Below are 57,671 nucleotides of genomic sequence, written 5' to 3'. Positions count from 1 at the left end.
TAAGCAAGCTTGCCGATGGTTGTTGTTTTGCCAACACCGTTTACACCGATAACCAGTATAACTGACGGTATTGTTGACATATCGAGCTTCTGATCCTCACCGAGCATTTCTGTGATTATCTCTTTAAGCATATCCTTGATTTTTTCAGGCTCTTTAACGCCCTCCTGCTTGACTTTCTGTCTGAGCTTATCGCATATCTTTTCAGAAGTTGTAACACCGATATCGCAGAGGATAAGCGTTTCTTCAAGCTCCTCAAAAAGATCTTCATCTATTTTGCTGAATGAATGAAGCAGACTTTCTATTCTGCCCATCATTGAGTCTTTAGTCTTTTTAAGACCATTTTTCAGCTTTTCAAAAAATCCCATTTCTTCACTCCTATTCAAGTTTCATTTGACGTGTTTCCGAAACGTCCATTTTAAGAAGCTTGGAAACACCCTTTTCTTGCATCGTTACGCCATACAGAACGTCAGCTTCTTCCATTGTTCCACGTCTGTGAGTAATGGTGATAAACTGTGTTTTATCTGTAAGATGGTGCAGATATTGTGCATATTTACTTACGTTCACATCATCAAGCGCCGCTTCTATCTCATCGAGAAGACAGAAAGGTGATGGCGAAATTTTCAGGATTGCAAAATAAATTGCAATAGCCACCAGAGCCTGCTCTCCGCCTGAAAGGGACATAAGGTTTGTTATGACCTTGCCTGGCGGCTGAACGTTTATCTCAATACCACATTCAAGGACATTGTTTGGGTCTGTAAGAATAAGCTCGCACTGACCACCACCGAAAAGCTCGGTGAAAATTTTCTTGAAATTCGCATTTATGCGCTCAAAGCTGTCGGTGAACATATTCTTCATATTTTCTGTCAGATCCTCGATAAGTTTTTCAAGTTCTGTTTTTGACGTATTTACGTCATTAAGCTGACCTGTGAAAAATTCGTGTCGCTGTGACACTTCTGCATATTCCTCTATAGCTCCAAGGTTTACGCTTCCAAGATTTCTTATCTTTCCACGAAGTTCGTTGAGTCGCCTGTTAGCTACCGTTATATCCACAATATCCTCGGCTATCTCTGCAGCGTCGCTTCTTGTAAGCTCATAATCGTCCCAAAGCTGTGCCACAAGCTTATCAAAGCCTGCAGTAACAGATTTTTTCTGTTCCTCCGCTCTTGTAAGCTGACCTGAAAGTGTTTCCTTCTCGTCCATTTTGTGCTTCTGCTTGGTGCGAAGTTTGTTTGCTGCATTGTCAAGCTCAATATGCTCACGCTGAGCCTGCTCCGCCATTTTCTGTGCGGCGGCTATCTTTTCGTCAGCGCCGCTGAGTTCCTCTCTTGTCTGAGAGATAAGCTCTTTCTTCTCAGCTATCTTTTTTTCGCACTCGGAGATATTATCGTTCAACTTGCCGCTGTCAGTATCACTGTCGCCGATAGTTTCTTCAAGCTGTGATATTGAAAGCTTGCAGGCGTCAAGGTCTTTGGATAACTCTGCCGCCATTATCTTCATTTGTGAAAGCTCTTCGCTGAGCTGTTCACGCTTATTTTTAAGTTCTGCCTGCTCGTTTTGAGAGTCGGCAAGCTTGGCTTCATTATCTGATATCTCAGCTTCGATCTCTGAAAGTTCTGTCTGAGCCTTGTCGATATCTCCGCTTACTATCTTGTATTTATTTTTCAGCGTTTCGATAAATGTTTCTATCTCATCAAGCTTGTTTTCATAGTCAGAATAATACTCTGAAACACGCTTTATTTCCATTTCAAAACGGAGTATATCGCTGTTTACCTGTGAAAGCTTTTCCCTTAGTCCCTCGGTATCAGCGGTGTATTTTGAAACCTCTTGATTTAGCTTCTCAACCTGCTGTTTAAGCTCTGTAAAGGAGTTTTCAAGTGCTGTTTTCTTTTTAGCAAGTGCTTCCGCTTCATTTTTTCTTGTAAGCAGACCTGTCTGTTTGGAAACGCTTCCTCCTGTGAATGAGCCGCCCGCGTTTATTACCTGTCCGTCCAGGGTAACGATGCGGAATTTATAGCTGTATTTCTTTGCGATAAGGGTTGCACTGTCGATATCCTCTGCTATACATATCCTGCCTAAAAGGCTGTTGATTACGCCCTCAAACTGGCTGTCATACTTAACAAGCTCACAGCCTAGAGCCACAAAGCCGTCCTCATTTTCAAGTTGCGGCATATTTAGTCTGTTTCCTCGAACTGATGTAACAGGCAGAAATGTTGCACGACCTGCTCTGTTCTCTTTCAGAAGCCTGATACCTCTCTTAGCAGAGTCCTCATTGTTTACGACAATGTTCTGAAGTGCCCCACCCAACGCAGTTTCAATGGCTACAGAGTATTTTGTTTCAACAGATATAAGCTGAGAAACAGTACCGCAAATGCCGCTTATCCTACCCAGCTGTGAGGCTTTCATTATGTGCTTTACGCTGAACTGAAAGCCCTCCATGGAGTTTTCAAGGTCGGCTATAGTCTTTATCCTGTTCTCAACGTCACGGAGCTGTATTTCCGTATCTGTGAGATTTTTGCGACATTCTGAAAGCTTTGTGTTTCTAGTTTCAAGAAGCTTTGCAAGTCCGCTCATGCGGTTTGTAAGCTCCTGCTTGTTTTCGTCAGCTTTGCTTTTTGATTCACGCAGTTCCTTTAATTCCTTTGAAGAAAGTTTTGAATGTTCTTCAAGCTGTTTTTTTCTTTCAAGAGAATTTTCGATCTGCTCATCAATATCCGAAAGGTTGTTTTTAGCATTTTCAAGTCTGAATGAAACTTCCGACTTTTTCATGTAAAGCTCATTTATAAAGCTTCCAGCTTCACTTACCGACTTGTCAGATAATGCAGTTTTATCAATAAGCTCAGAAAGCTCTTTTTCCTTACACTCTACAGCTTCCTGCTGCTTTGCTTTTTTCTCGTCGAGTTCTTCAAGCTCCTGTCTGCGTGTTTTCAGCTCAGCCTCAAGATAGTATTTTGATGAGTTGGACTCACTTATCTGCTCTTTAAGCTTCAAAATATTATCTTCAAGGTGAGAAATATCATTCTCATATACTGCGATCTTTGACAGTGCCTGAGAGTTTTCAAGCTCCACCTGATGTATCTGATTTTTGTAGCTGTCAGCAAGCTCAGATTTTTCAGCGCTCTTTGCAAAGCTGTCATTTATATCGTCTTCAATGCTTTCAAGCTCCTGCGTGATGACCTCGTACTCTTTTTTTAAAGCAGAAAGCTTCTCCTCATAACCTGCTATTTGGCTCATATACTCATTGAGCTTATGCACCCATACGGAGACTTCCAGCTTTCTCTTTTCTTCATCAAGGACTCTGAACTTCTCCGCCTTTTCAGCCTGCGCTTTAAGCGGACCTATTCGTCCTTCTATCTCTCCCATGATGTCATTGATACGAGAGAGATTATCCTCAGCCGCCGCAAGCTTTTTTTCGGCTTCTTTTTTCTTTGAACGGAATTTTGAAATGCCTGCCGCTTCTTCAAATATCTCACGGCGGTCATTGGATTTTCCGTTTACGATATCTGCTATCCTGCCCTGACCGATTATCGAATAACCGTCCCTGCCAAGACCGGTGTCCATAAACAGTTCCACGATATCCTTTAAATTTACTTCTTTACCGTTTATCATGTAAAAGCTGTCGCCATTGCGGTAAAGCTTTCGTGATACTGACACGGTGTCGCTGTCATATTCAAGTGCACCGTCCTCGTTGTCTATGGTGATTGTTACCTGAGCAAAAGGCGCTTTTGGTCTAGTTTGAGTGCCGTGAAAAATAACGCCTGCCATTTTTTCACCTCTCAGGGCTTTGGAAGATTGCTCGCCCATTACCCAGCGCATAGCGTCACCGATATTACTCTTGCCTGAGCCGTTAGGACCGACAACTGCGGTGATACCCTTATTGAATTTCAGATCTATTTTATCTGGAAAAGACTTAAAGCCCTGCAATTCAAGTGATTTAAGATACATTATTTTTCACCACCCCTCATTATGATTTCGTTTATCTTTATTTTATTGCTGCCCTCGTGACCTACAATTTTTATATTGACACCAAGATCTTTGAAATATTCTATATTAGATTTTTTCTGACCTATTGCCTTGCTTATCTGCCTTTTCGGTACAGATATCACAACAGAAGCTATATCGCTTATATTGCCATGCTTTCCAAGCTCTTCTGCTATAAGACTGCGGTAATTTCTGCCTTCGCAAAGTTCACGGAATGCAGGGTGATAAAATCCGCCCAACATTTGCTCCTCCACGACCTCGCTTGCGTGCAGACCAAGCTTTATAACATCTATACCAAGTTTATCGGCTTCTGTGAGAAGATAAGAACAGATTTTCACTACCTCGTCAAAGTCCATAGGCTTATATTCGCCACTTTTGTAAAGCTCTCCGAGCCTTGTACCATTAAGGATAACAACGGGATAAATACGTACTGTTTTAGGAGACAGCGCCGCTATCTTCGACCAAGTTTCCAGCTCAGTTTCACGGTTGCTTTTATAAAGTCCTATCATCATTTGCAGACCAAGGTCAAAGCAACCATAGCTTTTTATAAGCTTTGCAGCGTTTTCGACGTCCTGAACAGTATGTCCACGCTCGTTGGCTTCAAGAACAACATCTGACATAGACTGTGCGCCAAGCTCAATAGCCGTAACGTGATTATCTCTGAGAATGTCAAGTATCTCAGTGCTGATATAGTCAGGTCTGGTGGATATCCTGATACCCTTGAAGTTGTCGTTGCCTATAAACTCCTGCGCTGCACCAAGAAGTTCGAGCATATATTCTCTCGGCACTGCTGTAAAGCTACCACCGAAAAAGGCTATCTCCGTCTGTGAAACGTCCTTGACTTCGTTCATTGCCTGTGTGCAGATACGCTTAACATCATCAGCGTGCGGTATCTTCTCTGTACCAGTTATGGTGCGCTGATTGCAGAACGCACACATATGCGGACAGCCTATATGCGGCACGAAGACAGATATATTACTGTGCCCCATAGCCCATTAGTTCCAATGCTTCTTTAGCCGCCAACTGTTCAGCGGTCTTTTTCGATCTGCCCGTACCCTCGCCGATAACATTCGTATTCAAAAGTACCTGAACAGTAAATTTCTTATTATGGTCAGGACCTGATTCGCCTTTAAGGTGATATTCTATTCTCTCCTCAGGATTTTTCTGGATTATCTCCTGAAGAATAGTCTTGTAATCATGGAAAACAACTCCATCAGGCGTGATATTTTCAGGTATGAATGAAAGTATATATTTTGAAACAGGCTCGATACCACCGTCAAGATAAATTGCAGCGATAACTGCTTCAAAAGCGTCTGAAATAATTGACGGTCTTTCTCTGCCCCCTGTTATCTCCTCGCCTTTTCCGAGAAAGATATACTTGCCAAGTTCTATTTTCTTTGAGAACTCAAACAGTGCTTTTTCGCACACAAGTGAAGCCCTCATTTTTGTCAGCTCGCCCTCAGGCATATGCTTGTAATGCTCGAAAATGTGATCTGACACAACTATAGAAAGCACTGAATCTCCAAGAAATTCAAGCCTTTCATTGCTGTTTCTTGCCTTCTTGTTTTCATTTGCAAATGATGAATGGGAAAGAGCTTCGTAAAGGAGCTTTTCGTCTTTGAATTGATAACCTATTCTTTTCTGAAACTCTTTAAGAGCCTTTTGCTCGTCCATTATAACATCTCCTGTTTGCTTTTCAACTGCTCGATAGCAGTTGTGATCTCGTCTATCACATTAGTTTCAGTAAATTGTTTTGCTTGTCTGATAGCGTTATAGAATGCTCTTGCATTTGATGAGCCATGTGCCTTGATAACAGGCTTTGCAGTACCAAGTAGAGGCGCTCCGCCATACTCAGAGTAGTCTACCTTTTTCTTGAATTCTTTAACGTTCTTCATTACCATAAGAGCAGCGATCTTTGACTTTGTATCCTTAGTCAGAAGCGTTTTAAGCTCCCCTGAGAAGAATTTTGCCATGCCCTCGTAAAGCTTGAGCATAAGGTTTCCGCAGAAGCCGTCAGCCACGCATACGTCACAATCGCCCATAGGAAGCTGTCTTGCTTCGATATTTCCAACAAAGTTTACAGGTGCGTTTTTCAACTGCTTGTAAGTTTCAAGCTCCAGCTCTCTGCCCTTTGACTCCTCTGCACCAATATTTGCAAGACCTACTCTTGGTGACTCAACACCAAGTATCTTGTTCATATAAGCCGAACCCATTATTCCAAACTGAGTAAGCATTTCAGGGCGGCAGTCTGCGTTTGCACCGCTGTCAAGAAGCATCGTAGGCGTAGTTGCCGTAGGAAGTATTGTTGCAAGAGCTGGTCTTTTGATGCCCTTTATTCTCTTTACGATAAACGTTGCTCCAACTACAAGTGCGCCTGTTGAGCCAGCTGAAACAAAAGCGTCGCCCTCACCGTCTGCAAGCATTTTCATGCCAACAGCCATTGAACAATCCTTCTTGCCCTTGATCACTTCTGTAGGCTCTTCACATATCTCGATAACAGTATCAGCGTGCTTGATATGTAAAGCTGTGATATCAAGTCCGTTTTCCTGTGCACATTTTTTTATTTTTTCTTCATCACCAACAAGAGTAACGTCAACACCGAAATCTTTCTGTGCGTCAATTGAACCTTTTATGACTTCGAGAGGTGCGTTATCTCCGCCGAAAGCGTCAATTACTATGTTCATAACATTCTCCTTAAAATTCCTCAATAGCCTTGTCAAGGTCTGCAAGACCCCTTTCAGCTATCATCTTATATTTCAGTTTCTTATCTCTTATACGTTCAGGCAGCTCAGGCAGGATACCCATATTACATCCCATAGGCTGGAACTTCTCCACGGTAGGATCGCTTATATACTTTGAAAGCGCACCCAGCATTGTGGTATCAGGCAAGGTAACCGCAGGCTTGCCCTGCAAACGTCTTGCCATGCTCAACCCTGCAAAAATTCCGCTTGCCGCCGATTCGATATATCCCTCAACGCCTGTCATTTGACCTGCAAAATAAAGGTTTTCTCTATCTCGCATATTAAACTGCGGATTTAAGAGCTTAGGCGAATTGATGAAAGTGTTTCTATGCATAACTCCATAGCGTATAAATTCTGCATTTTCAAGTCCTGTGATAAGAGAAAATACTCTTTTCTGCTCACCAAATTTAAGGTTTGTCTGAAAGCCCACAAGGTTATACAGACTTCCCTCTGCGTTCTCTGCACGAAGCTGAACGACGGCATAAGGTCTGTTGCCTGTTCGTGGATCCGTCAAACCTACAGGTTTCAGCGGGCCGAAACGCATTGTGTCCTCTCCTCTTTTGGCAAGGACCTCAACCGGCATACAGCCTTCATACACCTTGAACCCGTCCTTTGAAAAGTGCTCCTTATCAAAATCATGGAGCGGAGCGGATTCCGCATTGATAAGTTCATTATAGAACCTGAGATATTCTTCCTTATTCATAGGGCAGTTTATATAATCAGCCTCGCCCTTGCCATATCTCGATGCAAAGAAAACCTTATCCTTATCAAGACTTTCATATGTGACGATAGGTGCGGCGGCATCATGAAAATACAGATAATCACCGCATATTTTGCCGATACTCTCTGCAAGCCCATCGCTTGTAAGAGGACCTGTTGCGATTATAACATCGCCATCAGGTATATCTGTGACTTCTTCCTCGATAACAGTGATGTGAGGATTTTCCATTATCTTTGCCGTGACCATATCGGAAAACTTTTTCCTATCAACAGCAAGTGCTCCGCCTGCTGATACCTTAGTTTCAGCTGCACATTCCATTGTGACAGAGCCAAGCCTGCGCATTTCCTCTTTTAGCATACCTGCGGCTGAATCTATTCTGTCCGCTTTCAATGAATTTGAGCAGACAAGCTCTGCAAAGCCCTTATATTTATGGGCAGGCGTAAACTCTTTCGGCTTCATTTCATAAAGCTCAACGTCTATCCCTGCTTGGGCTAACTGCCACGCAGCTTCACAACCTGCAAGTCCTGCACCTATTACCTTAACCGCCATTAGATAAATTCCTTTCATATCCGCAATCAGGCTTATGGCAAATGAGTATTCCGTTCTTTCCGCCTTTCTGGAAAAGCGTACTGCCACACTTAGGGCATTTCTCTTCGGTAGGAACGTCCCATGTCATGAACTTGCACTCAGGATTGTCCTCACAGCCGTAATATTTCTTGCCCTTTTTAGACTTTTTGAGAAGCACTTTCTTTCCGCAGTAAGGGCAAATTCCGCCTGTTTCCTGAACTATTTTTTTGGTATTCTTGCACTCAGGAAAACCTGAGCAAGCCATAAATTTGCCATATCTGCCTATCTTTATTACCATAGGTTTGCCGCAAAGCTCACACACCTGATCTGTTTCTACGTCAGGCACTTTGATACGCTTCCCGTCCATGGCTTCCTCGGCTTCAGTCAATTCCTCGTCAAAGTCACCGTAAAAGTCCTGCAAAGTTTTTACCCAACTTTTCTTGCCACTTTCAACCTCATCAAGAGATTTCTCCATGTTTGCAGTAAACTTAACATCAACTATTTTATCAAAATGCTCGCTCATAAGCTGGTTTGTTACTTCGCCAAGCGAAGTCGGCTTAAGCTGTTTTCCGTCACGCTCAACATAATTTCTGTTTATTATGGTTGTAATAGTTGGAACATAAGTTGAAGGTCTGCCGATGCCCGTTTCCTCAAACGCCTTTACAAGGGTTGCTTCTGTGTATCTTGCAGGAGGCTGAGTGAAATGCTGATTTCCCTCAAGGGTACGCACCTTTATTGAGTCACCGGATTTTATTGGAGGAAGCACGTTTTTCTTTTCACCCTCATCGTCTTTAGCCTCTTCATAAAGAACAGTAAATCCGTCGAACTTTACAGAATAGCCTGTTGCCTTGAAGTTACAACCGTTTGCAGAGATATCAACAGAAACAGTGTCCATAAGGCAGTTTGACATCTGAGAAGCTATAAATCTCTCCCAAATGAGTTTATAAAGCTTGTACTGGTCACTCGTCACTCCGCTTGCCTTTACCATATCAGGTGTTACTTCTGGGTGTGTTGGTCGGATGGCTTCGTGAGCGTCCTGAGCGTTGCCCTTAGTTTTATATTTTTTCGGTGTGTCAGGAATATACTTATCGCCATATTTTTTTCTGATAAAATCATATGCCGCTGCTCTTGCTTCATCAGAAATTCTAAGGCTGTCGGTACGCATATAGGTGATAAGACCTGTCTGACCCATATCGTTTATCTCAACACCCTCATAAAGCTCCTGAGCGGTTTTCATCGTTCTTCTCGCCTGAAAGCTGAGACGTCTTGACGCTTCCTGCTGTAAAGTCGAGGTGGTGAATGGTGCGGCAGGAGATTTTCTGTGAACGCTCTTTTTTACCTTGTCGATAACAAACTCGGCACCCTCAAGTCTTTTCAGTATCTCGTCAGCCTGCTCTTTATTTTTCAACTCCGGCTTTTCTCCGTCAACTGTATTAAGCTTTGCGGCAAATGTCTTTCTTTCACCGTTTGCGGAAAATTTTCCGTCAATGGACCAATATTCCTGAGATACAAATGCCCTTATCTCGTTTTCTCTGTCGCATATCATTTTAACTGCGACAGACTGAACTCTGCCCGCTGAAAGTCCTTTTCTTATCTTTCTCCAAAGAAAAGGTGAAAGCTTATAGCCCACAAGTCTGTCAAGGATACGTCTTGCCTGCTGTGCATTAACAAGGTTTATATCAATAGAACGTGGGTGGCTCATTCCAGCTTTGATACCAGTTTCAGTAAGTTCGTTGAAAGTTACTCGGTTTTTATCATTCAGGTCAAGACCCAAAAGCAATGCAAGATGCCATGAAATGGCTTCTCCCTCTCGGTCAGGGTCTCCTGCAAGATAAACATGGTCGCTTTTCTTTGCAAGCTTTTTTATATCTTTTATAACGCCCTCTTTGTCTTTTATGTTGACATATTTAGGCTCAAAATTATTATCTATATCGACGCCCAGCTTTGATTTTGGCAGGTCACGGACATGACCCTTTGAAGCCACGACTTCATAATCATCGCTAAGATAACGCTTAATTGTTTTTATCTTCGTTGGTGACTCAACTATGATCAAATTAGACAAATCTATTCTCCATTCTTAATATATATTAAAGTCCAAACATTTTGCCCGGATATGACTTAACAGTGCCATAAAGTTCAAGCTCCGTTAGCTGTGCAAGCACATCAGAGATATCCATACCAAGCTTTGCAGCTATCTCGTCCACAAGCATATTTCCGCTTTTTAACAGTTTGCAAATGCTCTTTTGTGTGTCATCAAGCTCTGACAGATCAGGCTCAGGTGTTGGCTTTACCATTTCTGTTTCAGAAACAGTCTTGCTGTCAGGCACTTTTCTTTTGCTTTTTCTGTGCTTCACTGTCTTAGGCTCGCCATTGTTAAGTATAGCAGAATCCTCAGCAGGAAGCGTGAACTCTCCCAGGCTTTCCACAAGTCTAAGAGATTGATACCTTTCATTGCCAAGCGAATACACTATATCCTCTGCGCCGAATACAGGTTGACACTCATTTCTTATGAGATCACGTTGTCCGAAATATCGACTGTCATAGATATCATGTGGCGGTACTACAAATACCTGTTTTCCTTGAGATATGGCGTGATTGACATTATCAAGACCATGACTTTCCTTGCTACACTCAGTAAAAAGCACTGCATTTGAAAGTCCTGTAAGAATCCTATTGCGATTCACAAAAGCATTTCCAAATGGTTTATAACCCGGAAAATACTCTGATATTACTACTCCATTCTCAGCGATCTGTTTTTTTAGCTCGTTACTTCCCTTAGGATAATCACAATCAAGAGCTGTGCCACACACAGCTATAGGTCTACTATTATTTTCAATAGCTACCTTGTTAGCGATCTGATCTATACCTCCTGCAAACCCCGAAGCAAGCAGACAGTTTCTTCTTATAAGATCTGCGCAAATATGCTTCGTTATCTTTACAGAATATTCAGACGGCTCACGGGAGCCTACTACTGAAATAACGCATTTATCGTTTAAAAAGTCAAGGTTACCATAAGTATACAGAACAGCAGGTGGATTTGCGATCCGTTTAAGTCTGTCAGGATAGCCCTCACTTTCGTAACAATAAATATTTATGCCAAGCTCTTCACAGCGTTTTTTTATGATTTCTGCGTCTTTAAGACTATATTTTCCTATCCTCTGCAGCTCTTTATCATTAAGTCCGCTGACCATATGATCATCGAGTGCTGTCATGAACTCAACTATATCATCATAATTTGCAGAAACTTCCCATATACGTTTGCTCGATGGAGTGAAAATCAGAACCGCTCTTATCCACAATAAAAGTCTTTCTTTATCCATGACTGCCACCTCGAAACATTTCCCACAAAATGATTGTGCCTGCGCAAGCAGCATTAAGTGATTCTATGTTGCCGTGCATAGAAATAGTCACACGATTTTTACAAATGTCTGAATGTTCTTTAGGCAAACCTTTGCCCTCGTTTCCTATTACAACAGCACACGGTCTGTCAAAATCAAATTCTGTGATATTTTCACCGTCTCTGACAACTGCAGCATTTGTAACGATACCAAGCTCATCAAAAAGCGTTGCGACGTTCAGAAAATTATCAACTACAAAAAGATCAAGTCTTGTAGTGCTTCCCATAGCGGAACGAACCACCTTTGGGTTATACAGATCAACGCAATTATCTGTCATAACTACTCCACTAACGCCTACGGCATCGGCAGTTCTTAGAAGCGTACCCAAATTACCTGGGTCCTGTAAATTATCAAGCACGAGATACTTCCCGTTTTTGTCAATATACTCAGCCACAAAAGGCAAATCGACCTTAAAAACGATCATATAAATGCCCTGAGAGTTTCCCTCATCTGTCATCTTTTTCGCAAGCTCATCAGATATTTCAAAAACATCTTCAGGTCTTGTGCACGAGAAAAGACTATCGGTTTTAAGTGTATTTTTATATTTAGTCAAGGCCGTTTGAGTATAGAAAACAGAATGGACTTTTATTCTTCCGCACACAGCTTCATAAGCGGTGTCAACGCAGTTTCTTGCACCTTCAACAGCAAACAATCCATGTTCTTCCCTAGCTTTTTTTGATGACAGAAGCTTTCTGAAAAGCTTCACTCTAGGGTTATCTTTACTATTAATATGCAAACTGCGTCACCTCTTATTCTGAAAATTTAATCATTTAGTTGCCAAATGCGTCATATATGGTGTTGCCTTAATATACAACAAAACACGCAGGTTACAATAACGTGCGTGTTTTTGACTATTAAAGAGCAGCCTTCGCCTTTTCTGCGATCGCTGTGAAACCAGCAGGATCGCTGATAGCTATTTCGGAGAGCATCTTTCTGTTAAGATTGATACCAGCCTTGTTTACGCCGTTCATGAATGTTGAATAATTCATACCGTTCATTTTAGCAGCTGCTGAAATTCTTGTGATCCAAAGCTTTCTGAAATCTCTCTTCTTCTGCTTTCTTCCAATGTATGCATACTGACCTGACTTCATTACAGCCTGTTTAGCCATTTTGAAGTGCTTGCTCTTGGCACCAAAGTATCCCTTAGCAAGCTTCAGAGTCTTATTTCTTCTCTTACGAGTCATCATTGCTCCCTTTACACGAGCCATAGTTATTACCTCCTGAAATTTTTAAAATTTGTTTTCCCTACAACTCGTTTATTTGTAAGGGATAAGAGCCTTTACGTTCTTGATGTTGGTATCATCTGCATAAGCTGCACCACGCAGGATTCTCTTACGCTTGTGATCCTTCTGAGTAAGTCTGTGTCTTTTGTTTGTGTGCTGGAACTTAACCTTACCGCTACCGGTAACACTGAAACGCTTCTTAGCACCAGAATGTGTTTTGATCTTTGGCATTGTATTTATCCTCCTTATTATTTTACTTGTTTACTTTCGGAGAAACGAACATCACAAGACTGCGTCCCTCCATTTTTGATGGCTTGTCAACAACGCCGGCTTCAGAGATAGCGTCTTTAAATTTTGCAAGAAGTTCTTCACCGAACTGTGGATGAGCCAAAGTTCTTTTCTTGAACCTTACAGAAACTTTTATCTTATCTCCTCCGTTAAGGAATTTAACAGCCTGATTGACCTTTACATTAAAATCATGAGTGTCGATCGTAGATGACATTCTAACTTCCTTGATCTCGATAACTTTCTGATTTTTCTTTGCTTCCTTCGCACGCTTTGTCTGTTCAAAACAGAACTTGCCATAATCCATGATACGGCATACAGGCGGAGTTGCCTGAGGAGCGATCTTTACAAGATCAAGATCTTTCTCAAATGCAATTTTAAGAGCCTCGTCAGCACTTAAAATACCAAGCTGATTTCCGTCAACGTCTATGACCCTGAGTTCTTTATCACGGATCTCTTCGTTGATCTGATGTTCCCTGTTGCTAATGACGCAGCACCTCCAAAAATAAAATAAAACGGGCACAGAACTGATCCGTACCCGCATAAAATCACACTGATATGCAAATTCATGTTGACCTTTTTACTACAGAGATCTGCGCTTAAGGTGAGAACGGACATTGTTCTGCTTTGTTTACCATGATATTATACTACACTTTTACCCACTTGTCAATACCTTTTCTCAAATTATTTCAAAAAAATATTATCAAGCTCTCCATATGTCATTATATCACATTCAGAGCTTGATTTCAACCCCTTTTCGCAGCCAAAATGAATAAATATAACAGCTTTTTATTTTCTCTCCGAGTATCATCTCAAACGATGCTTTATACAGTGCAAGCTGTGTTTTATAGCCCATGAGCTGTGACAAATCATTAAATCTGTCAGTTTTATAATCAACAATAACATATCCGTCAGGCTCATGGAAGATACAATCGGCGATACCTTGAAGCATACCGCTGTTACCATTATATTCAGGAAGATTTTCACTTAAGTCAAGATCTCTCATTGAAACAAGAAACTTCTTTTCACGCATCACATTATCAGAATTTTTCACACGCTCATAAAAATCAGATCTAAAGAATGCTTCAAGTGCTTCAACATAAACTCCGCCAGCTTCTTTCTGGCTGAAGTACCCCTGATTCACAAGACGTTCAAGCTCTGTTTTTACGCTTTCATGTGCCTTATCATAATCCGATAACTCCATAAATTTGTGGGTAAAAGTTCCCTTTTCCGCTGCTGATAGTTTATCAAACTCATCATCAAGCCGTGGAAGACTAGGATAAAACTCAGGTTCGGTTTTCTCTGTCTGCTTCTCTTTTTCAGCCGCAGTTATCTCCGTAACAGTAAGCTTTGCTGGTGTTGATACTCCTGACCAGTCATACTCAAATGCAAATTTGTCAAGAAGATTTCTAAGCATTGTTTTGTCCGCTTCTATTTCGCTAATAGTTGTATCTTCTTCCTGTGTCTGCTCTGTATTTTCAATTCCGTATTCATTATATATTATCTCAGGCTCAGGGTATTCGTCTCCGCTGACAGCTATATTATCAGTACCAAGCCAAGATGTGAGTTGATCACCCGTGGAGTGAAGTGCAAGCGTGATTGTTATCCAATCAAGCATCGTTTCAGCGTCCGCCACAACATTTTCAAGAGAATCTCCCTGCTTTGAGTATATGTTTCTAAGCCTGTCAACTATTCCCGCCTTACGTTCAATAACCTTCTCATATGTGGTATTGCTGTAAATAATCGGTGCATAGCTTACAAAAAGTCTTTCTTTTGCTCTTGTACATCCAACATAAAGCAGGCGGAGTTTTTCACTTTTTTCCTCTGCTTTTGATTCCTTTGAAAGCTTATCATAGTAAAGTGAAGTTTTTCTCATAAGTTTGCTGTTATCCATAAAACTGAAAGCAAAGCCCAGCTTGTTATGTGAACAGTAACCTTTGTCTTTCTTTATAAGCGGTATGTCAAGCTGACATAAAAATACAAATGGATATTCAAGACCTTTTGAAGCATGGTAGGTCTTTATGTAAACGGAATCTGAGCCCTCTGTTACTGTCATTGCCTGCTTAAAGGCTTTTTCATTTGAGGACACAGAGTCGATATATCTCAGAAAACCAGTTACGCCCTCCTGACTATTTTGCTCATAGGACGAAGCATATTCAAGAAGCAGACGAAGGTTTGCTCGCTTTTTATCAGAATCAAGATACAGCGAAACGATCCCCATAAGGTCGGTCATGTCATATATTTTTCTTATGAGCCGTTCAAGACCCATGCTCATTGAAAGATAACGCAGGGAATTAATAAGCTTATTAAGCTCTATGCACTTATCCTGCAATGTTTTATTATTAAAGCTTATATGAGTAGCTTCCTTTTCGTGGCTATCCTCAGCAGAAGCTGACGCCGCTACCACCTGATAGATATGGTCTTTCAGTTTGCTGTTAGGCTTCTTTGACTTTTCTGTTACTGCCGCCATTTCATCAGGCGTAAATCCCATTATAGGCGACATCATGATAGCTGTCATTGCAATATCGTTCATAGGATTGTCAATGACCCTGAGCATATTCAGCACAAGTGTTATCTCTCTTGACTTCATGTATCCGTTTGTATCCTCAGAATATGCTTTCAGACCTACTTCTTCAATGGCTTTTGCCATAAGGGTAATTTCATCATTCTTTTGAACAAGTATACAAAAATCTCCTGCACGGCACGGTCTTAGAGAGCCATGATCTTTGACTTCCTCACCGTTTTCAAGCATGTGCTTTATCTTTTGTGCTATTACTTTGTTCTCCACAGAATAGCCATTTGTCTTTTTGTAGTTCTTATCAAAAGGTATGAGCATTATTTCTGTAGGCTTGTTATTTTCATCATAAAGTTCACCGTATCGAAGTTCTTCATTTCTATCATAATCCACCTGACCTGTGTGCTGTGTCATAAGATAGTGGAACAGAAAATTTACAAAATCGACCACAGATTCACGACTTCTGAAATTCTTGCTTAGCAAGATAGCCTCGAGCTGTTCGCTGTTTTCAGGTGCGGAAGCGTCATTTCTCGTTTTGCTGAAAAGTTCAGGATTTGAGAGTCTGAAACGATATATAGCCTGCTTTATATCGCCAACCACAAAAACATTTTTGCCCATGATATCCAAGTTATCAGAATCAGAAAGCGAGCGGAAAACAAGTTCCTGAAGATTATTCACGTCCTGAAACTCGTCTATGAAAATAAGCTCATATAGCCTGTTTCTGCGAATTTCCTCGCAAAGCTCCGTGCGAACAGGTCCATTCTCGGTATCTTTTACAAGCAATTCTCTCGCCATTATCTCAACGTCAGAAAAAGTAACGCCATTTCTTTCAAGCCTCATTTCTTGTGAGATCTTGTCTATATCTTCGCATACCCTGCACAGAACAGTAAATATTCTGTCAGATTCAAGCATATTTTCCTTCATGATCAGTTTGGTGTTATTGAACATATCGGTAATTTTAGCTACGATATCTTTATATTTGTTTCTGTATGATGCACAGAAGGCATAATTGTCCTTGAACCTAATGCGAATATCATCGTCAAGTGATGCATTGAAAGCCTTGTTCGTGGGAAATCTTTTTATGGTGCTGAATTTCCAATCTGACTTAGCAATAGTATCTATATCGCCGCTTTCAAGAAGCTTTCTTAACCTATGAAGAAGTTCTCTGTCACTGTCGGCAGTTTCATTCATTTTGATATGTTTTATAAAAGGTATGCCCTCTATCTCTTTACGGCAGGCATATTCTTCAAAAACCTCATACATTGAAAATGCTTCTTTCAGCTTTGTTTGAGCTACACATATATTATCTTTTATAAAGCTGTCAAAAATCTTATCATCAGTAAAGTTTTTATGTACCTCTGCTATCCAACGCTTTGGAAACGGCAGCGAACGCATGAATTTATAAAGATTGTCGGTGATTTCATTGAGAGTTTTATCCGCAAAAGCGTTTTTCAGCAGTTTGTAGCTTTCATAATCTTCTTCACAAAGCTTTTCATAAGCCTGCGTGATAGCTTCCTGCAAAATAAGATTTTGTACACTGTCATCAAGTATATCAAGTCCTCCCTGAAAATCAAATTCATGTAGATTACTTTTCACAAGGTCAAGACAGAAAGAATTTATTGTAGATATCCTCGCAAGCTGGATAAGATTTTGCTGACTAAGCAACCACTTGTTTTCAGGGTCACGGCGAAGCTGTTCGTCAAAAGCACGGCTGAGTTTTTCTTTCATGCTTGAAGCGGCTTCTTTTGTGAATGTTACTGCAAGAAGTCTGTCGGCAGGTATTTTATTTTTTTCATCAGAAAGAAGTTGTATCATTCGTTCTATAAGCACTGTGGTTTTTCCGCTTCCTGCCGCCGCTGAAACTATAATTCCCTTGCCACGATCACTAATGGCTCTTTCCTGCTCTTTGGTCCATTTTGTATCAGCCAATTATTTTTTCTCCTTTCTGTCAGTTAGTTCTTCCATAAGTTTTTCTTCATAAACGCTGTCTTTCACGTCTGTAACGTCCTCTTGGTTTATCCTGCCGCAGATATCGTGAAAATCACAGTGCTTGCAGGCTTCCGCCACAGGTCTTGCCTGAATGTTTCCCTGACAAAGCTGTTCACCAAATTGCGCCACTTTGCCTATAGCAAATTCTCTGAGCTTTGTAAAAAAGCCGTCTGGAACAGTGCCTGAAATGCCGTTGGTTTTAGAATATTTAAAAGGCGCATAGGCATAATTTTCTTCTGAGCTGAAAGCTTCAGTGACAGCCTTTATATCAACGACTTTTCCTATAGGCTTGAAAGCGTTCAGCCGTGATCTGCTCTCGGCTTCTTCTACGTCAGCGTAGGCTGTCTGCTCGTATGTTTTAGGCTTGTTTCCTAGCGTGTAGTATACGATACCAGCCTGCTTCAATCCACCGTCTATATTCACTGGATTTTTGGTTTCAAGTAAAGCGGTAAGATACACGAACATCTGCAAATTAAGGCCATTGTAGAGCATTGAATATTTAAGGTCAATAGAGCCTGTTTTATAGTCGATTATCCTCACATATTTTTCACCGTTCTCGTCCTCGAAAACGTCAACTCTGTCGATAATTCCCGTAAGGATTATCTTATCTCTGCCGTTTACGTCTATGATAAGTCTGTCTTCTTCTTCGGACTTGTCTATTTTGTATTCCAAAAGCGCAGGTCTGAATTTTGAGTGAAGAAGCTCATTCTGCATAAAACGAATGATATGCAGAATATTGCTTTCCATACGCTCCTGTAAAAATACAAATGACGGAGATTTTCCGAACATTCCACCAAGGCTTTCCTTTATATATTCGGTAACGTTTTTGTGGATATACTCTTTTATCTCATCATCTGAGAGAGTAAGGAAAGCCTTGTCAAAGCCTGTGCCGTCATCGTCTTTACGCATTATCTTTTCAAGAAGCTGATGAATGATAAGTCCCCTGTTAAGCCCGTCGATATCTGCCTTTCTGACAGTTTTAAGACCAAGACCATACTTGCAGAAATAATTGAACGGGCACTTATAATATGTATCAAGCTGAGTAGGCGAAACCTTTGCAGGCTGTTCTGACATGAAAAGCTTTTCTGCTATCTTTTCTTCAAGCTTATAGTCACCGTTTTCATGAAGATTCTTTGTTCGCATAAGTTTCTCGGCATATTCCTGCGATAACCCCAACACAGACCTAATCGCAGAAATTGTAGCGTTTTTATCACGGGAATGTTCCATATATTTATAGTAAGCTGTCCTGAAAGAAGTGCAGTAAAAATCAAGCCCCATATCCTGAGCTTTGGTATTGATTTTGCCGAACATTCCATTAAGCTCGGAAACAAGTGCAGAGGGGTGGTGAGCTTCTCCTACAAGGTCAGATTCTGAATAAAGCACATAGAGCTTTTCGTCTGCAAGGGTAAAAGCGTTGTAGCACACAAGCTTCTCTGTCTGAAAAGATTTTCTTGCGCTATGTGAGATATGAATATCGCTTCCCTCTAATATCATTTTTTCATTTTCTGTGATAAGTCCACCAGAGCTTAAAGACGCAGGAAATATGCCGTCGTTCACCTCAACAAGAAAGACAGCCTTTACGCCCTCAAGCCTTGAATGGCTCGGGTCGCATATCCTTACGCAGTCAAGTTTCTGCGGAGGACGTGAAACACTCATTTGCGAAAGCATGAGCTTGAAAAGCTCATAAAACTGTCTGAGGGAGATAACTTCGTCATTCATGCAGTCATAGACGGATTTGATAGCCGAAAGAACAGAGTTCCAAAGTTGTTTCAATCCTCTTGCCATTTCAAGCTGAGTTTCGTTATCCGAAGTTCCTGCTTTTTTTACTACAGAAAAGGTCTGCTGAGAAAGCTCAATGCTGCCAAGAAGATCATAAAGCCCACGGCACAGTTCCCCTGCTGTAACGTCTTTAACAAGTTTGCTTTTAAATGCTTCAAAAGGCTCGATTATCTTTCGTCTTGAGCAGTTTATTTTTTCAAGCTGTTTTTCGCTGAGATCACCTGCAACAGTAAAATCACTGAGCCACATATCACCCTCAACGCTCCAGCGTATGCAATAGTCTTCCAGATTTGATATCTCGATATTCAGCATTGGAAAAAGCGGCGATTTTATGTATTTCAAAATATTGTCCGTGGAATACTTTCTTGAAAGCAAGCACTTGAAAAGCGAGTTCATATACCTCACCAGAGATGATGAAGAAACACTGTCACTGCAGTCTGAAAAATATGGTATCTCATATCTGTCAAACGTACCCTCAAAAACGGAAGCACAATCTTTAAGGTTTCTTGCAAGCAAAGCTATGTCACTGAATTTATAGCCTTTTTCTCTGACGAGCTCCCATATCTTTCCACTGACAAATTCACTTTCTTCGTAAATATCCGTTGCTGATATAACAGAAACATTTTCGCACTTTCCAACGTATGGCTTTTTACAGGTATTGTAAATCTCTTTGCTCACATATTCAAGTTCAGGGACTCTAAATGAGCTGTTACGACACTCTACCGTGTTGACCTTGTAATTATGATCAGCGGAAATATCTGTTATCTGCTGCAACGTTTTAAGAGTATCAGCAAAAGGGTGATTTGCATATCTTCTAATGCTTTCATTGTCGATACATAGAGAGAACGTTATACTCTTGCACTGTGCGATACAAGCGTCAAGCATTTTAAGTTCATCAAAAGAGAAATCGTTGAAAGCGTCAACAAAAACTGTCATTCCACGGAAATATCCGTTTTCCTTCACCTGATCCACACTTCTTGCCATTGCAGACAGTGTATCTTGCATTCCTGCTTTTTCAAGCTCATCCATGTAAAAATCATAAAGCCTTGAGATATCAAAAAGTTTCATGGCAAGAGAGCCGCTCTGCTTCTCAGCAGCAAGAGCTAGATCCTGTGGTGTTATTCCGCTTTCACGAAACTGGCTCACAAGTTCGTTAAGTTCGGCTAAGAAACTGCCCTTTTCAAGACTCTTTTTATAAAAGCGGATATCCTTGGTCTGTTTAAGACGTCTGACTGCCTTATACATAAGGATAGTGCGGACGTTATCATCAGCATTTTCTTTTACCCTACCGCCATAAAGCTTCTCTGTGAACTCAGCGATACGGTTAAAGCCTGCAGTCTGTATGAAGTTGAAATCTGCTGCACCAAGGTGTTCATACAGTTTTTTATCATATTCAAAAGAAAACTGATCTGGTATTATGACCATGACCTGCTCGCCGTTTTTTACAGCAGACTTGATCTTATCTATGAAAACTTTGTCACGTCCACTGTGAGAGCCACCGCTTATAACTGTTACCATTGAATGAGCCTCCGTTATGATTGATATTTATATAATAACACGGCAAGGCTCAAAAGTCAATCGTACTTTTGATATAAGTACAAATAAATGTACACTTAGCTAAAAAGGCTTTTAATTATCTCGGCTATTTTAAAAGAAAACTTTATATCTTCCCTATTGCCGTCTATGACAGTTATACCACTGCCATTTTTATCGTTTTTTTCATCTGACATAACATTGCTCAAAACGAATGCTGCCCCAAGGTTTGATGAGGAAAAAGCAGCGGCTTTGATGCCTGCAGAGCTTACCGTAACGACAAATGAAATGATGATAGCTGTAACAAACTTTTTCATTAAAAAATGGCCTCCCATAAATATCTGTTGTTCAGATTATGGGAGGTCATAGTTATTTTATTCAGTTTCCGAAAAATTTTCTTGCAATATCTACCGACTCTTTTGCGTCTTTTGCATAATAGTCAGCGCCTATCTGCTCTGCATAGTCAGCCGTTACCACCGCACCGCCTACTATTATCTTGCAGTCAACATTGTTTTCACGAAGAAGCTTAACTGTATTTTCCATGCTCACAAGAGTTGTTGTCATAAGCGCAGAAAGACCGATAAGATGTACGTCATTTTCTATTGCACAATCAACTACTGTCTGATAGTCAACGTCCTTGCCAAGGTCAATAACGTCATAACCATAGTTTTCAAGAAGTACCTTTACAATGTTCTTGCCGATATCGTGGATATCGCCCTTTACTGTTGCAAGGATTATCTTGCCCTTAGAAACGCTTTTTTCACCCGTTGACAGAATGTAATTTTTTATTACCTCAAAGCAAGCCTGTGCAGTGCCTGCTGTCTGGATAAGCTGTGGCAGGAAAAGCCTGCCCTTTTCAAATTCTGCACCAGCCTTATCAAGTGCTGGGATAAGCATATCGTTGACAATGCTCATGGCTTCTGTTTCCTGCAAAAGCTTTGCAGTAAGGTCAGCTGCTTCCTTCTTCAGACCGTTTTCGATAGCATACGGCAAGTCTATCTCAGCTTTTGCGCCTGTTGCGGCAGGCGCAGTTTTTTTCTCGCCACCGTAGTGAGAAATAAAGTCAACAGAGTTTTTATCAATGTTTGTCAAAAGCTTGTAAGCACGAACAGTTGCCGTCATAGAATCAATATTAGGATTCATTATCGGCAGGTCAAGACCCTTTGTGAGCGCCATCATAAGAAAGTTGTGATTAACTATCTCTCTGCTAGGCAGACCAAAGCTGATATTCGATACACCGAGAACTGTTTTAAGTCCAAGCTCGTTCTTTACTCGTTCCACTGCATTTACTGTCTGCATAACATTTTCCTGCTCCGCAGAAGCGGTAAGAGTAAGACAATCTATATACACATCTTCTTTTCTAATGCCGTATTCAAGCGCCTTGTCAAGTATCTTTTTAGCAAGCTCAAATCTCTTGTCAGCACTCTTTGGTATGCCGTTTTCATCGAGAGTAAGACCTACCACAGCCGCACCATATTTCTTTACAAGAGGAAGAACATTTTCAATGGAGCTGTCCTCAGCGTTTACAGAATTTACGATAGGCTTGCCATTATAAGCCCTCAGAGCCGCTTCAAGCACCTCAGGTATAGTTGAATCCACCTGCAAAGGCACATCGACAACGCCCTGCAAAGACTTTACAGCCTTGACCATCATACTCTTTTCGTCGATTCCCGGCAGGCCAACATTTACATCAAGAATATCCGCACCTGCGTGTATCTGCTCGATAGCCTGACCAAGGATGTAGTCGATATCGTTTGCAAGCAGTGCTTCTTTAAAACGCTTCTTGCCAGTAGGATTGATACGCTCACCGATTATTCTTGGCTGGTCTATAACTACAGTATGTGTCGGTGAACAGCAAGCGGCAGGGATATCATTATGCACGCTGACGTGCTTCTTGCCTTTGAGCATTTCAGCCAGCTTTTTGATATACTCAGGGTTAGTTCCGCAGCAACCTCCAAGCACCTTAACTCCCAATGGGATAAGCTTTTCTGCAAACTCTGCAAAATCTTCAGGGGAACAGTTATATTCATTTGTAACAGGGTCAGGAAGTCCTGCATTAGGCTTTACTACAACAGGGAGATTTGTCCACTTGCAAAGCTCCTCCACAACAGGATAAAGCTCCTTTGGTCCTAATGAGCAGTTCACACCGATTGCGTCAACGCCCAGACCCTCCAAAGTCAAAACCATGGAGCTTATAGCAACGCCCGTAAATGTACGCATATTTTCCTCAAATGTCATTGTGCAGACTATAGGAAGATCGCTGTTTTCCTTTGCCGCAAGAACAGCCGCTTTAAGTTCATAGAGATCTGTCATTGTTTCAAAAACGATAAGGTCTGCGTCAGCTCCTGCAAGTATCTGCTCCTTATAAATATCGTAAGCTTCTTCAAAAGTGAGCGTTCCTGTTGGCTCTAGAAGCTGTCCGATAGGTCCGATATCAAGAGCAACAAGGGTATCAGTACCCTCACAGGCTTTTCTAGCATTTTTTATAGCCGCAGGGATAGCCTGCTGGACAGTATATCCGCACTTTTCAAGCTTGTGTCTGTTTGCACCGAAAGTGTTGGCGTAAACAATGTCTGAGCCTGCGTTTATATACTGGCGGTGTATGTCCACCAGCCAATCAGGCTTGTCTATGTTAAGGGCTTCAGGAGTGCCACCCATTTCAAGTCCCTTTGCCTGAAGCATCGTACCCATTGCTCCGTCAAGTACGACAAATTCTTTTGTTTTAAGTAATGTTCTAAAATCCACAATGATCTCCTCTTTTTCTGAATTGACAGACTTCCCTCATATTACAGCAGGAACAACCACGTCTGCCCCTTGATATTTCATTTTTTGACAATCCGATTATCGCCGTAACAGACTTTCTCGGCGTCAGAATATTATTTTCAGTTGCATTAAGCCCGATAAATTTCTGCGCATTGAGTACGTCAAGAAAAACTCTCTGCACGCTGATAGGCAGATCGCCATAACCAGGAGAAAACCTCCATGTCTGATTATATCCGCTGAGCTTTTCTTTCACAGTGTTGTCAACTATATCGCATACCTGCTCCACAGCAGCACTTGCAAGGCAATCCGCTATCATAGCTTTAGCCATATCCTCTGCTTCATAAGCACGAAGCTTTCTATCAACGCCCGAAGAAATAGTCGCTGCAAAAAGCACGCATTTACTGCACCCCTCAAGGTGTCTGCATATATCATTGCCGCCAAGAAACAACGGAGTACCGATGACCTCAACACCGTTCTCTTTATGAGCGACATCAAACACTCTGTACACAAATTTAGGCTCAATGACTTTCAAAAGCTCTTTTTCACATTCATCTATCAACAAAGCCGTGCGTTCGTCTGGCTTGTTATTGCCCATTCCCATATATCTCACGGCTTCTTTGACGTTTATATGTTCAAGTTTCAAATAATCACCTACCAATTGTTATTATACCACATTACTATGAATTTTACAACAATAAATAATAAATGTACGTTCACAAAAAAAGTCCCCGCAATCATCAGGGACTTTGTGTTACATATTGTCAGCGTCTTTGAGATACTGTTCAGCATTTTCAAGCATAAGCTCTGTGATATTTTCACCGCCCATTATCCTTGCTATCTCATACTTTCTCTGCTCATGGTCGAGAGTTCTAACAGTTGTAACTGTCCTGTCACCCTGTATATTTTTCTCAATAAGCAAATGATTATCCGCCATAACAGCCATTTGGGCAAGGTGGGTCACGCAAAGAACTTGTCTAAGGCGAGATATCTGTTTCAGCTTTATACCTATCTTCTGAGCCGCTCTGCCACTTACTCCTGTGTCTATCTCGTCAAATATCAGCGTGCCGATACTGTCCTTTTCTGCAATTACGTTTTTCAGTGCAAGCATTATTCTTGAAAGTTCACCGCCTGAAGCGATCTTCGCAATAGGCTTTGGCTCTTCGCCCAGGTTTGCAGAAATAAGAAACTCTATGCTATCCATGCCATTTATGGTGAGCTTGCCTGTTTTCTGCTTAACCACCAGCTTGACCTTTGGCATATTGAGAAATTCAAGCTCCTCTGTTACCTGAGAAACAAACCGCTCTCCTGCTTTTTTTCTATGGTCTGAAAGTGCTTTGGCTTTCTTTGATACCTCCGCAAGAAGTCTTTCCTTTTCTTTATTAAGCTCGTCTAAGCTCTGCTCTGCTCCGCTTAGTTCATCAAGCTCATTCTGTGAATTTTCAAGAGTAGTCAGTACATCATCAAGTTCAGGTCCATATTTCTTCATGATACGCCTGAGTTCATCAGAACGCTGATTAAGGTAATCATAACGTTTTGGGTCGATATCGAGGCTGTCAAGAAGTGAGCCTATCTCCTCGGAAATATCCTCCATTTCAATAGCCGCAGAACTAAGTCTGTCATATATAGGCGATATCTCAGTCATTATATCAGTATATCCCTCAACCGATTTTGAAGCTCTCTGCGTCATCTCCACTGCACCATCTGTGTCATCATCGCCCGAAAGAAGTTGTTTTGCCATATAAAGAGCCTCAGAGATTGCAACAGCATTTTTAGAGATGTTAAGCTCTGCTTCTATCTCTTTATCCTCGCCTTCATGAATGTTGAGCGCATTTATCTCCTCGACAATATCAGCAAGCTCAGCCATGCGAAACTCTTTTTTGCTTTGCTCAGTTTTTATCTTGTTTATCTTCTTTGCAATGCTTTGAAGCTCTCTGAAAGAACTGTGATAGTCTTCTATAAGAGCTTCCGATTCGGCATAGCTGTCAAGTATCTCTATATGACGTTCAGGAGCCATGAGTATCTGATTGTCGTGCTGTCCATGGATAGTTACAAGCGTTTCTCCGATAGCTTTAAGTACAGAAACGTTCACCGCTCTCGAGTTGACTCTTGCAACGCTTCCACCATCTGAACGTATCTCACGGGAAAGGAAAAGCTGTCCGTCTTCTGCGCTTATACCAAGCTCGTTTAGTACCTGCAAAACATTGTCCCCAATGTCAGTAAACAACGCTGAAATAACAGCCTTGTCCGTGCCTGTTCTCACAATATCCTTAGTGACACGCTGACCGAGGATAGCATTTATTCCATTTATAAGTATGGACTTACCTGCTCCCGTTTCGCCTGTGAAAACATTAAGCTTATCAGAAAAATCTATAGTTGCCTTTTCTATCACGGCAAGATTTTCAATATAAAGTTCACTTAACATTTTAGATCATTCCTCTGCTGTTTAAGAAATAATAAAGGATCTCAGTTCCTCTGCCATATGGGACGCATCTTTTTCTGTCCGCATAAGTATGAATATCGTGTCGTCACCTGCAAGCGTTCCCACAACATTGCCAAGCCCAAGCTTGTCAAGCTTTGCACACACTGCTTGTGCCATGCCCGTATGACATTTCACCACAACAGTGTTAAGCGCATGATCCACTGACACAACTGCGTCTGAAATTATACCAAAAATACCATTGTTTTGCTCTGCAATATCTTTTTTAAGTGCTGGCAGGCTGTATTTATAATTGCCGTCTGAACCAATAGTCTTTACAAGGGAAAGCTCTTTTATATCCCTTGAAACTGTTGCCTGAGTGACTTTCAGACCATGCCTTTTAAGCGCTTCACGAAGTTCCTCCTGAGTGCCGATATTTTCGTCTTTGACAATCTGCATTATCAAATTCTGACGCTGATTTTTCATATGCCGTCCTCCGCTGATTCCTTCAACGGCTGCATAAGCTTTTTGTTTATTGACGAGAAAAAGCTGCCGCCGCTTATATCTATGATTTCAACAAAATACTTTGACTTTGATACTATCACAGTGTCCTCTGCCGAAAGTCTGAAAACATTATTACCGTCAACGCTGACGATTGCGTGAGAGCCACTGTTAGTGTGACACTTGACTTTCATAACGCTGTCCTCTGAAAGTATCATAGATCTTGCAAAAAGCGAGTGAGCACATATCTGTGTGAACTCTATACACTTCATTTCAGGTTCGATTATAGGTCCGCCTGCTGACATTGAATAGGCTGTTGAGCCTGTGGCTGTAGAAAGTATAACGCCGTCTGCACGAAGTGAAGAAATAAGTCTGCCGTTTTTTGATACCTCAAAATCGGCTATCTTACAATCGTCAGCTTTTGTTACTGCAACGTCATTAAGCGCAGTATATGACTTATTTTCACTGCCACATTCGACATTTACGTTTAACATCATTCGGCGGCTGAGGGTATATTCTCCAGAAAAAAGCTTGTCCAGCAATTCAAGCTGTGAATGTTCAAGAGAGGCCATAAAACCGAGTCTGCCACAGTTAATGCCAAGTATAGGCTTCTCAAACTCACAGCCCTTAAGAGAGCATTTGAGTATCGTTCCGTCGCCACCGATCGCAATAATCATATCACACTGCTTTACACACTCGTCTTCGCTACAGAAAGTGATATCGAGCTTTCCGAAAACGTGCTTATAGCATCTATCCATAAAAAGTTTTGCACCATTTTTGCGCAGCCTTTCATATGTTGCGGTCGTATACTCAAAGCAATGAGTTTTATCAAGATTTGGATAAAGATAGATTTTCATAATATTACCACTCTTGCGTTTAGTCTTTGAAGCTATCAAAAGCTTCGTTCACAAATTCTTTTATATTGAGCTGACCAAGCTTGTCAGCCGTCATGTCAGCGTTTTTAAGTAGAATAAGATATTCAAGATTGCCGTCGCCGCCCTTAACAGGTGAAATTGTTATCTTTTCAGCCGCAAGCCCCTCTGCTCGAAAACAGCCAAGAAGCTCAGTTATCACTCTCACATGGTCTTTACGATCTTTGACGATACCCTTTTTATTGAGAGCCTGCTTGCCAGCCTCAAACTGAGGTTTTATAAGAAGAACCATTTCACCGCCATCACAAAGACAATCGCAAAGGGATTTTATAACAAGTTTTAGAGAAATAAACGAAAGGTCACCACTTATGAACTGCACAGGTCTGTCAAAAAAATTCGCTGTCAGATATCGTGCATTCACGCCCTCACAGTTTTTCAACCTGCTGTCATTGCACAAACTTTCATCAAGCTGTCCGTGACCCACGTCCACTGCATAGACAAATTCTGCGCCATGTTCAAGCATACACTGAGTAAATCCCCCGGTTGAAGCACCGATATCTGCACAAACTTTTCCTGACAAGTCAAGCCCGAAAACATCGCAGGCGTGTTCAAGCTTAAGTCCGCCCCTGCCGACAAACTTCATATCGTCAGGCCTACATTTCACCCCGTCGTTCTCATCAACCAATATAGAAGGCTTGACGCAGACCTTGCCGTTTACCGACACAAATCCATTTTTTATAAGCTGCTTGGCACGTTCTCGGCTTTTTACGCCGCAGTTCGTAACTATATACACATCAAGTCTTTCACTCATCTTTTAAAAAGCCCTCAACTGTATCAGCCATTTTCTCTGCTGAAAAACCAAGCTCGTCAAGTAGCACATCACATTTTCCGTGCTTCACGAAACCGTCAATAGCAAACTGTGCCACATTTGGGCAGATAGAAGCATACTTCTCTGAAATACTTCCACAGTAATAAGCTTCCTCAAAGAACAGCACTGCATCGTAGGCTGACATTATATCAACCACCTCATTGTCTATAGGGAAAATATTCACGAGCTTAATAACATCGCACTTTATATCACGATTTCTGAGTATTTCTATAGCTGTAAAAAGATCATTTGCAAGCCTGCCATATGTAACAAGCAGAACCTTTGCGCCCTCTATATGACGATAAACGTAAGTTGAAACAGGATCAGATGTATCATACAGCGATTGATCCCTGCCCCTTGGATATCTCACAGCACAAATGCCACTGTCGTCCTCAACAGCCTTATGCAGGCACAGCCTGAGTTCGTCATAATTAGACGGAGAGTATATCCTCATATTTGGCACAGAGGTAAGAAAAGAAACATCAAAAATTCCCTGATGTGTTTCACCATCATCACCGACTATACCTGCGCGGTCAACACATATAACTGCATGATAGCCTACTATTGCCATATCATGGATAAGTTGGTCGTATGACCTTTGCAAAAACGATGAGTACACCGCAAAAACAGGTACATAGTTCATAGAAGCAAGACCAGCACAGAAAGTAACTGCGTGTTCTTCGGCAATGCCTACATCAAAGAAGCGTTCAGGAAAACGCTTCGCAAAATACTGAAGCCCCGTGCCGTATTTCATTGCCGCAGTGACTGCACAAAGACGCTTATTCTTTTCTCCCATTTCACAAAGCTCTTTTCCCATTATAGAAGAAAAGCTGTCAGAAAGTACGACGTCGGGATTGCCAGTTTTTATCTCAAAGGAGCCAACCCCGTGAAACTCTCCTGGGTTAGCTTCTGCAGGAGCATATCCCTTGCCTTTTATAGTATTCACATGAACAAAAACAGGCTTGTTTACTGCCTTTGCAGCCATAAGTCCCTGTTCAAGTTCTTCAAGATTGTGTCCGTCGATAGGTCCAATATAGTGAAAGCCAAGATCTTCAAACATGGTGCTGTGAAGTATCATGTTCTTGACCGCATTTTTGGAGTTACGAACGGCATTTTTCACAGGTTTACCTATAACAGGCGTCTTATCAAGCATTCTCTCTACTCTGCCCTTTGTGCGCTGATAGCTCTCTTTTGTACGCATGGAGGAAAGATATTTTGCCATTCCGCCAACATTTTTTGAGATAGACATTTCATTGTAGTTGAGAATAACTATGATATTTGTATCACTTTTGCCTGCATTGTTAAGTCCCTCGTAAAGCTCGCCACCTGTCGAAGCACCGTCACCGACTACAGCTATAGCATGGTGAGTTTTATCACCACTCAGCTTCATTGCTGTGGCGATCCCAAGCGCCGCAGAAACAGACGTAGAGCTGTGGCCACTTATAAAAGCATCATGCACTGACTCGTCAGGTCTGCAAAAACCCGAAATACCGTTTTCCTGTCTGAGAGTTTTAAACTCTTTGAGTCTACCAGTAAGTATTTTATGTGTATATGCCTGATGACCAACGTCCCAGACGATTTTATCTTTAGGTGATTCAAAAACTCTGTGGATAGCCATTGTAAGCTCCACCGTACCAAGATTTGACGCAAGATGACCGCCGTTTTTTGAAACCGTATCTATAAGAATTTTCCTTATATCACCGCAAAGCTCCTCACACTGTGCAGTGGAAAGCTTTTTCAGGTCGGCAGGCAAATTCATTTTATAAATATCAGGCTTTTTTATTTCCGACATTATATCTAGATCTCCAATCTTTTTATCAACTTCTTCTTGTAAGCATATCAGATGTAAGCTCTGTGAGGAAAACGCTGTCCTCAAAATATTTAAGATGACCCAGTGCTTGAACTGTCAGTTGTTTTGCTATCTGTTCTGACTTGTCAAGTCCAAGGAGGGATACATATGTGTTTTTATGCTGTTCGCTGTCACTGCCGATAGGCTTGCCAAGCTCCTCAAAAGTGCCTGTTACGTCAAGGATATCGTCAACTATCTGAAATGCTCTGCCCATTGCCTGAGCATAGTCTGCCGCAAAGGGGATAGCCTCAAGCTTATTGCCGAGAATAACGCCCATTACGCAGGCAGCCTCGATAAGTGCGCCTGTTTTGCAGGTCTGCAAAATATTCAGTGTATCAACATCTATTTCTTTATTTTCATATTTAAGGTCTATCACCTGACCGCCTATCATGCCGTCAGTGCCAACCGCCCTTGCCAGAACAGAGATAAGCATAACAGCCTTGTCGGCAGATATAACGCCGTTCATGGCACTGTTGGCAATTACTTCAAAAGCAAGGGTGTTCAGTGCGTCGCCTGCAAGGAGTGCGATATTCTCAGGAAAAGCTTTATGACATGAGGGCTTTCCACGTCTGTAATCATCATCGTCCATACAAGGCAGATCGTCGTGTATAAGAGAAAAAGTGTGTATAAGTTCAATAGAACAAGCTATCTCTGCATACTTTTCAGGCTGACGCTCACCGCACATACGGCAAAATTCAAGCATAAGCACAGGTCTGAGCCTTTTGCCCCCTGCCTGCAAAGAATACTCCATAGCCTCAACTACCTGACCCTGAAGCTCAGGCTTTGAGTGGGTAAGCTCCAGCAGTTTATTATCTATAAGTTTCACATAATAATCAAGTGTGGCTTTGTTCATATCATTCATCGCTATTATCTCCGTTCATAGCCTTTACGGAAAGCTTTGCACTTTCAAGGCTTTTTTTGCAGTCAACCGACAGATCTATCCCCTCTTTATAAAGTTCCAAAGCTTTCTCAAGAGGAAGCTTGTCATTTTCAAGCTGACCAACTATATCATTAAGTCTTGTAAGATTTTCTTCAAAAGTCATTTTAAACAGCCTTTCATTTGACAAATGTTATTTTAGCAGATACACTGCCGTCTGACAGCTTTATGTTTACCTCGTCGTCAACGTTCAGCATTGATACACTATCGACAACGCTTTCGTCTTTCTGAACGATAGCATATCCCCTACCCAGAATATTGAACGGACTAAGCATATTCAGGAAAGAAACATATCCGTCAAGCTTAACTGACAGCTTTTCAAACCTGCGTTCCATGATCTGCGACAGCCTTTTTTCAAGGTCGCACACTGCTTTTTCGCTCTGCTCTAATCTCTTTTCAGGAGAATATAATTTCAAAAGCTTATCACAGCTTTCTATCTGTGACACAGCCTTATCAAGTTTAAGCTTCATAGCCTTGTCAAGCTTTTGCCTTAAAAGCCTCACAGCATTAAGTATATCCGCCTTGTCAGGGGTAGCAATCTCAGCCGCTGCTGACGGAGTTGGCGCACGCATATCTGCGGCATAGTCTGCAAGCGTGGAGTCAGTTTCGTGACCTACAGCCGATATCACAGGTGTATTGCAGGCGTAAACAGCCAGCGCCACCGCCTCGTCATTGAACACCATAAGATCTTCGCTAGAGCCACCGCCACGAGCTAAAATTATGGTATCTGCACCGCTTTTATCAGCCGCTGAAAGTGCTTTGCATATAGTTTGTGCTGCCGCCGTACCCTGCACCTGCGCAGGATAAACTTCGATATTGCACACAGGGTAACGCCTTTCAGCTATATGTATTATATCCTGCAAAGCCGCCGCAGTAAGCGACGTAACAACAGCTATCTTCTTTGGAACAAGGGGTATTTTCTTTTTTTTGTTCACATCAAATACGCCCATTTTTTCAAGCTTTTTCTTGGTCTGTTCGAGCTGAACGTGCATAACGCCCACACCAAGAGTTGCTATCTCCGTAGCTATTATCTGATAAACGCCGTCACGCTCATAGACCTCTATATTGCCCATAACAAGCACGCTCATGCCGTCCTCAGGCACAAATTTAAGCCTTGAAACACTGCTTGAAAACATAACAGCTTTAAGTGCAGAACTGCTGTCCTTTACTGTAAAATAGGCATGACCTGATTTGTAATGTATATTAAAATTGGATATCTCGCCCTTGACGGCAATGCCTTTCAGCTTAAGGTCAGACCGCAGTTTTGAAGCAAGATATCTGTTTAGCTGAGAAACAGTGATAACTGAACTCATATTTTGATCTTCCCTTTCCTGATCGCAGCATAGACCGCAACGCCCACTGCGTTATCACTTGAAAACTCAGGCTCAGCAAAGCTGCCGTACTTTTCAAGCTTGCTTTTTATAAAGCGATTAGACATCACACCGCCTGCATATATAATAGGTATATCCTTATACTCATGGCGAAGATTAACTGTCATTTTCTCCACCGCAAGGCACACACAATCAATACAGTATGCCGCAACATCAGCCACCGAACAGCTCTCGTCTATAAGCTTCATGCACTGATTTTCTATTCCAGAAAGTGAACAATAAAGCCCGTCAACTGATGCTTTTGGCTTTATTTTATGTTCGCTTTCAGACGCAAGCCTTTCAAGCTCTTTACCACATGGAAAAGACAGCCCAAGCCTTACGCCTGTTCTGTCTATGGCTTGTCCGCCTTTAAGATCACGGCTTCCGCCGATCTGAGTTATATTTATCAGCTTAGCCTTGTCAGGCTCGCACAAAAGAAGATCTGTAGTGCCACCGCTGACGTGAAAAGCCGCAAAAGGCTTATCAGAACTGAGCATATCCAGCTTTCCGCAGGAATAAAGTACCGCAAGTATATGTCCCACCTGATGCGAAGTCTTTTCAAGGTCAGCTCCACAGGAAAGTGACACAGCTTGTGCAACATTTTCTCCAACAAGGAAGCAAGGCATATACGACCCCTCTGCACACCTTGGTGCATAAGAATACCCAACTGCACTTATGTCATACTTTTTATCAAAAAGCTGTTTCATAAGTTCTGGAAGCTGTTTCGTATGGTGAAACACAGCATCGGATTGTCTTAGTCCTCGCTCTCCCTGCTTGACAGGAAGAAGTTTTTTGCATGACCTGACGCTCATATCCGCAGTATCAATCAGTGCACATGAAGTGGTATAATTGCTTGTGTCTATTCCGAGTACAAAACTCACTGCTTTTCCTCTTGTTCCTTTGCAAATGAGCCAAGCACACCGTTTACAAATGAAACGTCAGGCTCGAGGGCATATTTTCCCGCAAGAGCCACAGCCTCACTTATGGCAACGTTCACAGGAACGTTCTCCTCATATATTGCCTCGTAAATAGCAAGTCTGAGTATTGCAAGATTTATCTTAGGTATTCTTTCAACAGTTCTCTTGTTGCTGAACTTGCTGATTATGCTGCCGATCTCGTCCTGCTTTTCGCAAACATTTTCCACGAGCTTTTTAACTTCATCATTTACGATGATCTCGTTCACTTCCATGGCAGACATGAAAATATCGTCAAGCTCCTCGTCCTGTCTAAACATTTTCTCAAATATCAGCAAAAATGCTGATTCTCTTATTTCACGCCTTTTAATTGGCACAAAAACACTTCCTTCATCTTATATTTGTCTGAATCCTATTCCTTTTCCGAAAGGTCAACTCCGCATATGGTCACATTTACCTTTGCAACTGTAAGTCCGAGCATATTCTGAACTGCACTTTTTACTTTATCCTGTATCTCCTCGGCAACGGAAACCGCCTTAGCTCCACGGCAAAGTATTATACCTATAGACACTGACAGCACATCGTCAACAAGGCCTATCCTGATATTGCCGAAATTTTCCTGTCTAAACCAGAGCTGACGTGGAGTCTTCATAACAGGAGCAATACCATAAACGCCCTCTATCTCATTAACAGAGTTTGTAACGATCTGCGCTATAACGTCCTGACTTATGTGCAGGCTTTTTTCTACTTTCTTTGAAACATCATTCATATTTATCCAAGCCTCCCTTTTTAGATATAAAAAAGAAATCCTTCAATCTATACTTACAACCATTATATCATAAAAATCAATAGGTTACAAGTATTTTGAAGGACTTTTTTTATTTGCTGACAAATTTTATTCTACATCATAAATTCTGATGTTTTCATTTGCAACTGAAACTTCGCTAAGGAGGATATCTTTTATCTGTGCCGCTTCGCTTGCAACAAGCCCGTCGCTGTCGGTCTTTACAACGATATTTGCGTTGTCACCGTCAAGATAAACAACACAGTCCTCAAAGCCTGCTGCTTTCACGAGTGTCTCTACCTTGCTCTCCGACTCCATGAGCCCTGTCATGGCTGAAGCTTCTTCTTCAGCGACTTTCTTTTCTTCCTCTGTGGAATCGCCGCCGTTCATTATATTCTTTAATGTTTCTACCGCCTCGTCCCTTGAATTCATTCTGTCTATTCTTGCCTGTGCAAAATAATCTGAAGTACTGTCAGTGCTTACGAGCTGTGCGTCGCCGTAATTCACGCTTTGACTTTTCACAACGTCCGTCGCCTTTATCTTGCCGTCTGAGGTCGATACTGCATAATTTATGTATACTGCAAGACCGAGTATCAGCGTCATTCCTGCAAGGATTATCTGCTTTTTGCCTATTATCATGGTCGGTTTTTTCATCTTTATTACCTCTTTCTGTTATTTTCTGCCCTCAACGCAGATCTTACTGCTTGATATACCTAGTACTGTCGAAACTGCTTTAAGCACACGTTCGTTTACTTTTATATCTCCACCTCCTTCGCAAACAATGACAACGCCGCATATCTGCGGTTTTATTATTTTTCTGACCAAAGCCTCCTTTTTGCCGTCATTATCAGTTATTACTATCTCGTTTTCATATCTGTCGCTTGTTCTGTCACCATTATTGTCTGTGCTTTTGGTAAGATTTTCGGCATAAACATATTCGGTAGTTCCCTCAACTGTCACCATTACCTCGCACTCGCCAACTCCCCTGACTTGAGAAAGAACATCTTTAAGCTCTTTTTCTATCTGCTTTTTGTAGCTGTCCGTATCATCAGTGGCAACGCTTTCCGTGGGAACGCTCTTGCTCTCTGCCGTATTTTTAGCAGGAAACATCTCAGAAACAAATATAAGCAATATTCCTGCAAGACCTACGGCTATCACTATCTTCGTTTTCATAGGAAGCTTTTTAAGAGCCTTTATTTTCCCTTCAACTTTACTTTTCAGCAACGTTTATTCCTCCTGCACGATAACTTGAGTATCAGGCAGATCTTCTGCAATAAGCTTTTCAACAAGCACTCTGTCGTTTGTTTTAGTCAGATATACCCTTACCGTTGTTATCTCTATTTCATTATATTCATTTATATCTGTGGTTATGTCCACTCTGACGTTTTCTATGCCATTCTTATTCAGCTTATCCAAAAAATATTCTTCAAGCCTGCTTTCGGATTCGGACAGATAATAAAGTTTCGTCGCTGTTGAAACGCTGTCAAACTCAGGCAGATCTGCAAGCTCTGTATATTCGCTTAGGGTGACTTTGAAGCCATGTCCCATTACAGGCGTTATGACCGCAAGCAAAAGTATCACAGCAAGCACTGATCTAAGTTGTTTTTTCAAAGTTCCCTCAGGTGTGGCAATATCCGTCATAGAAGTTATCACGCCTATAATGCAGGCAATAAATATCACTGCTTTAACTGTATTCATTTTAAGCTCCTGTGTTCATGGCTGTCATTATTACAACTGATGTGGAAATAACGAACATTATAGAATAAGCCGCAAGGATGCTCACACCAATTGATAAAACCGAGTTTATGCTTTTAAGAAGTCCACCACTGTTGCTTATGCCAAAAATATCGTTTATGATCGCACCTATCCACACTGCAAGTTTTACTGCAAGAAGCGTAAGCAAAGGTTTCGCAACTATCACAGACATTATTATAACGCCTATCACGCCGACGCTTGTTCTTATTACGCCTATACTTCCCTTTACCGCTGAATAAGCTTCAGAGACCGAGCCGCCTATGACAGGTATAAAGCTTGAAGCCGCAAATTTAACGGCTCTTGCGGAGAGATTATCAGCCGCCGCTCCTGCAAAGCTTTGAATAGATAACAGCCCTGTAAAAAGGGTCATCACAATGCCAAGCACCCATATGACCAGCTTTTTCACCGACTCTGCAAGGCTTCCAAGGTCAAGAGATGGGTTTATTGCAGAAACAAGGGTCACTGCAAGCACTGCCGACAAAAACGGAACAAGTATCGTATCTGCCAATATACCTGCGCTTTCACATATTATCAGCATAACGCCGTAATAGCCTGCTCCTGCCGCCGCACTACCGCCTGCTGTCGCCACGCTTGAAAATATGGGTATGTAGGACATCATGAATCTGTTCATTTGTTCCATGGAAGTCTTTACAGAATAAAGACTGTCGGTGACAGTATCGCTTATAACAAGCACTGTGGTAAGAACACATATTAGCGTGAATACCTTGTCCACTGTACCCTCGGCTGACATTGACCTTACCAACACGCAGAGCATAGTGGCGGCTGTTATTTTCCCAAGCATTATAAGAGGGCTTCGCAAAGCGGCGGTAAAGCTTTCGAAAATATGCTTTATCACATCAGAAGCGCTTATATTTGCGGCAGAAGACGGATCTTCCAAATTAATGTTATTATCTTTAAGTACATATTTTACATCTTCATCACCCTCAAAAGACAGTCCCTCGTTTATTTCGCTTATGAGCCTGTCATAATATTCATTGTTCTGTTCATCACTGTCTGCATATACTCCCTGTGGTACAAACATGACCGCAAGGACTATGATGACAGTGGCAATTATTTTTTTCATATGTTAATCCTATATAAGCAATGCTTTTACTATTTCTACAAATGCTTTGAAAAGCGGCAGCGATACCGAAAGCATTGCAAGCTTTCCTGCCAAAGTGACCTGTGACGCAAGTGTGTTTTCTCCGCAGTCCTTACAATAATCAGATGCAAGCTGTACGATATAGCATATACCAAGTGACTTGAACAGTATGGTAAGATACATATTGTCAATGCCTGACAGAGTGAAAAGTTCCTCAAATACAGAGATAAGATCTTTCACAAATGCCACCGAATGAAAAAGCACCAGTGCCGCCGCCGCAAGCACAGCCGCATATTTTATTTCACGACTGTCTTTCTCAATGGCTTTGCACACTATGGTTGAGAAAATACAAAAGCACGCTATTGTAAATATTTTCATTAATACAATCCAAACACTTCTTTTATCGTTTCAAATAGATTTCCGATCTGCCTTACTATCATAAGCAGAACGACAATAAGCCCTGCAAGAGTTGTCATCATTGCCTGCTCGTCACGCTCCGCTCGTTTCAGCAAGAGATTTAACACGGCAACGATAATTCCTATGGCAGCGATTTTGAAAATAAGATCTATGTCCATAAAATTTTGTTCCCTTCATTATGGTTATCCTTTGCTATGGCTATATTAGCATAATAGCGATAAAAGCCCCGCTGAGAACGCCCAAAGCCCTGCATAGCCGCACCTGTGAGGTGAAATTCTCTGAAAGTCTGCTTATCTGCTCGTCAAGTGTGGCAAGGCTCATGGAAATGTATGCAAGCTGTCCATTTGTGTCTGTTGTACCGAGTTTTTCAAAAAAATCTATAGCGGTCTGCCTGATTTCATTGTCAAAAAGCTTTGACTTATATATATCCTCGGTTATTCTTCTGCGGACATCAGGCGAAGAGGTATCTTGCGACAAAAATGTAAAGTCAGAATAATCCTTCTGCAAGCTAAGCTTTAAGATAATTTCCCCGAAAGTCATTCCACCCTCAACCATTGCCCTTGTTTCAAATATCAACCGTCTGAGAAGCTTGAGATATTTCATTTGCCGTATCTTGTCCGTCGCCATTGCACAGCCCATTTGTGTGCAGGCGGATATAATCAGCACACAGCCTATTAGCTTTATCATTTCATGCTCCTGTTTTTGTAAATGATACCAGCCTGCCACACATTGTTCCTGTGCCAAGCACCGCAAGTGCGTCGAAAGCCTTGTCTTTTATAAGTTTTGAGATATAACGCCGCTTTTTAAGCTCATCAAGACTTGAAGAATGGCATGAAGCAATAAGCTTCACTCCTGAGTTGAGCGCATACTGCAAAGCTTCGTTGTCCTCAGAAGAACCTATCTCGTCGCATATGAGTATTTGCGGTGACATGACCTTGACAGCCGTCATTATGCCCTCATATTTGTTGTAGGAATTGAACACGTCCGTCATTGCACCTATAAGATTTTGCGGCTCACCTGCCACTGTTGCGGCAAACTCGTTTCGCTCGTCTATAAGCGCAACACGCCAGCGTTCGCCAAGCTTTCTTGAAAGATCACGAAGCACTGTAGTTTTTCCTCCCGAGGGCGGTGAAGCTATAAGCAGGCTCATTGGTTTGTCAGAAAAGCATTTTGTATATATCTCGTCTGAACTGCCTATCATTTCACGAGCTATCCTTATATTAAGAGAAGATATATTTTTTACCGACTCCACGGCATAACTCCTTGCAGGATCAAGAACGGCAGTTCCGCAGAAGCCTACTCTGCACCCTCCTGAAACCGTTATGTAGCCTCTTGCTATCTCACGGTGAAAACTGTGAAGAGAGTTCTGAAATGCTCGCTGATAGATAGTTTCAATATCCTCTGTGGTAACTTGAACGCTATCCCCGATATTGTTCATTAGTCTGCCGTTATCATTAACGAAATACTCTTTTGAGAATATGGTAACAGACAGCCGTCTACCTCTGCGAAGCCTTATTTCCTGTATCCTGTCACGCTCTATTTCTGGCACTGACATAATTGCTCCCCTTATGCGAGGGGTGAGCAGTTCATAAACGTATTTTAACTTGCTGACTTCTCTTATCATTTTTTCACGCTCCTTTTGACTTGTCCTATGAAATAACTATGCTGTGAGCCTGCATTTTAGTACAAGATATTTGTATTCTCCTACATACGCAGATATCCATTATTGTATTTAATTATCACGCAAAATGCTTGAAATACTGTTGTATTTGTGATATAATGTTAATGCAATATGCACAAATATTGTGAAGATAAAAGAAACATACAAAACAAAGGAGAAAATTATGAACAACAGCTTAACTGAAGAACAGGTAAAAGTACTGAATATGTCACAAAGCGTGATAAATGAGGTAAGAAAGGTCATTATCGGCAAGGACGAGATAATCATAAAAGTCCTGCTGTCCATACTTGCAGGCGGTCATATCCTTATTGAGGATATTCCGGGAGTAGGAAAGACCACTCTTGCCGTGGCTCTTTCAAAGGCGCTTTCACTTGACTATAAAAGACTACAATTCACACCTGATGTTTTGCCAACGGACGTGACAGGTTTTACCATACTAAATAAAGAAACACACAAGTTTGAATATAAGCAGGGTGCAGCACTCACAAATCTTTTTCTTGCAGACGAGATAAACAGAACCTCAAGTAAGACGCAGTCTGCGCTTCTTGAAGTAATGGAGGAGGGCAAGGTAACTGTGGACGGTATCACACATAAAATGCCTGACCCTTATATCGTTATCGCAACGCAAAACCCGGTTGGCTCTATAGGCACGCAAATGCTCCCTGAGTCGCAAATGGACAGATTTATCGTAAGGCTTACAATGGGTTATCCTAATCTTGAAAGCGAAGTTGCAATGCTAAAATCCAAGCAAAATCTCGTGCCTGTGGATAATGTAATGCCTGTGGTTTCTGCGGAGGATATCCTTCAGGCAAGGAAAGTTGTGGAAAATATTTATGTTTCAGATCAGGTTTTCCAGTATATCGTTATGCTTGCAAATGCAACCAGAAACAATGAATATATAAAGCTGGGCCTTTCACCTAGAGGAACTATCGCACTGCTCAGAATGACAAAGGCGACAGCGCTTCTTAAGGGCAGAGATTATGTTATCCCCGATGACGTTATATACAGCTTCAAGGACGTTGTTCTTCACAGACTTGTGTTCAGCTCAAAGGCAAAGATAAACGGCTTCACAGGAGAACAGATACTCAAAGGAGTTATTTCCTCAGTTCAGGTTCCTAGAGTTAGCAAGTAACGGAGGAGCAAATGCTGGTTTTATATATAATATTATTTATCGCCTCTATTTTCTTCTATATATTATATGTGGGTAGCTTCTCTTTTTATCTCTTTGCATTTTTGCTTGTCATGCCTATAATTTTATTCGTCATGCTCAAAAAAATGTCAAAGAAAATAAGCGTTGGTTTTGTGAACACTCAGAAAACCGCGGGCAGATCGTCAAAGATACCTGTTGTGCTGAGATTGCAAAACCGCTCAAAGCTGCCTGTTGCCAATATGATTATAGAGATAGAATATTACAATACTCTTGACGGCGACAAAAATACAATGAAGATAAATACTCCACTTTATCCTGATGATGTTCAGTATCTTACCTTGCACGTTTCTGCAAAGCATTATGGCACAGTGCGCATGAACATAAAACGCTGCCGCATTGTGGATATGCTGAAGCTTTTCAAGGTAAAGGTAAGCACCGATGCCGCTTCGCAGCTTTTCAGCGAAAGCACTTTCACTATAGTACCTGACTATATACCTATCGAAAACAACATTGCGAATTATGCTGAAATGGGTCTTGAAACCGATGATTATTCCAAGACATCAAAGGGCGATGATCCCTCAGAGATTTTTGATATACACGAATATCATGATGGTGACAAAATAAACAGGATACACTGGAAGCTTACTGCAAAGCAGGATAAGACCATGGTCAAGGATTACTCTCTGCCAATATCAAACTCTATCGTGCTTATGGCGGATCTCAACCTTGATACAAATACAGACGATTATATGCTCGTATATGATACTCTTGTAGAGGCTATAGCGTCTATATCCTATTATCTCATAGAAAATGACACTCCTCATAAGGTAGTGTGGTATGATAAAAAGAAAGATTTGAGCGAAGTAGTGAACGTTACAGACGAAGAAAGTGCAAGGCTGCTTATAAGTCTGCTGTTGCAGGCTTCTGTTTATGATGAGCCTGACCTGTCTATGATAAATTACATCAATGAGCCTGAGAGATATAAATGCGGTCACTTGATGTATTTTTCTCCCGCATATAACAGCAATCTCAGCGGCGTTATGAACGATAACGATCTGGCGTTCCGCTATTCCTATATGCTTATCACAAACAAAAAGAAAGACGACGTTATAAACGATGAGTTTGCAGAGGTCGTGAACGTTACTGCAAAACACGTTGCCGAAAGCATACAGGAAATATGTCTATAAAGGTGACAACATGAAAAAGAAAAGAATAAAAAGCAAAAACAAAGATATAGGATTTATCAGCAGCAATGGTATCTGCATTGACGGAGATATCCTTATGAATTGTGAGCGTGAGCATAATTCAGGCTCATTTCTATGGTTTCAGATACTTCTGACCTTTGTGACATCCATATGCACAGCGTTTATGGCAGTGTCATTCCTTGATATGGAAATATACAAGACCACGATCATATATTACTCCGCCATGCTCTCACTTGTGTTTGGTCTGATGAAATCGTCACACAAGATAATTAAGTTTTCTGCACTTGGTGTGATGATACTTCATGTAATTTACCTTGTGAGCAGAATATCTACAATAAAATACGGCTTGTTCGTTGTTATAGACAGATATCTTTCAAGGGCAAATCAACCTAACTCAACTCTTGGCGTTCAGCTTAGTGGTATTTCTACTATCGACTACCCATATCTTGCGTCAAATTTTTTCGTATTTTTTATAACTCTTGTTTGCCTTGGAACGGCAGCAGCCTGCCTTTATAGGATAGATTTTCCACTGCTGTTCATCATTACATTTCCTGTTTTCGAGCTTGGAATGTATTGGGGCTGGGAGCCGACAATGTGGACTGTTATTGGTCTGTTTGTATGCTGGGTGACAGTGCTTGCACTGCACATAATAAACCACACAACTAACAAGGCAGGAAGAAAAAACACCTTTGCGGTGCATGAGCGAAAACGCACGTTTTATTTTACATCTGAAAAGCAAAAAGCTTGTTTCTATAACGTATTCATGAAATTCACGGCTATTTTAAGCTCGTTGGTACTTGTAGTTATAATGCTTTTCTCAGCAATAACAGGCTTTACACGTCCTGAGTCATTTGCAAAATACAGACATGATATTTCTACAGCAGTGTCAAATTTCTCTCTCACTGACCTGAGAAATGCTTTTTCAGATTATGACGGCGGATTTGATCTGTTTGGTATAAAAACAGTTGGTGGCACAAACGGAGGCGTTCTTGGCAAGACAGCAGGCATTAGCTTCAACGGCTCAACAGCACTAAAAGTGGTCACTCCAAAATTCTCTAATACACTATATCTCCGTGGATATGTAGCAGGCGTTTATAACGACAATAGCTGGACTCCTGTTGACGTGAATGGCAATGAAGACACCTTCTCTGATGATTTTGAGCAAGGCAAGATATGGGTGCAGGATCTGGATTATGATCTTATCCAACGCAAATACGCTGATCTAACCCCTGCTCAGATTTCTGTATCTGTTCTCGGCGCAAGCAAGAAATTTGTGTATGCGCCATACGCTTCTTTATATTCAAGTGATGGAAACACTGACGATAAAAAAATGCGTCCTACCACTGAGTCATATGTCAAATTAAGTTCAACAAAGTATTCTCTTTACTATTTTGACCCCTCTCTTATAGAAGAAAGGCTTGAAGCCCTCCCTGAGGCTATAGCCACAGAAGTGCCTGCATTGTCTGTTAATAAGGACAGAGGTGTTGACGCTTACTCAGAGTTTGTTCACCAGAAATATATGGAAGTTTCAAAGTCTGATGAGCTTGATAAGGCATATAAAGAGATACTTAGTGAATATCTTGGCGTGGATATTTACCACAAGGGTGATTGGACTTATGAAGAAATAAGCACTGCAATAAAAAACTATTTCTCTGATAACTTCACTTATACCCTTGAACCGGGTGTTACTCCAAAAGGTGAAGATTTCATAGATTATTTTTTAGGTACACAAAAGGAGGGCTATTGTTCATATTTCGCAACAGCGGGTGCAGAGCTTTTAAGAATGTTTGGCTATCCGTCAAGATATGTAGAGGGGTATGTGGTGCTTAATTCACAGCTCGGTGAACCTGAAGATGATTCAACATACGAGGTAAGTGTAAAGGACAAATGTGCGCACGCATGGGCTGAGGTATTTATAGACAATGCAGGTTGGTATCCTGCAGAATTCACACCAGGTTATGATAATGATAATCCTAATCTTACGCAACAAGAAAAAGACCCTAAGGAAGTCACAACAACTAAAAGCACAGAAAGCAAGCCTACGACTACCACACAAAATGGCGGTCAGGGTGGCACAACTTCAGTGGTTACTAAAAAGCCTGCAAACAGTTCAAAAGCTTCAACAACAAAGAAAACAAATTCTGCAAGCAACGGACATGGTGCCGGAGTGATGTCAGGCGCTGGGAAAACTTCTGTTTCATCAAGAATAACAGAAAACAACAGCGGCCATGGCTCATTTGTAGGAATTTTCATCACTCTGGGCGGACTTCTGCTTATAGGCTTCGGCATTGTAGTCCATAGAGATGTAAAAGTAAAGAAAATGCGTTCGGAACTAAGTAATGGGGACAATAGATCACGCACTGTGGCGGTATACCGCTATATGCTCAAATATTTAAAGCTTATAGGCATCGCCGACAGCAGAAATATTACAGACTTACAGCTTTGTGACAGGTTAACAGAAAAATGCCAGGAAATGCAAATCAATGATTTCTCTCATATGATAAAATATATCGGAGAACTTGCAGTCAAAGCGGAAATGAGCAACTCAGTAATATCTGATGGGGAACTCGAAACTGCACTTTCTTATTTTGAAATCGTAAAGGACAAGATCGTCCTGCCAAAACTTTCGGGTGCTAAGCTTCTTAATGCAAAATTTGTTTACTGTCTATATTAGAGGGAAAAAGCCACGTTCGGTGTGGCTTTTTTAACCTCAATGATATTACCCAAAAGCTGATAGGTGATTTTTTTATATGAAATATATGTTTAATGCAAATATGGATATGATATTATCAGTAGGATAACTTTTTGAATATTTTAGAAAGGAATGATCGGATTGCGAAAAATAAAAAATACAATAATATTTATTGTTACAGTTGCTATACTTACAATGTTCTGCTCTTGCTGTAAACGCTCTGAGATAAAACTGGGATCCGGCAACGAAGGTGGTATATATTATAAATTTGCTGACACTCTCAGTGATATTGATGAAAACATCACAAATATAAGAACGGCTGGTTCTCAGGCTAACATGAGGCTTTTAAAGGACGGCTTTATCAACATGGGAATAGTCCAAAGCGATGTCCTGTCTGAAGCAGTGAATGGCACAGGAGATTTTAATGGTAACAAAATAAACAACGTCCGTGCAGTTGCGGCTCTTTACATGGAGTCTTTTCAGATAATCGTTCCGGCTGACTCAGATATTCAAACTCCTGCTGATCTTAAAGGCAAAAAGGTTTCTGTTGGCGAAGAAGATTCTGGCGTAGCAAAAAATGCTGAGTACATTTTAAACTCTGTAAGTCTTGACTATAACATGATAGATGTGTGCAACATGAACTATCAGAAGTCTGCTGAGGCACTTAAAAACGGCTCTATCGATGCATTTTTTGTGGTACTTGGTGCTCCATGTGATGTTATAACACAGCTTTCTGAGGAAATGGATATAAGAATATTGCCTCTTGATGACAGAACGATATCATATATGACGAATCTTTATGACGGATACTATGAAACTGTAATAAAGGCAGGAACTTATAAAGGCATTGACGAGGACGTCAAGACTGTTGGCGTAAAGGCTGTTCTTGTGGCAAGCCAAAAGATGGACAGCGACACTGTAGCAGATATCACGAAAATGCTTTTTGAGGAAAATGACCAGATAAAGAAAAGGATCTCATTTGCGAATAATGACACAAAATTTGCGACAGATAATATCCCGTGTGCTTTTCATAAAGGGGCAGTGGAATATTATAACAGCATTGGAACTGCTATAACAGAGGAGGATAAAATTTGAAAACAATAAATGTAGATATGTATCAAACTCTTGCGGTGGCAGTAGGAGTCTTGTATTTAGGGGGATTTCTCAAAAAGAAAGTCAGATTTCTTGAAACCTTCTGTATTCCCTCTCCTGTCATCGGCGGAGTTATTTTCGCTATCATATCATGTATTCTTCACGTCGCAGGAATAGTCGAATTTCAGTTTGATGAAACGCTAAAAACAGTTTGCATGGTCATGTTCTTCACTTCTGTTGGCTTTCAGGCAAACATTAAAGTTTTGAAAGCAGGAGGTAAAAGTCTAATTGTATTTTTATTATGCCTGATAGTGCTGATATTTGCGCAGAATGCGGTTGCAGTGGGGCTATCAAAGCTATTGGGAGTAAGCTCGCTGGTAGGTATGTGTACAGGATCTATTCCAATGGTAGGCGGTCACGGAACGTCAGGTGCTTTTGGCACAGTGCTTGAGGACCTTGGTCAGCAAGGAGCAACAAGCCTCTGCACAGCAGCGGCTACTTTTGGATTGATTATAGGCTCTGTAATGGGCGGACCTATCGGCAGAAAGCTTATACTCAAACACGATCTGCTGAAAACTGTTATTCCTGAGGACGACTCTATACTTGTCGAGGACGAACAAAAACATCACCGTTCTGTAAGCATGTATGCACCTGCAGCTTATCAGCTTGCGATAGCAATGGGAATAGGCACGTTTGTATCATGGGTGCTTTCATATTCAGGCATGACTTTTCCTGTGTATATCGGATCAATGATCGTTGCAGCATTTATGAGAAACATCGGTGAATACAGCGGTAAAATACACATACACATGGGTGAAATAAATGATATCGGTGGTATTTGTCTTTCACTTTTTCTCGGAATAGCAATGATAACATTGAAACTCTGGCAGCTTGCCGAGCTTGCATTGCCTATGATAATCATGCTTGTTGCACAGGTGCTTCTTATGGCAATGTTCTCATACTTTATCGTATATAATGTAATGGGCAGAAACTATGATGCGGCAGTGCTTGCGGCAGGAACTTGCGGCTTCGGAATGGGTGCAACGCCAAACGCTATGGCTAATATGCAGGCTTTAACAGCAAAATTTGCCCCTTCAATAAAGGCTTATATGCTTGTTCCTATTGTTGGAAGTATGTTTGCCGATTTTATAAACAGCCTTGTTATAACAGGATTTATCAACTTTATTAATTAACGGAGGAAAAGAATATGAACAAAAAGAACAAACATCTTGACTGTTATACAGATAACCTTGCTTTTCCAGAAGTTCACGTTGAAGATGTAAAAACTGAGAGTGATGAAAACGAAAATAATAGCGAATCAGGTGTAATATTCGACAACTTAGCAATACCTGAGATAAAAATAAAGCCCAAGAAAAGGAAAAGATAACAAAAAACGATTTTCTGGTTATTTTCAGAAAATCGTTTTTTGTTATTTCATATTGGAGATATATTCTTTTATCTCTTTTTCCACACGGATAACGTCCTCGTGAAGCTCCTGAGCTGACATTCTGAAAGCACCGCTGCCCATGATTATGACCTGCTCCATGCCGTCAGATGTGGCGACCCTTACCTTATGCTCTCGGCTGAGCTTGTGAGCAGTGCGTTCGATATAAGTGTCAGCCGTTTCGGCTTCTTTGGTGTAAACTATACTGATATTGTGGTAATTTTCCACTACACGCTCCTGCTCTTTGACCTTGTATGCGTCAAAGACGAGTATCAGCTCACATTGCTTGTATCCCTGATAGTTGCAAAGCCTGTTCACAAGCATACTTCGTGCAAGGTCAAGGCTCTCATTGGCAGCCTTTTTCAGCTCGTCCCAAGAGAAAATTATGTTATAGCCGTCAACCAGCAAATATTCCACGCCTGAGTATATCTGCTTCGACTTTGACGCTGACTTTACAGACTTTTCAGGTCTGCGCATCGCATAGTACTTATCACGTTCTATCTTTCCGTAAGTGCGTTCAAATATCTCCATAAGCTCTTTGTCGCTTGCTGCACGTCTTACAAAATCTTCGGCACGAGCGTATGTCTGTGGCTGAGAAACCTGCCTGCGTTTGTCCTCTGGAGGTATGTGAAGCTTATCAGGAACTTCGTTCCATTTGACATTGTAACCTGCGCCATGAGAGCAAAATACAGAATCTGCCGTATTTTCAAGATCTCTGTCAGGATCGTAGCCATATTCTTCAAGCACAACTTCTGTATTATGACATTCACGGTAACCGTCAGAAGTGCATATCAGCTTTCCAACGCCCTTGGTGTAGCTTATGACCTGCGATTGATATCCACGCATTTCCGACACCGGTGCGCTTCCCTTTATAACGGAAAATTCGCCCGATACCTCCGGCTGTGAGAAAACTCCGCCCATGTTCTGTATATCTGTTATAGCACGTCCCACGTTCTGCTGTGGAACTTCAAGAGTGAAGCTGTAATAAGGCTCAAGAAGAACGGACTTTGCGTTTCTAAGTCCCTGTCTGACGGCACGATATGTTGCTTGACGGAAGTCGCCACCCTCTGTGTGTTTAAGGTGCGCTCTTCCCGAAACGAGCGTTATTTTCATATCTGTAATAGGAGAGCCTGTGAGAACGCCAAGATACTTTTTCTCCTGCAAATGGGTAAGAATAAGTCTTTGCCAGTTTTTGTCCAGCGTATCTTCACTGCATTCCGTTGCAAAACGCAGACCCTTGCCACGCTCCAGCGGCTCAAGCTTCAAATGCACCTCAGCATAATGCCTAAGCGGCTCATAGTGACCATAGCCATAAACCGTTTTCTCAATAGTTTCTTTGTATGCAATGCTTCCCTCGCCAAAATCAATGTCGATATCAAAGCGCCGTTTGAAAATGCTTTTCAGTATTTCAAGCTGCACCTCACCCATTATACTGATATGTATTTCGCCAAGCTGTTCATTCCAATCGACGTGAAGCTGTGGATCTTCATTTTCAAGCACACGGAAATACGACAGCAGAGTGTGCATATCCAAATCACGCACAGGCTCGACACGATAGGTAAGAACGGGTTCCAACAGTGGTTTTGCAGAATCCTGCTCAAAACCAAGCCCCTGCCCTGCATAGGTTTTAGTCAACCCCTCAACAGCGCAAACAACGCCAGTTTCAGCGTTATCCGCATTACGATATTTTGCCCCTGAATATATTCTTATCCTGCTGACCTTTTCCGAGAAGCTTTCACCGTCAGCCGATGTGTAATCTACTAGATCTCTAACCTTAAGACAGCCACCTGTTATCTTCATAAAAGTCAGACGTGAGCCACTGTCCTCTGAAATTTTATACACTTTTGCACCAAAAGTACCGCTGTCATTTACACACGGTGCAAGCTCTGCAAGGGCGTTCATAAATTTTTCTATGCCCTGTGATTTTAAAGCTGAGCCGAAAAAGCATGGAAATACTTTTCTATGAGCCACGGCATCTGACAGTATCTTGTCAGACATTGATCTCGTTTCAAGAAACTCATTCATAATATTTTCATCAAAAAGGGCGCAATCCTCTGCGACTTCGGACTTCATACGGCAGAAATCCACAAATCCACTGCCAAGACGCCCCTCTAAACTGTTCATGACGAAGGTTTTATCAGCACCGTCCAAGTCCATTTTGTTCACAAAAACAAAGGTTGGGACGTTATAACGCTTTAACAGCCTCCAAAGAGTTTGGGTATGGCTCTGCACACCGTCTGTGCCACTTATAACAAGCACAGCAAGATCAAGCACCTGTAATGCACGCTCAGTTTCCGCTGAGAAATCGACATGACCAGGTGTGTCAAGCAAGGTGAAAGATGTGTTTTTATATTCAAATTCTGCGGGTTTTGAGAAAACAGTTATACCTCTGTTTTTTTCAATCATATCCGTGTCAAGAAAAGCGTCGCCGTGGTCTACACGTCCGACCTTTCTTATTTTGCCAGACAAATAAAGCATTGCTTCCGAAAGCGTCGTCTTGCCTGAGTCGACGTGGGCAATTATGCCTATTACTGTTTTTTTCATATTTTCTTCCTATTTGCTAAATTTCAATGTACTCCATTTCATTCTTCATTTGCACAAATCCAAACTTTTCATATAAAGGTCTGCCCATTTCTGCGATATAAAGGGTTCGTATATATGCTTTCTTCATGCTATCTAATTATAAATCATTTTCAAGAAAATTTTGTATTTTATCATTAAGAAACATCAGAATATCCTTATGATCAGACAAAATGTCCGTTTCAAATCTTTCCTTATTTAGAAAGTATTCAACCATAATTCTATTATCATCCTGAAACGATTCTAATAAACTTTCTATCGACAAGGGATAAACTCCTGTTGCACAAAAGCGTTCTTGTCTTAATGCAAACATGAGCGGCTTCAAAATATATGTCGAAATTTTTTGGTGCGTAAGTAATTCTTTTGGCTCATCTACACATATATAATGGCGAACACTCATTAAAATATTTGCTAAATTTTTCTTATAGGATAACTGTATCTTTTCATTTATATTTTCGATTTTCACCAATTGCTCACCATACAATAAAACACTATTTAGTTCAGCAATTGCATATTCTGACCAATCTTCAAATATTTTGCTTTTATATTCGTCTACGGATAAGCATTGAGTATTTATCTCCAACAAATCATAAGGGATAGATGTGTTTCTTGCACAATGCCCAACATTTTCTAAGACATATTGATTTATTGTACTAAAGATACAAAACACGTCTAAATCAGAATTATCATTTGCATCTCCTCTCGCATAACTTCCAGTCAAATAAACCATTAATAAGTATTCACCTAATCTATTTTTTAAGGCTGACACAAATTCACTCAATACTTTCTCATAATCATGATTTACTTTATTTGCTGGTATCACTCTTCTCATAAACAAGTTCCTTCATTATTTAGTCTGTTACTTCCGGGTCTCCAATTTCTTCATTTCCTAAATAAACTTTATACGCTTTTCCTTCATACAAATTCATGATCTGTCGGCGTAATTTTGAAGGATATAATGGTGTTGTATTTAATATTTTAATATCTAACCAATCATATCCAACTTGATTTGTATCACTTTGCAAGACGGCATTTTCAAGTTTTCCAATATACTCACATAAAAACACCAAATCTACACGATGAAATTTTTCTCCATGTAAACCCTCTATAACAAACGCTAAATCTTTCACAACTACCCGCAATCCCATTTCTTCTGCCACTTCTCTACAAACTGCTTCAGGAAGAAGTTCCTCCACATCTTGTCCGCCGCCGGGCATAATATACCATTCTTCTTTTCCGTCACTTATTTTGATTGCCAACATCTTATCATCTTTAATAATTAATGCTTTTGCTGCATTTCTTACAGTTCTATCCATAATATCTCCAACGTTACTTGTATCGCTGTGGAACTGTTGTCACCACAAACATATTATCCTATACGCTAAACTGCCATGCCCTATAAAAAGCGGCATGTTTAACCAATGTGTGTAAACCACACCGCTAAGCTAACTGTCCTGATTTACTGCGCTTTCCTTGTTATCAATACCACACACTCCACGTGGCTCGGTTGTTCAACGAAAAACATACTCAACCCCTATTGTACAAGGGAATGGTGGAACGCACCTTTTCCCTTAAAATCTAGTGGTTCGAGCCTTTGATAACCTTGAATTGCTCTATAATTTGTATAGGCAAACAAGGTAAAGTTCTGTTCCTTAAACTTCATTTTTCATGTCATCCCTACAAACTGGAATTTAACTAATGGATGCCATTTTATCAGTCGGCCATGATCTCCTAAGAGCCACATAGGAGATCAAAAAGTTTGCAAGCCAGCCAACTGGTATCGCAAGCCAGACAAAGGCAATGCCGAAACGTGGTGCACAAATCAGGGCAACGGACAGACGAATCGCAAGATTCACTATGTTTGCAACGAGGAACGGACGCATAATTCCGAGACCACGAAGAACTCCATCGGTTGCCATCTTGATACCCATGAAGATGAAAAAGTAACCAAGCCACCTCATATAATCACCAGACACCTGATAGGCCAACGCCGTTCCGTCTTTTCCTAAGAACAGTGAGGAGATCTGCGTATGCAGCGCTTCAATGGTCACTAACGCAATGACCGCGAAGCATAGATCCAGCACCAGTGCAACATGGTAGCCTTTTTTGATACGATCAATTTTCTTTGCACCAAGATTTTGGGAAACATATGGCGAAACCGCATTGCCGATGGATACAAAGATCAATGAAAAAACATTTTCCACCCTCATCGTTGCTGCATACCCGGCGAGTGCCTGTGTACCGAAAGGATTTACCACTGCCTGCACGATCATCATACCGATAGACACTGTGGACTGCTGCAAAACCGATGGTACCGCAATGCGAAGCATGGAATACAGCTCCTGCCGGTCGAACCTGCTAAAGGAGCTCTTGTATTGCCGCATCCGAGACAGAAAGATCAAAAACGAAAACACAGCAGAAATTCCCTGTGCAATCAAGGTTGCAATAGCCGCACCGAACACACCGAGACCTAGCCCGGCTACCATCCAAAGATCCATTAAAATATTCAGGATGGACGAAAAAATCAGCAGTCCTAGCGGAATTTTTGATTCGCCGATTGAGGTGAACATGGTAGAAAGAATGTTATACATAAACAGAAACGGAAAGCCCACAAAATAGACCCGCAGATACAGTACTGCATCATCCAGTATGTCGGCAGGGGTTTGCAGTCCACTCATCATCGAGTTGGCGAAGAAAAAGCCAAAAACACCAAGGACTATACTTAGAAGCAAAAAGCTAATCAAGGAGGTTGACACGATTGTTTTCATTTTGCCATACTCCCTGGCTCCGAAATAACGGCTCACAAGCACACCGGCTCCGACACCGGCTCCCAGTGCCACACAAATGAACACATTGGTCAATGCTGCACATGCACCGACAGCTGCAAGTGCGGAAGAACCAACAAACTGGCCGACAATAACAGAGTCGGCCATATTGTATATTTGCTGAAAGAAACTTCCAATAATCATTGGCATTGCAAAAACCGTCAACGCTTTCAAGGGCGTATCGGTTATCAAATACTCATCTTTCGACATTATCATATTCCTCCATGGTATCTTTGGTATCTTGTATCGTGATATCCCATTCACTTACCTTCTCAAATTCCGATTTGTCAATTTCGTTAAATATGAATTTTATCTTTCTCCAGTGGATACAGATATGTAATCGGATTCTGTGCCGACTGATTCAACTTCAATCCGGCTATCGACTTTCCAATGTAGAACGATTCATTCTCATCCAACGGAAATCCCTGCTCATATCTTTCATCCACAAAAAATAATCTATTTTCAGTTTTTGGTGTAAGAACAATATCCTGTCTTGGAAGTTTTACTACCCTATAAAATTACACTTCTCTCAAACCTCAAATTTAAGATAATGACACTACTCATCAGTGCATTTTATATTAGGCAGTAATTATATTATAGCATACAAATATAAAAAGTCAACAAAATTCAGATAACGCACATATCCTTTGATAGTGTAGAATAGGTTTAAAAAAATTGCCAAGAAATTGTACATAAATAATACAATCTACACCGAATATATGTCAGGAGATAATTGGATTCCGCTGGATGATGTGCTGAAATAAATTCTCAGCCTCGAATAATTGAATTAAATTAAAAATAAGCTGCTGCACATAATGCAATAGCTCATTTTCATATATTCCAAATCAACCTAATTGTTCTACAAATCTTGCAAATGCTTCTTTTCCTTGTTTATCTCTCTTAAATACTCCGGCATCTTCAAGTACCTGCTCAAAAACTCTTCCGACTTCATAACGAATAATCTCCATTGCATTATCAGCGTTAAAATCAGAATATTTTTTTAGAATTTCGCTTGCCCAAATTGCATGAGATGCAATTTTATCATCTGTAGCAATCTCTTTGCCGGACAGCATTGCATCTTTTAAAAGTGTCAGTTCATCTGCTAAACGCGCCGGAAGAACAGCAAGTCCCATCACTTCAATCAATCCGATGTTTTCTTTTTTGATATGATGTAAGGTAGGATTCGGATGGAACACACCTAACGGTCTTTCTTTCGTTGTAATATTGTTTCTCAATACCAAATCGCATTCAAATCCAGAAGAAGTTGCTCTTGCAATTGGAGTAATTGTATTATGCAGAATTCCGTCTGTTTCTGCAAAAATTCCAACCACTTCATCCGTATATGTTCTCCATTTTGATAAAATATCAGCACATGCAGCTGCCAAAGCCGTCCTGCTTTTTGAAGAAAGACGTATCACAGACATCGGCCATTTTACAATGCCGGCACTAACATTCATATATTTTTTCAAAAGAAATGTTCTTTCAATCGGTGCTTTTGCCATTGCAAAATTATAATTGCCGCCTTGAAAGTGTTCATGCGTTAGAATTGAACCGCCTACAATAGTAAGGTCTGCATTTGAACCGATAAAATAGTGTGGAAATTGCTCAACAAAATCAAACAGTTTATTGAATACCTGTGCATTGATTGTCATAGGAATATGCTGTTTATTAAAGACGATGCAGTGTTCATTATAATATCCATAAGGAGAATACTGCATGAACCAATCTTGGCTGTTGATATTTAACTTTACCGGACGAAGATTTTGTCTTGCAGGGTGTGTCTGGTGACCTGCGAATCCCATATTTTCAACACAAAGCTGACATTGAGGATAGGCTGATTTTTTTGCAATTTAGCAGCAATATCACGAGGATCTTTCTCTGGCTTAGAACGGTTTATAGTAATGTCAAGTGTTCCATATTCTGATTCATATGTCCACTTTAAATCTTTCGCAATTCTTTCAGCACGAACATAGTTCAGGCTTTTACTAAAAGCATAGTACCATTCTGTAGCTGCTGATGGCGAAGCAGAATATTTTCTTTGAAATGTGGCATTAACTTCTCTCGGCATAGGTGTGAAAACACCCATAATTCTTGTATCGAATAGATCACGTTGTACAGAAGTGTCTTCAATGATTCCTGCCTTTACTGCATAGTCGATCAGGGGCTCAAGAAGTTCTTCAATATTTCCCGTGAGTGGTTCTTTATCATTCCAGTCAGTTTTAGTATATCCATAAGCTGATTTCTAACAACGAAAATATCGTCATTTGTAATCAAATCAGCTTCTATTGCATGACGGATTAATCCGTTTATTGCCCTGTATATCATGATAACACCTCTTTTCAAAAACCATCTGGATGATTCTTATGCCAATTCCATGCGTCAGATATAATTTCTTCAAGGCTATCGTGTACTGGATTCCAGCCAAGAATTTTTCTTGCCTTTTCACTGGAAGCCACCAGTCGTGCAGGATCTCCGGCACGCTTTGGCGTTTCAATTGCCGGAATCGGGTGCCCTGTCACTTTTCTTGCTTTATCAATTACTTCTTTTACGGAATAGCCGACACCATTTCCAAGATTGAAAATATTGCTTTCGTTTCCGTTTTTTAAGTACTTTACAGCGAGAATATGTGCCTGAGCCAAATCGGTAACATGGATGTAGTCTCTGATACAAGTTCCATCAGGAGTATCATAATCTGTTCCATAGATGGAGATACTTTCTCTCTTTCCATTGGGGACTTGAAGAATCAAAGGAATCAAATGACTTTCCGGATTATGAGCCTCGCCGATTTTACCTGATTTGTCTGCTCCGCAAGCATTGAAATAGCGGAGAGAAACGTATCTTAAACCATGAGCTTTTGAAGTCCAATAGAACATCTTCTCCATAGCAAGTTTGGTTTCACCATATGGATTGGTTGGCTGTGTTCTGTCTGTTTCAAGAATCGGAATATTTTCCGGTTCACCATAGGTGGCAGCGGTTGAGGAAAATACAATTTTATCAATATGATGTTCAACCATGGAATCCAAAAGAATTTTTGTTCCGCAGAGATTATTGTCGTAATACTTGAGTGGATCGACAACGCTTTCTCCAACAAGAGAATATGCTGCAAAGTGAATCCTTAAAGCGAGCTGCAATCCCTCTGACAATTTCAGAAGAACCTTTTTCACCGATATGAACATACAAATCGTCCAGTGAAACTGCAAATTCATTGTATCCCTCTGATTTAATTCTGATGATGTTTTCATCATGAAATGCTGCAACACCGATAACATCTAAGTCAACTGCTCCTGCAATGACACAGCCATGTTGATGTTCGGTATGATTACCGCCGATTTCTGTTCTACCCGGAGCAGAATAAACGTGTATATCATTTCTATTCGGATACAGTGCTGTGAATTTCTCCACAGCACTCATATATCGTGATTTCTGACTTTTTATATCCTGTGGCTTATAAATATTTGCGAAGATATTATCAAATCCACCACAAGTAACATTGTCTTGAAAATCCTGTATTTTCATTGCTTTCCTTTCTTCTTACGATCTTAAGGGCATAATTACAAATTCCAATTTCATCGGCTGATCTGCATGGATCCTGTACTCCTCATGCACCGGTGCACCCCAGGAATCATCGCCGCCGACACCCATTTGCTTTGCAGCGATTCTGACCCATGTGTAGCGAACACTTGGAAGTTCATCTAGGTGCATTGCGTTTTCGAGTTCATAGGCACTGTATGGCAGTACGCTCATTTCAAACGGAGCAGATGCCTTTTGGAACGTCAGACCATGCTGCATATCATCATGGACAGAGAGCGTTCTTACACCGGTACGATTGCCGCATTCCTGCGGATCAAGATAACCGGAAAGATTTTCTTTTGCCGTAGATTTCCACAATCCCAGTCTTGCTCCTTTGCATCGGTCGCTGTAATTTTCATCAGGACCGAGTCCGTAATACTGAAAATTGCAAAGCTGTTTTTTCATCTTGAAGTCCAATGCAAGAACCGGCATATCGGACATACCGCTTACTCCTGCATAATTTACACTTACACCCAGCTTTCCGTCAAAGTGTGCGGTATAGGTTACAGTAAACTCAAAAGTCGGAACACAGGCAGCCTGATATGTGAATGTGATTTTCAAAGCATCTTCCTGTTCCAGCCATGAAACGGTTTTATACTTTGCAAATTTACCTGCGGCATACCACTGTGCAAGATTGTACGGCTCGGAAGCACCGGTGTCATTGTCCGTCATTGCTCTCCAGAAGCTGACCTTTGGTGTGCGTGTGATATATTCAAAACCATTGTATTTCAGAGAACTGATGCCGCCCTCTTTTTTGTCGAACATCATGGAGAAGTTTTCTCCGTGAACGCCAATGATAACATCGCCGTATACAATCGTTGGCTTTTGCAATGTGGTTTCCGGAATCTGATTATCTTTCACTTCAAACACTTCCTGTGCAAAGGCAATTTCGTGCCCTGCATCTGCCCATAGTGTCTGATCTGCGGTAACGGCGGAAACATGATAAACATATTCTCCTACACTGTCTATTTTTTGAAGTGTCAGTTTCATTGTCTTGCTATCTCCGGCAGGAACATTCAGAGAAAATGTATCGGATTTCAGAACAACGCCATTCTTTTCCAATCGTACAACAAAGGACAAGTTGTTTGTATCTGCAAAGAGATTTCGGTTTTCTACGGTAAGCATTCCGTTTTGAATAGACATTCTGATGTTGGAGTACAGAGCCTTCATTTCCTGAACCTTTGGAGAGTAGTTTCTGTCAGCATAGATCACACCATTGGTGCAGAAACCGTAATCGCTTGGTCTGTCCTCAAAATCTCCGCCATAAGCCAGAACCGTTTTCCCGTCGTCATTTTTGGTTTCGATTGCCTGATCGATGTAGTCCCAGATGAAACCACCCTGATAAGCCTCATATTTGTCCTCAAGGTCAGTGTAAAGGCTCAAACCGCCAAGAGAATTGCCCATAGCGTGCATATACTCACAGCTGATATACGGTCTGCCGCTGTTCTGTTTCAGATATTCTTCCACTTCCTGCGGTTTTGCGTACATACGGCTTTCCATATCCGTGATGAAATCATACTGATTGTCCGGAACTCTTGTAACGCCCTCATAGTGCACCAGTCTTGTCGGGTCTACGCTTCTGAAATATTCCGACATTGCAGCAATATCTTCTCCGCAGTAGGATTCGTTTCCACAAGACCAGATGAGAACGCTTGCGTGATTTTTGTCACGTTCATACATTGATTTTGCTCTGTCCAGTACAGCTTCTTTCCATTCCGAAAGTGAACCCGGTACATTCCAAGACGGATCTGTTGCACCAAGCTTCTGCCATGTACCGTGTGTTTCCAGATTGGTTTCATCAATCAGATAAATGCCATATGCATCACAAAGCTGATACCAAAGAGAATTGTTCGGATAATGACAGGTACGAACTGCATTGATATTGTTTTTCTTCATGAACTGGATGTCAAACAGCATATCTTCCTTTGTGATTGCTCTGCCTGTTTTCGCATCAAATTCGTGTCGATTGATGCCCTTGAAAATAATACGTTTTCCATTCAGGCACATGATTCCGTTTTTCAGTTCAAATCGGCGGAATCCGACTTTGATTCTGCTGACCTCGATTTCATTTCCGTCTTCGTCTGTCAGAATCACTGTAAACGTGTAGAGATAATCCTGTATAATAAAACTTGACACATACAAAACAATCAAAGTA

The 57,671-nt window shown here is 41.2% G+C and carries 50 protein-coding genes and 2 pseudogenes (1 of these 52 running past the window's edge); 6 read left to right on the top strand and 46 right to left on the bottom strand.

The window, feature by feature from the left end:
- From ftsY to DW015_RS08465, 36 genes are all read right to left on the bottom strand, one after another.
- On the bottom strand, positions 1-365 hold the 5' portion of the coding sequence (gene ftsY, locus DW015_RS08640) for a signal recognition particle-docking protein FtsY (protein WP_117905353.1). Its footprint begins 541 nt before the window's first position; the window shows 365 of its 906 coding nt (coding positions 1-365); its start codon is at positions 363-365; its stop codon lies off the left edge, out of view.
- Between the two features lie 10 nt (positions 366-375).
- Positions 376-3,942, bottom strand: coding sequence for a chromosome segregation protein SMC (gene smc / locus DW015_RS08635; RefSeq protein ID WP_117905352.1), 3,567 nt, complete (start codon positions 3,940-3,942; stop codon positions 376-378).
- Entirely contained in the window at positions 3,942-4,967 is a 1,026-nt protein-coding gene (locus DW015_RS08630) for a radical SAM protein (protein WP_117905351.1), read from the bottom strand. The genes smc and DW015_RS08630 overlap by 1 nt, the downstream gene beginning before the upstream one ends.
- Positions 4,954-5,652, bottom strand: coding sequence for a ribonuclease III (rnc, locus tag DW015_RS08625; RefSeq protein ID WP_117905350.1), 699 nt, complete (start codon positions 5,650-5,652; stop codon positions 4,954-4,956). Before rnc ends, DW015_RS08630 begins: the two co-directional genes overlap by 14 nt.
- Positions 5,652-6,662 carry a phosphate acyltransferase PlsX gene (gene plsX, locus DW015_RS08620; RefSeq protein WP_022286873.1) on the bottom strand — a complete coding sequence of 337 codons (1,011 nt, stop codon included), beginning with the start codon at positions 6,660-6,662 and terminating at the stop codon, positions 5,652-5,654. The genes rnc and plsX overlap by 1 nt, the downstream gene beginning before the upstream one ends.
- A gap of 10 nt (positions 6,663-6,672) precedes the next feature.
- Entirely contained in the window at positions 6,673-7,989 is a 1,317-nt protein-coding gene (gene trmFO / locus DW015_RS08615) for a methylenetetrahydrofolate--tRNA-(uracil(54)-C(5))-methyltransferase (FADH(2)-oxidizing) TrmFO (RefSeq protein WP_117905349.1), read from the bottom strand.
- On the bottom strand, positions 7,979-10,069 hold the full coding sequence (topA, locus tag DW015_RS08610) for a type I DNA topoisomerase (protein WP_117905348.1): 2,091 nt from the start codon (positions 10,067-10,069) through the stop codon (positions 7,979-7,981). The genes trmFO and topA overlap by 11 nt, the downstream gene beginning before the upstream one ends.
- 25 nt (positions 10,070-10,094) lie before the next feature.
- Positions 10,095-11,327 (bottom strand): DNA-processing protein DprA, encoded by a 1,233-nt coding sequence (locus DW015_RS08605; RefSeq protein ID WP_181979883.1) that lies wholly within the window; start codon positions 11,325-11,327, stop codon positions 10,095-10,097.
- Positions 11,320-12,141 (bottom strand): RNA methyltransferase, encoded by an 822-nt coding sequence (locus DW015_RS08600; RefSeq protein ID WP_117905346.1) that lies wholly within the window; start codon positions 12,139-12,141, stop codon positions 11,320-11,322. The genes DW015_RS08605 and DW015_RS08600 overlap by 8 nt, the downstream gene beginning before the upstream one ends.
- Positions 12,142-12,259: 118 nt before the next feature.
- A complete protein-coding gene (gene rplT, locus DW015_RS08595) occupies positions 12,260-12,613 on the bottom strand; it encodes a 50S ribosomal protein L20 (RefSeq protein ID WP_022286868.1) in 354 nt (117 codons plus the stop codon).
- A 48-nt stretch (positions 12,614-12,661) separates the two neighbouring features.
- The gene (gene rpmI / locus DW015_RS08590; protein WP_022286867.1) at positions 12,662-12,859 is read right to left on the bottom strand and encodes a 50S ribosomal protein L35; all 198 of its coding nucleotides are present in this window, start codon (positions 12,857-12,859) and stop codon (positions 12,662-12,664) included.
- Positions 12,860-12,881: 22 nt separating this feature from the next.
- Complete coding sequence (gene infC / locus DW015_RS08585; RefSeq protein WP_022286866.1) at positions 12,882-13,436, bottom strand: translation initiation factor IF-3; 555 nt, start codon at positions 13,434-13,436, stop codon at positions 12,882-12,884.
- Positions 13,437-13,646: 210 nt separating this feature from the next.
- Positions 13,647-17,357: a UvrD-helicase domain-containing protein gene (locus tag DW015_RS08580; protein WP_117905345.1), complete on the bottom strand. Its 3,711-nt coding sequence runs from the start codon at positions 17,355-17,357 to the stop codon at positions 13,647-13,649.
- Entirely contained in the window at positions 17,358-20,714 is a 3,357-nt protein-coding gene (locus DW015_RS08575) for a PD-(D/E)XK nuclease family protein (protein WP_117905344.1), read from the bottom strand.
- Positions 20,715-20,809: 95 nt separating this feature from the next.
- On the bottom strand, positions 20,810-21,046 hold the full coding sequence (locus DW015_RS08570; protein WP_117905343.1) for a hypothetical protein: 237 nt from the start codon (positions 21,044-21,046) through the stop codon (positions 20,810-20,812).
- A 61-nt stretch (positions 21,047-21,107) separates the two neighbouring features.
- The gene (locus DW015_RS08565) at positions 21,108-23,474 is read right to left on the bottom strand and encodes a homocysteine S-methyltransferase family protein (protein WP_117905342.1); all 2,367 of its coding nucleotides are present in this window, start codon (positions 23,472-23,474) and stop codon (positions 21,108-21,110) included.
- Complete coding sequence (locus DW015_RS08560; protein WP_242993255.1) at positions 23,464-24,135, bottom strand: vitamin B12 dependent-methionine synthase activation domain-containing protein; 672 nt, start codon at positions 24,133-24,135, stop codon at positions 23,464-23,466. The genes DW015_RS08565 and DW015_RS08560 overlap by 11 nt, the downstream gene beginning before the upstream one ends.
- A 108-nt stretch (positions 24,136-24,243) precedes the next feature.
- On the bottom strand, positions 24,244-25,914 hold the full coding sequence (recN, locus tag DW015_RS08555; RefSeq protein WP_117905341.1) for a DNA repair protein RecN: 1,671 nt from the start codon (positions 25,912-25,914) through the stop codon (positions 24,244-24,246).
- A gap of 21 nt (positions 25,915-25,935) precedes the next feature.
- Positions 25,936-26,394: an arginine repressor gene (argR, locus tag DW015_RS08550; protein WP_117905340.1), complete on the bottom strand. Its 459-nt coding sequence runs from the start codon at positions 26,392-26,394 to the stop codon at positions 25,936-25,938.
- Complete coding sequence (locus tag DW015_RS08545; RefSeq protein ID WP_117905339.1) at positions 26,391-27,266, bottom strand: NAD(+)/NADH kinase; 876 nt, start codon at positions 27,264-27,266, stop codon at positions 26,391-26,393. The genes argR and DW015_RS08545 overlap by 4 nt, the downstream gene beginning before the upstream one ends.
- Before the next feature lie 19 nt (positions 27,267-27,285).
- A complete protein-coding gene (locus tag DW015_RS08540) occupies positions 27,286-28,092 on the bottom strand; it encodes a TlyA family RNA methyltransferase (protein ID WP_117905338.1) in 807 nt (268 codons plus the stop codon).
- The gene (dxs, locus tag DW015_RS08535; protein ID WP_117905337.1) at positions 28,085-29,941 is read right to left on the bottom strand and encodes a 1-deoxy-D-xylulose-5-phosphate synthase; all 1,857 of its coding nucleotides are present in this window, start codon (positions 29,939-29,941) and stop codon (positions 28,085-28,087) included. Before dxs ends, DW015_RS08540 begins: the two co-directional genes overlap by 8 nt.
- A 25-nt stretch (positions 29,942-29,966) precedes the next feature.
- Entirely contained in the window at positions 29,967-30,860 is an 894-nt protein-coding gene (locus DW015_RS08530; protein WP_117905336.1) for a polyprenyl synthetase family protein, read from the bottom strand.
- Positions 30,853-31,041: an exodeoxyribonuclease VII small subunit gene (xseB, locus tag DW015_RS08525; protein ID WP_117857305.1), complete on the bottom strand. Its 189-nt coding sequence runs from the start codon at positions 31,039-31,041 to the stop codon at positions 30,853-30,855. Before xseB ends, DW015_RS08530 begins: the two co-directional genes overlap by 8 nt.
- Positions 31,042-31,054: 13 nt before the next feature.
- Positions 31,055-32,248 carry an exodeoxyribonuclease VII large subunit gene (xseA, locus tag DW015_RS08520; RefSeq protein ID WP_117905335.1) on the bottom strand — a complete coding sequence of 398 codons (1,194 nt, stop codon included), beginning with the start codon at positions 32,246-32,248 and terminating at the stop codon, positions 31,055-31,057.
- The gene (locus DW015_RS08515; protein WP_117905334.1) at positions 32,245-33,186 is read right to left on the bottom strand and encodes a peptidase M22; all 942 of its coding nucleotides are present in this window, start codon (positions 33,184-33,186) and stop codon (positions 32,245-32,247) included. Before DW015_RS08515 ends, xseA begins: the two co-directional genes overlap by 4 nt.
- On the bottom strand, positions 33,183-33,596 hold the full coding sequence (nusB, locus tag DW015_RS08510; RefSeq protein WP_242993254.1) for a transcription antitermination factor NusB: 414 nt from the start codon (positions 33,594-33,596) through the stop codon (positions 33,183-33,185). The genes DW015_RS08515 and nusB overlap by 4 nt, the downstream gene beginning before the upstream one ends.
- A 35-nt stretch (positions 33,597-33,631) precedes the next feature.
- Positions 33,632-33,988 carry an Asp23/Gls24 family envelope stress response protein gene (locus DW015_RS08505; RefSeq protein WP_022286850.1) on the bottom strand — a complete coding sequence of 119 codons (357 nt, stop codon included), beginning with the start codon at positions 33,986-33,988 and terminating at the stop codon, positions 33,632-33,634.
- A gap of 126 nt (positions 33,989-34,114) precedes the next feature.
- Positions 34,115-34,657, bottom strand: a complete 543-nt coding sequence (locus DW015_RS08500; protein WP_038671921.1) for a SpoIIIAH-like family protein — start codon at positions 34,655-34,657, stop codon at positions 34,115-34,117.
- Between the two features lie 18 nt (positions 34,658-34,675).
- Positions 34,676-35,227, bottom strand: a complete 552-nt coding sequence (locus tag DW015_RS08495) for a stage III sporulation protein AG (protein ID WP_242988947.1) — start codon at positions 35,225-35,227, stop codon at positions 34,676-34,678.
- Between the two features lie 3 nt (positions 35,228-35,230).
- Positions 35,231-35,701 carry a stage III sporulation protein AF gene (locus tag DW015_RS08490; protein WP_117905333.1) on the bottom strand — a complete coding sequence of 157 codons (471 nt, stop codon included), beginning with the start codon at positions 35,699-35,701 and terminating at the stop codon, positions 35,231-35,233.
- Position 35,702: 1 nt separating this feature from the next.
- The gene (locus DW015_RS08485) at positions 35,703-36,842 is read right to left on the bottom strand and encodes a hypothetical protein (protein WP_117905332.1); all 1,140 of its coding nucleotides are present in this window, start codon (positions 36,840-36,842) and stop codon (positions 35,703-35,705) included.
- Between the two features lie 9 nt (positions 36,843-36,851).
- Complete coding sequence (locus tag DW015_RS08480) at positions 36,852-37,238, bottom strand: stage III sporulation AC/AD family protein (protein ID WP_117905331.1); 387 nt, start codon at positions 37,236-37,238, stop codon at positions 36,852-36,854.
- Positions 37,238-37,435 (bottom strand): stage III sporulation protein AC, encoded by a 198-nt coding sequence (gene spoIIIAC, locus DW015_RS08475; RefSeq protein ID WP_022286844.1) that lies wholly within the window; start codon positions 37,433-37,435, stop codon positions 37,238-37,240. Before spoIIIAC ends, DW015_RS08480 begins: the two co-directional genes overlap by 1 nt.
- A 40-nt stretch (positions 37,436-37,475) precedes the next feature.
- On the bottom strand, positions 37,476-37,964 hold the full coding sequence (locus DW015_RS08470; RefSeq protein WP_117905330.1) for a stage III sporulation protein AB: 489 nt from the start codon (positions 37,962-37,964) through the stop codon (positions 37,476-37,478).
- Between the two features lies 1 nt (position 37,965).
- Entirely contained in the window at positions 37,966-38,901 is a 936-nt protein-coding gene (locus DW015_RS08465; protein ID WP_117905329.1) for a stage III sporulation protein AA, read from the bottom strand.
- Positions 38,902-39,121: 220 nt separating this feature from the next.
- Between DW015_RS08465 and DW015_RS08460 the strand changes: the two genes are divergently transcribed.
- The 6 genes from DW015_RS08460 to DW015_RS08435 all read left to right on the top strand — a co-directional run bounded on the left by DW015_RS08460 (position 39,122) and on the right by DW015_RS08435 (position 46,484).
- The gene (locus DW015_RS08460) at positions 39,122-40,090 is read left to right on the top strand and encodes a MoxR family ATPase (RefSeq protein WP_117905328.1); all 969 of its coding nucleotides are present in this window, start codon (positions 39,122-39,124) and stop codon (positions 40,088-40,090) included.
- A gap of 143 nt (positions 40,091-40,233) precedes the next feature.
- Positions 40,234-41,295 (top strand): DUF58 domain-containing protein, encoded by a 1,062-nt coding sequence (locus tag DW015_RS08455; RefSeq protein ID WP_242993253.1) that lies wholly within the window; start codon positions 40,234-40,236, stop codon positions 41,293-41,295.
- A gap of 10 nt (positions 41,296-41,305) precedes the next feature.
- Positions 41,306-43,987: a transglutaminase-like domain-containing protein gene (locus DW015_RS08450; protein WP_117905326.1), complete on the top strand. Its 2,682-nt coding sequence runs from the start codon at positions 41,306-41,308 to the stop codon at positions 43,985-43,987.
- 159 nt (positions 43,988-44,146) lie between these two features.
- Entirely contained in the window at positions 44,147-45,100 is a 954-nt protein-coding gene (locus DW015_RS08445; RefSeq protein WP_181979882.1) for a TAXI family TRAP transporter solute-binding subunit, read from the top strand.
- 17 nt (positions 45,101-45,117) lie between these two features.
- A complete protein-coding gene (gltS, locus tag DW015_RS08440) occupies positions 45,118-46,290 on the top strand; it encodes a sodium/glutamate symporter (RefSeq protein WP_117897291.1) in 1,173 nt (390 codons plus the stop codon).
- A 14-nt stretch (positions 46,291-46,304) separates the two neighbouring features.
- The gene (locus DW015_RS08435; protein ID WP_117905325.1) at positions 46,305-46,484 is read left to right on the top strand and encodes a hypothetical protein; all 180 of its coding nucleotides are present in this window, start codon (positions 46,305-46,307) and stop codon (positions 46,482-46,484) included.
- Between the two features lie 42 nt (positions 46,485-46,526).
- Here DW015_RS08435 and DW015_RS08430 read toward each other — a convergent pair whose 3' ends face one another.
- From DW015_RS08430 to DW015_RS08390, 10 genes and pseudogenes are all read right to left on the bottom strand, one after another.
- The gene (locus DW015_RS08430; protein ID WP_117905324.1) at positions 46,527-49,085 is read right to left on the bottom strand and encodes a TetM/TetW/TetO/TetS family tetracycline resistance ribosomal protection protein; all 2,559 of its coding nucleotides are present in this window, start codon (positions 49,083-49,085) and stop codon (positions 46,527-46,529) included.
- A gap of 136 nt (positions 49,086-49,221) precedes the next feature.
- Entirely contained in the window at positions 49,222-49,953 is a 732-nt protein-coding gene (locus DW015_RS08425; RefSeq protein ID WP_117905323.1) for a nucleotidyltransferase domain-containing protein, read from the bottom strand.
- Between the two features lie 19 nt (positions 49,954-49,972).
- Positions 49,973-50,437: an NUDIX domain-containing protein gene (locus tag DW015_RS08420; protein ID WP_117905322.1), complete on the bottom strand. Its 465-nt coding sequence runs from the start codon at positions 50,435-50,437 to the stop codon at positions 49,973-49,975.
- A gap of 375 nt (positions 50,438-50,812) precedes the next feature.
- Positions 50,813-52,156, bottom strand: coding sequence for an MATE family efflux transporter (locus DW015_RS08415; protein WP_117905321.1), 1,344 nt, complete (start codon positions 52,154-52,156; stop codon positions 50,813-50,815).
- A gap of 635 nt (positions 52,157-52,791) precedes the next feature.
- Positions 52,792-53,598, bottom strand: coding sequence for a hypothetical protein (locus DW015_RS13780; protein WP_242993258.1), 807 nt, complete (start codon positions 53,596-53,598; stop codon positions 52,792-52,794).
- Positions 53,599-53,733: 135 nt separating this feature from the next.
- Positions 53,734-54,077, bottom strand: a pseudogene (locus DW015_RS13775) (galactose-1-phosphate uridylyltransferase); the annotation flags it as partial.
- A gap of 26 nt (positions 54,078-54,103) precedes the next feature.
- Positions 54,104-54,271: a hypothetical protein gene (locus DW015_RS13770; protein WP_242993252.1), complete on the bottom strand. Its 168-nt coding sequence runs from the start codon at positions 54,269-54,271 to the stop codon at positions 54,104-54,106.
- Between the two features lie 14 nt (positions 54,272-54,285).
- Entirely contained in the window at positions 54,286-55,122 is an 837-nt protein-coding gene (gene galE / locus DW015_RS08400; RefSeq protein WP_242993251.1) for a UDP-glucose 4-epimerase GalE, read from the bottom strand.
- Between the two features lie 85 nt (positions 55,123-55,207).
- A pseudogene (locus DW015_RS13765) lies at positions 55,208-55,357 on the bottom strand (galactokinase family protein); the annotation flags it as partial.
- A 120-nt stretch (positions 55,358-55,477) separates the two neighbouring features.
- Positions 55,478-57,671 (bottom strand): glycoside hydrolase family 2 TIM barrel-domain containing protein (locus tag DW015_RS08390; RefSeq protein WP_117905317.1); only part of this gene is annotated, 2,194 nt, incomplete at its 5' end.

The organism is Ruminococcus sp. AF37-20, from assembly GCF_003460465.1.
Taxonomy (GTDB): Bacteria; Bacillota; Clostridia; order Oscillospirales; family Ruminococcaceae; genus Hominimerdicola; species Hominimerdicola aceti.
The sequence above is the reverse complement of the archived record's forward strand: the minus strand, read 5'-3'. Positions and strand labels throughout refer to the sequence as shown.

Coding starts and splice junctions, on each gene's coding strand:
- DW015_RS08530 (WP_117905336.1), bottom strand. CDS start 30,860: ATGAATGATATGAACAAAGCCACACTTGATTATTATGTGAAACTTATA.
- DW015_RS08450 (WP_117905326.1), top strand. CDS start 41,306: ATGAAAAAGAAAAGAATAAAAAGCAAAAACAAAGATATAGGATTTATC.
- DW015_RS08630 (WP_117905351.1), bottom strand. CDS start 4,967: ATGGGGCACAGTAATATATCTGTCTTCGTGCCGCATATAGGCTGTCCG.
- DW015_RS08505 (WP_022286850.1), bottom strand. CDS start 33,988: ATGAATGATGTTTCAAAGAAAGTAGAAAAAAGCCTGCACATAAGTCAG.
- DW015_RS08425 (WP_117905323.1), bottom strand. CDS start 49,953: ATGAGAAGAGTGATACCAGCAAATAAAGTAAATCATGATTATGAGAAA.
- xseB (WP_117857305.1), bottom strand. CDS start 31,041: ATGACTTTTGAAGAAAATCTTACAAGACTTAATGATATAGTTGGTCAG.
- spoIIIAC (WP_022286844.1), bottom strand. CDS start 37,435: ATGGACATAGATCTTATTTTCAAAATCGCTGCCATAGGAATTATCGTT.
- DW015_RS08545 (WP_117905339.1), bottom strand. CDS start 27,266: ATGAAAATCTATCTTTATCCAAATCTTGATAAAACTCATTGCTTTGAG.
- argR (WP_117905340.1), bottom strand. CDS start 26,394: ATGAAAAATCAGCGTCAGAATTTGATAATGCAGATTGTCAAAGACGAA.
- dxs (WP_117905337.1), bottom strand. CDS start 29,941: ATGTCGGAAATAAAAAAGCCTGATATTTATAAAATGAATTTGCCTGCC.
- gltS (WP_117897291.1), top strand. CDS start 45,118: ATGTATCAAACTCTTGCGGTGGCAGTAGGAGTCTTGTATTTAGGGGGA.
- DW015_RS08455 (WP_242993253.1), top strand. CDS start 40,234: ATGTCAAAGAAAATAAGCGTTGGTTTTGTGAACACTCAGAAAACCGCG.
- DW015_RS08490 (WP_117905333.1), bottom strand. CDS start 35,701: ATGAATACAGTTAAAGCAGTGATATTTATTGCCTGCATTATAGGCGTG.
- rnc (WP_117905350.1), bottom strand. CDS start 5,652: ATGGACGAGCAAAAGGCTCTTAAAGAGTTTCAGAAAAGAATAGGTTAT.
- DW015_RS08435 (WP_117905325.1), top strand. CDS start 46,305: ATGAACAAAAAGAACAAACATCTTGACTGTTATACAGATAACCTTGCT.
- smc (WP_117905352.1), bottom strand. CDS start 3,942: ATGTATCTTAAATCACTTGAATTGCAGGGCTTTAAGTCTTTTCCAGAT.
- DW015_RS08420 (WP_117905322.1), bottom strand. CDS start 50,437: ATGGATAGAACTGTAAGAAATGCAGCAAAAGCATTAATTATTAAAGAT.
- DW015_RS08570 (WP_117905343.1), bottom strand. CDS start 21,046: ATGAAAAAGTTTGTTACAGCTATCATCATTTCATTTGTCGTTACGGTA.
- DW015_RS08480 (WP_117905331.1), bottom strand. CDS start 37,238: ATGAAAATATTTACAATAGCGTGCTTTTGTATTTTCTCAACCATAGTG.
- galE (WP_242993251.1), bottom strand. CDS start 55,122: ATGTTCATATCGGTGAAAAAGGTTCTTCTGAAATTGTCAGAGGGATTG.
- xseA (WP_117905335.1), bottom strand. CDS start 32,248: ATGAGTTCAGTTATCACTGTTTCTCAGCTAAACAGATATCTTGCTTCA.
- DW015_RS08605 (WP_181979883.1), bottom strand. CDS start 11,327: ATGGATAAAGAAAGACTTTTATTGTGGATAAGAGCGGTTCTGATTTTC.
- rplT (WP_022286868.1), bottom strand. CDS start 12,613: ATGGCTCGTGTAAAGGGAGCAATGATGACTCGTAAGAGAAGAAATAAG.
- DW015_RS08485 (WP_117905332.1), bottom strand. CDS start 36,842: ATGAAAAAAATAATTGCCACTGTCATCATAGTCCTTGCGGTCATGTTT.
- rpmI (WP_022286867.1), bottom strand. CDS start 12,859: ATGCCAAAGATCAAAACACATTCTGGTGCTAAGAAGCGTTTCAGTGTT.
- DW015_RS08460 (WP_117905328.1), top strand. CDS start 39,122: ATGAACAACAGCTTAACTGAAGAACAGGTAAAAGTACTGAATATGTCA.
- DW015_RS08540 (WP_117905338.1), bottom strand. CDS start 28,092: ATGAGTGAAAGACTTGATGTGTATATAGTTACGAACTGCGGCGTAAAA.
- recN (WP_117905341.1), bottom strand. CDS start 25,914: ATGTTAAGTGAACTTTATATTGAAAATCTTGCCGTGATAGAAAAGGCA.
- DW015_RS08575 (WP_117905344.1), bottom strand. CDS start 20,714: ATGGTAACAGTTATAAGCGGTGGCTCTCACAGTGGACGTGACAAAGTT.
- DW015_RS08465 (WP_117905329.1), bottom strand. CDS start 38,901: ATGATAAGAGAAGTCAGCAAGTTAAAATACGTTTATGAACTGCTCACC.
- DW015_RS08415 (WP_117905321.1), bottom strand. CDS start 52,156: ATGTCGAAAGATGAGTATTTGATAACCGATACGCCCTTGAAAGCGTTG.
- trmFO (WP_117905349.1), bottom strand. CDS start 7,989: ATGGCGGTTAAGGTAATAGGTGCAGGACTTGCAGGTTGTGAAGCTGCG.
- DW015_RS13770 (WP_242993252.1), bottom strand. CDS start 54,271: ATGATATACAGGGCAATAAACGGATTAATCCGTCATGCAATAGAAGCT.
- DW015_RS08500 (WP_038671921.1), bottom strand. CDS start 34,657: ATGAAAAAACCGACCATGATAATAGGCAAAAAGCAGATAATCCTTGCA.
- DW015_RS08430 (WP_117905324.1), bottom strand. CDS start 49,085: ATGAAAAAAACAGTAATAGGCATAATTGCCCACGTCGACTCAGGCAAG.
- plsX (WP_022286873.1), bottom strand. CDS start 6,662: ATGAACATAGTAATTGACGCTTTCGGCGGAGATAACGCACCTCTCGAA.
- DW015_RS13780 (WP_242993258.1), bottom strand. CDS start 53,598: ATGACAATCAATGCACAGGTATTCAATAAACTGTTTGATTTTGTTGAG.
- DW015_RS08470 (WP_117905330.1), bottom strand. CDS start 37,964: ATGATAAAGCTAATAGGCTGTGTGCTGATTATATCCGCCTGCACACAA.